Genomic DNA, 55,949 nt, shown 5'->3' on the forward strand with positions numbered 1-55,949 from the left:
GCTTGCCGTTGCCGCCCAGCACGATCGCGCGCACATCGTCATCGTTCGTCGCCTTCACAAAGGCGTCGTCGAGCGCATAGGTCATCTGGCCGTTCTGGGCATTGTTGAAGCCCGGCCGGTTCATCATGATCCATGCGACATGATCGATCACCTCATAGGTGACCGGCTCATCCGTCTCGTAAACAATGTCGACCTGCTGCGGTTCGACCAGGCGATCGGTCTCGTTCATCTTCAGGCTGCCCTTCTGTCTCCGGCCGGATTGTCCTTGAACACGGTAGCACGGACGTTGTTGGGATCGATCTTGGCGATCAGTTCCAGCTGCTCCGCCGTGGGCGCGGGGGTGGTGGGGATGTCGTCCGAAATCTTCGCCAGCGGGAAGCCGCTATTATCCTGCACCTCCTCGAAGGTGACGCCCGGATGCAGCGAGATCACGCGGATCTGGTGACCGGGGCCGCCGAAATCCATCACGCACAAATTGGTGATAATGCGGCGCAGGTCCAGGCCCTGCGGCGGCCCGCCATTGCGGTAGCGCGCCGGGTTGTAGCCCGCCATGCAGACGAAATCGACTTCGCCTTCCACGAACGCGCGCTTGTTGTGGTTGGGGAAGAAGAAGCTGTTGGGATGGCTGATCGAGTTGCCGGGGAAGCCGCGCGCGCCCAGCATCGCCGCCTTGGGCTTCTTGTGGTCGCCGATGACGGAGATATTGGCCTGGCCATAGCGATCGATCTGCACCGGGCCGACGAGCGCATGCCGCTTGCCGCTCCAGAGCGCGGAGAAGACGCGGTCATAATTGGCGATGCCTTCGAACTCGGGCTCTACGGCGCGCTTGCCCGGGCCGACCGGCGCACTGGTGTACCAGGCTTCGCCATCGGTAGTCTGGATGGCGGGCGCGAAGCTCAATTTCGCAAGGCCAGCGCCGATGCGGGGCAGGGGGCCGATGCCGGTCGCCATCACCTCGCCATCGTCGCGCCAGACTTCGGCGCAGGCGGCGATGACGAGTTCAGCGAGCGAATAGCTATTCTGGGTCATGTCTGTCTCGCTCTTAGTAAATGGGGACGGGAAGCTGTTTGACGGCCTCTTGTCCGCCGATCGACGCTTGATAGTCCGCTTCGGACACATCGACATATTTCGCCTTATACTCGGCCCAGGCTTCGGGCGAGGCGGCGCTTTCGACATAGGTCTTGATGTGCTTCAAATCGAGCTGATAGTCCGGATCGGCGCTCGAGGGATGGGCGCCGAGCGGTGCTTCCGCCACGCCGGTGATCATCGCGCGCTCGACCAGATTGTAGCGGCTGTTCTTCTTCATATCGAGCTCAGCCGTCGGCACGATCTTTTCGACCGTGGCGAAGCTCTTCTTGGCGGCGCGCACCAGCAGCTCATCGAAGATCGGATCGACCGAGAGGGTGAGCAGGTTGCCGCGTTCGTCCGAACGGTGGGCGTGGATGAGCGCGATGTCGGGGACGAGCGCGGGCATGGCGACGAATTCCTCGCCATCTTCATAGGGGCTCTTCACAAATTTGAAGTCGAAGCCCGACTGGTTGATGATGTCGGTGCCGATGCCCACGCGCGTGGGCAGGAAGGGCAGCTTCATCGCGGCTGCGCGCAGGCCCCAATGATACATGCCCTCATCCAGCTCGAGCACCTCGAAGGCGCCGGCCTGGCGGGCGTTGCGGAAATGCGGCTCGAGCGGATAATGGTCGAGGCTGGCAAAGGCGAAGACGAGCTTTTTGATCTTGCCGGTGGCGGCGAGCAGGCCGATGTCCATGCCGCCATAGCCGGCCATCACCGTCAGGTCCTTGAGATTGGACCGGGCGATGGCGCGGATGAGCGCCATGGGCTTGCGGCGGGTGGCCCATCCGCCGATGCCGATGGTCATTCCGTCGGAAATCTGGTCGACGATGTCGTCCACCGTCATGCGCTTGTCGAGCATAGTTTCAGTCATCCTTTGCATCAGTCCTGTGCGTTCAGTCCTGTGTGTCAGTCCTGCTCATGGGCCCATTTATGGCCCCAGTCGCTTACCGCGAGGCTGGTGGTAGGGACCCAAGTCGCAGGGTCGATTACCAGACCGTTCCACCCATATTCGATGTCAAAACCACTTGGTGTCTGCATGTAGAAAGAGGTCATCTTGTCATTGACATGGCGCCCCAGGCTCGCCGACAGGGGAACTTTCCCCTTGCTCTTGAGCACGCGGTCATAGGCGCGGCCGACATCCTCAAGGGAGCCGACCTCCAGCATCATGTGCACCGCGCCATTGGGACTTTCGGGCATCTGACCCAAGGCCAGGCTGTGGTGGCGCGCATTGCAGTGGAGGAAGGCGAAGCCCACGCCCGGATCATCTTCGCCGCCGCCCTGGAGGTAGAAGCGGCCAAGGTCGGTGTCGCCAAAGCCCATGACAGCCTTGTAGAAGGCGTGGGTCTCGTTGAAATTGGGGGCGGTGAGCACGACATGGCCCATCCCCATGTCGCCATTGTCGCCAGTGACGAAGCGGCTGACGCCCGCGGGCGAAGTAAAGGGGGCGTAATCGACGAAGCGGCCGTAGAAGATCTCCATCGCATTGCCCGCAGGGTCGGACGAGCGGGCAAGCTCATAGACCTGGCGCGCGCGCGCTTCCATGACTCCGGCGCGTGTCACCGGGCGGCCCGCCGCCTCCAGCCTTTCCAGCAGCGATTCGAAATCTTCGCGATTCGCGCATTCCCAGCCCGGCGCAATGAAACGGTTTTGCTCTCCCTTTTCCACCCACAGGCGGTAGGGGCGGTCATCCATGCGGAAGAGAGCGACATCTTCGCGCGGCGAGGGTGTCGTCATCAATCCTGCGATAGTGCAGGCGAAATCCTGCCAGTGCCCAAGGTCCTGCGCCTCGATCACCACATAGCCCAGCGAAATCACTGCCATCCTGCCGCCTCGCCCTTCTTATCCACTTTTGCCCCGCCATGCGCTTCAAGGAGCGTTCTAAAATGGCCTTCCCCGTACGCATATGGCAAGCGCTGCCTTGGGTTTTGCGTGGCCGTGGGACGGCGCATTGGATTGCGCTCAACGAGTTTATGGCAATTCGTTCCCGATCCGCCTATAAGCAACGGCGCAAATGCGCAAGCCCTGTTTGTCTTGACAGTTTGCGTAATAGCAGATTATCTAACCTACGCATATAGCAAATTTTGAGCATTGAGTCGCCGACATGGAGAAGATAATGACCGGGGCAGCAGCAACTCGACCCATTGGCAAGGACGAGGAGCTTCCCTCGGCCGAAACCCTGATTGCCCGGGCCAAGGCGATGATCCCGGTCCTGCGGACCCGCGCGCGCGCGTGCACGCTCGCCCATGACGTGCCGCCCGAGACCGTCGCGGAGATGAAGGCGGCCGGCTTCTTCCGCGTGCTCCAGCCCAAGCGCTATGGCGGCTATGAGATGCACCCCAATGTCTTTTTCGAGATCCAGAAGGCGCTTGCCGAAGGCTGCATGTCGACGGGCTGGATCTACGGCGTCCTTGGCTGCCACCCCTATGAACTCGCCCTCTTCCATGACGAGGCGCAACAGGAAGTGTGGGGCGATAATCGCGACATGCTCGTCTCCTCCACTTATCAGCCGGTCGGCAAGGTGGAAAAGGTTGAAGGCGGCTTCTACCTTTCGGGCCGCTGGGGGTTCTCGTCGGGCTCCTCCCATTGCGGTTGGGTGCTGTTGGGCGCGATTAATTTCGATACCGATGGCGGCCCGCCTGACATGCGCACCTTCCTCCTGCCGCGCTCGGACTATCAGGTGATCGAAGGCACCTGGGACACGTTCGGCCTGCAGGGCACCGGCAGCTTCGACATCCTCGTCGAGCGCGTCTTCGTGCCTGAACACCGCACCCACAAGGCCAGCGACGGCTTTGCCTGCACCAATCCGGGCCAGCAAGCCAATGACGGCCCGCTCTACCGCATCCCCTGGGCGCAGCTCTTCATCCGTTCGGTCTCGAGCGCCGCTTTCGGCGGCATCCGCGCCGCCACCTCGGCCGCGATGGAGATAATGGGCAATCGCGTCTCGACCAACACCGGCAAGGCGTCCAAGGCTGACCCCAACCTGCACGCCGCCATCGCCCGTGCGATCGCCGAAACCAACGAGATGGAACTCACCCATCGTACCGCCTTCAACGAACTGATGGATTATGCGACGCGCAATGAACCCGTGCCGATGGAGAAGCGCGCGCTCTTTGCCTACCAGTCCGCCAATGTCGTGCGCCGCATGGCCGACCTTGCCGACGATATGGTCAAGCTGCTCGGCGGTCGGGCAATCTATATGTCGAGCCCGATCATCCAGCCCTGGCTCGACCTCCACGCCGCGCGCGCGCATGTCGCCAATGATCCGGCCAATCGCACCAGTGACGTCATCGGCACGATGAACGGCGAGCCGCCCGCCTTCACCTTTATCTGACGACCATCTGACGCAAAAAAAAAGAGGATCCTTCATGGCCAATGAACTGAGCCGCAAGACCTATAAGGTCGCGGGTGGATATGAGATTTCGGTCGCGGAAATCCCCGGAGACGGCCCGGTCGTCATCTTCATCCATGGCAGCGGGCCAGGCGCGTCTGGGGCGTCGAACTTCCGCAACAACGCCCAGACCTTTGCCGACGCTGGCTACCGCGTCATCCTGCCCGACCTCATCGGCTATGGCCAATCCTCCAAGCCCGAAGCCGACTATCCGCTCGAGCTGTTTACGCAGACGCTGCTCGATGCGCTGGGGCAGCATGGCGTCACCGGCGGCCATCTCGTCGGCAACTCGCTGGGCGGCGGCATCGCCCTCCAGATCGCGCTCGACCATCCCGAATTCGCCGTCGGCAAGCTCATCCTCATGGCGCCGGGCTGTGTGGCTGAACAGGCAAGCTATTTCCCCATGCCTGGCATCGCCAAGATGCGCTCGGGCTTTGGCAGTCCCGATTTCAATATCGAGGAACAGCGCCGCCTCATCAGCAACCTTATGCATCCCTCCTCGCTCCACCATGTCACCGACGCGCTGGTCGAGGAGCGTTTCGCGGTCGCGCGCACCCAGCCCAAGGATGTGCTCGCACGGGTGAAGACCCCGGACTTAGGCCCGCGCCTTGGCGAGGTCTGCCAGCCCATCTTCGTACTCTGGGGCCTCAACGATGAATTCTGCCCCGAAAGCCACGCGCGCCTGTTTCTCGACGCTTGTCCCGATGTGCGCTGCCTCACCTTCTCGCAGACAGGCCACTGGGTCCAGGTCGAGCGCGCGCAGGAGTTCAACCGCTATTCGCTGGACTTCCTGAAGAATGGCTGACGTCGCCCCTGCTGTAGCCGCTCCTGAAGCTACTGACGTTACTGCCGGCCGCGCCTCTGATCCGGCCGTCATTTCTGCGGGCCTCAAGGGCGCGATGCGTCGCCTCGCTTCAGGCGTGGCGATCGTCACCGCGCTAGGCGACGAGGCGCCGGTCGGCATGGCCGCGACCTCGATCACTTCGCTCACCATGGACCCGCCCGCCGTGCTCGTCTGCGTCAACCAGACGGCGAGCATCCACGCCCATCTATCGCCCGGCTGCCCAGTCAGCATCAACCTCCTCTCGCGCCACCAGCGCGACGTCTCCGCCGCCTTTGGCGGCGCGGTAGCGCGCGATGCGCGCTTTGGTGTGGGCAGCTGGACCCCCGATGCCCATGGCTTGCCAATCCTGGAGGAGGCGCAGGCGAACCTTAGCTGCACGATAGACAGCATGACCCCCTATGGCACCCACAGCATCGTCATCGCGAGGGTCGAGGCGGTGCGCCTGAGCGAAGCGGTCGATCCCCTCATCTTCCAGGATGGAGCCTATCTGTGAGCGATCTTAACGCCCAGAGCCTTAATGATAGCCTCGCCGACGAGCTTTACCAGGCGCTGCGCGCGGGGATCACCGTGCCGCCGCTGATGGCGCGTTACCCTGAGCTCACCATCGACGATGCCTATGCCATCTCGCTGGGCGCGCTGGAGAAGCGCAAAAATGATGGCGAGCGCGTCATCGGCAAGAAGATCGGCGTCACCTCCAAGGCGGTGCAGGACATGCTAGGCGTACACCAGCCCGATTTCGGCTTCCTTACGGACCGCATGTTCATTGAAGGCGATATCGATGTTGCGGGCAACGGCCTCATCGCGCCCCGCGCCGAGGCCGAAATCGGCTTCATCCTCAAGGACAGCCTCAAAGGACCGGGGGTCACGGCGGAAGATGTGATCGCCGCGACGGAAAGTATCGTCCCCTGTTTCGAGATCGTTGACAGCCGCATTCAGGACTGGAAGATCGGTATCGTCGATACCGTCGCCGACAATGCGTCCTGCGGCGTCTATGTGCTGGGCGAGGCACGCGCCGATCCACGCGTGCACGACCTTCCCAGCCTCTATGTCACCGTCACCAAAAATGGCGAGCCTTTGTCGGAGGGCTATGGCCATGCGGTGCAGGGCTCGCCTGCTCAGGCGGTCGCCTGGCTCGCCAATACGCTGGGCGCCTATGGCGTTACCCTGGACGCTGGCGATGTGATATTGTCAGGCAGCCTGGTGCCGCTTGAACCGGCCAAGGCCGGCGACATATTCGAGATGCAGCTGCACGGCGTTGGCAGCTGCACCGCGCGCTTTATCTAGATCGAATATGGCGCATCGCTTGGAATCCCGGCGATGCCCCCTGAGGAGTGAATCATGACGGACAAGGTCAAGGCGGCGATCATCGGGTCGGGCAATATCGGCACCGATCTTATGATCAAGATGATCAAATATCCGCAGAATATGGAATTGGTGGCCGTGGTCGGCATCGACGAGGCCTCTGAGGGTCTCGCCATGGCGCGCGAGCGCGGCGTCGCCACCACCCATGAAGGCATTGACGGCCTCAAGAAAATGTCAGTCTATCCCGACATCGGCATCGTCTTCGACGCGACCTCGGCTTACGCCCACAAGGTGCATGACGCAGCGCTGCGCGCCGACGGCAAGCAGGTGGTGGACTTGACCCCCGCCGCGATCGGCCCCTACACCATCCCCACGGTCAACGGCGAAGCCAATCTTGATGCCGGAAACGTCAACATGGTGACCTGCGGCGGGCAGGCGACAATCCCAATGGTCGCTGCGGTCAGTCAAGTCGCTACCGTTCATTATGCCGAGATCGTCGCCTCAGTCTCCTCGCGCTCGGCGGGTCCTGGCACCCGCGCCAATATCGACGAGTTCACCCGCACCACCGCTGGTGCCATCGAAAAGGTTGGCGGCGCGGCCCAGGGCAAAGCGATCATCATCCTCAATCCCGCCGAACCGCCGATGATCATGCGCGACACCGTCTTCACCCTCTCCGAAGGCGCCGACGAAGACACCATCCGCGCCTCGGTCGAGGCGATGGTCGAGAAGGTCCAGGCCTATGTGCCGGGCTATCGCTTGAAGCAGGAAGTGCAGTTCGAGCGGTTTGGCGACAATAACAAGCTCAAGATCCCTGGCCGCGGCGAGTTCACCGGCATCAAGACCATGATCCTGCTCGAGGTCGAAGGGGCGGGTGATTATCTGCCGAGCTATTCGGGCAATCTCGACATCATGACCGCCGCCGCCAAGGCGACCGGCGAGCTGCTCGCGCAGCGCATCCGCGAAGGAAAGAAGGTGGCAGCATGAGCGCCCAGTCAAACAAGCCGTTCAACGTGGAAGCGGGCGACAAGCTCTATATCCAGGACGTCACCCTGCGCGATGGCATGCACGCCATCCGCCACATGTACGGCATCGACCATGTGAAATCGATCGCCAAGGCATTGGACGACGCAGGCGTCGACGCGATCGAGGTCGCCCATGGCGACGGCCTCAATGGCGCCAGCTTCAACTATGGCTTTGGCGCGCATACCGACTGGGAATGGCTCGAAGCGGTCGCCTCGGTGCTTGACCGGTCGGTGCTCACCACCCTCATCCTGCCCGGCGTGGGCACGGTCGAGGAATTGAAGCGCGCCTATGACATCGGCGTGCGTTCGGTCCGCGTCGCGACCCACTGCACCGAGGCCGACGTTTCCAAGCAGCATATCGGCATCGCCCGCGACCTTGGCATGGACGTCTCGGGCTTCCTCATGATGAGCCACATGATCGACGCCGACGCGCTCGCGAGCCAAGCCCTCCTCATGGAAAGCTATGGCGCGCAGTGTGTCTATGTGACCGACAGCGGCGGCGCGCTCGACATGGATGGAGTCAAGGCCCGGCTTGAAGCCTATGACCGGGTCCTCAAACCCGAAACCCAGCGCGGCATCCACGCCCACCATAATCTCTCGCTTGGCGTCGCCAACTCGATCGTCGCCGCCCAGGCTGGCGCGGTGCGCATCGACGCCTCGCTCACCGGCATGGGCGCGGGCGCGGGCAATGCGCCCTTGGAAGTGTTCATCGCCGCCGCCCAGCGCAAGGGCTGGAACCATGGATGCGACGTCATGGCGCTGATGGACGCGGCTGAGGATCTTGTCCGCCCGCTACAGGACCGCCCGGTCCGGGTCGACCGCGAAACCTTGGCGCTTGGCTATGCGGGGGTCTATTCCTCTTTCCTGCGCCATGCCGAGAAGGCCGCCGAAACCTACGGCCTCGACACCCGCACCATCCTCGTTGAACTAGGCCGCCGCAAGATGGTCGGCGGTCAGGAAGACATGATCGTCGATGTCGCGCTCGACATGCTCAAGGAGCGCGAAGCCGCCGGCTGACATGCCACTGGGGCGCGGCCAACCGCCGCGCCCAGGCTCACAATCAACAAAAGGAGAGGATATGGCCGAAAGGCGTCTGTCGCTCGACCATATCACCGTCACGGACACCACCCCCTGGCAGCTCGCCGAGATCGCCGGAGAGACCGGCTGCGCCGGCATCTGCCCGTTCCTCCATGCGATGGAGGTGCTGCCCGCCATGCCGCCCTATGATCTGGTGCGCGATCCCCAGGCGTTGCGCAGGACCCGTGATGCGCTCGCCGCGACCGGGGTCAGCGTCGACCTCCTCTATCCCTTCACCATGGCCGGGCGTACCGACCCCGCCGCGTTCGCCCCCGTGCTCGAGGCCGGCGCAAGCCTGGGCGCCCCCCTCGCCAACGTCCTGTGCTACGATCGCGATCCTGTCCGTCGCACCGAAAGGCTCGTCGAACTGGCCGAGCTCGCCGCAACCTATGGCATCGCGCTCGCCATCGAATTTTATCCACCCTCCCAGGTCAAGACCCTCAGCGAAGCCCTCGGCGAAATCGACAAGACCGGCCGCAGCGACGTTGGTGTCACCCTCGACCTCCTCCACGTCATGCGCGGCGGCGATGTCGACGCTAGCTTCGTCCTCCTCAACCACCCTGCCATAGCCATTGCCCAACTCGCCGACGGACCCGCCACCATCGATCCCGCCCAAATCGAATGGGAAGCCGGCATCCAGCGCCTCCTCCCCGGACAAGGCGCGTTCCCCATCCCCGCCTTCCTCAACGCCCTCAATCCCAACACACCCCTCAGCATCGAAATACCCCAGCAAAACGCCATCGACAAAGGACTATCCCCCCTCGAACGCGCCCGAAATGCCGTCAAAGCAGCAAGGGGATTTATAAGACAAACAGGAGAGCAAGATGCGTGACCTGATCGACCCATCCTTGTTGCCAGGGCTGGACTTCATGCCCCCGTTAGACCTGACGCCGGAAAGCCTGCCTATAATCCGTGAAGGTATGGAGCAGATGAGCGCTGCAGTCCCAGAACCCGAGGATAGCGGGGTCGAATGGCGGGAAGAGCGCATCAAGGCGCCCGATGGACATGAACTGCTCGTCAGAATTTATCGGCCGTTGGACGGGGATGGCCTTCTTCCGGCGGTGCTGCATGTTCATGGCGGCGGCTATGTCATGGGCTCGGTGAGCACCAATCATCTGTCGAACATCGGACTTGCAGCATCGACTGCTGCACTCATCTTGTCGGTCGATTATCGCTTAGCGCCCGAAACCGTTGCGCCCGGCGCGGTAGAGGATTGCTATGCCGCGCTCGAGTGGCTGCACGGCAATGCAGCGGCGCTTGGGGTGGACCCCGCCAAGATCGCGGTTCGCGGCGAAAGTGCGGGCGGCGGCTTGGCGGCGGCCTTGGCGCTACTCGCCCGCGATAGAGGTGGTCCCACGATCGCGCATCAGAATCTGATCTATCCGATGCTGGACGATCGCACATGCATCACCCGTTTGCCCGCTCATCTTGGCGCTTTTGTGTGGACGCCGCAGGCCAATGCTTTCGGGTGGCGATCGCTGTTGGGGCAGGAGCCGGGATCGGCCGATGTGTCGCCTTATGCTGCGCCCGCGCGCGCGGAGGAGCTTGCTGGCCTGCCGCCGGCCTTTATTGCGGTCGGAGCGCTCGATCTGTTCCTGGTTGAGGACATGGACTATGCGCGGCGGCTGATTGAAGCGGGCGTGTCTGTGGAATTGCATGTCTATCCTGGCGCTTATCACGGATTTGACGTACTGCCAGACGCAGCACCCGTCCGGCAGATGAAGCGCGATGCCGTCGCAGCGCTCCGCAAGGTGCTGCACCCTGGTGAAACAGGGTAAGACAAGCGGCGCATCACTCAGCAAGTTATGGCGGTGGCAGCATTGACTCTGGTGCAACGCGTAAGGGCGCGCTATTAAAACGGTTACATTTTTGAAGGCGGGGCAAGAATGCAGATCAGAAGCGGGCGGACGACGACGCCGCCATCGCTGGATAATCTCGATGGGAATATCATAGAGATCCTTCGCACCAACGGCCGCGCGACTAACCAGGAAATAGCCGAGCGGCTTTCTGTGACGGCTGCCACTGTCTCGGCGCGGCTTCAAAAGATGGAAGATGCTCGGGCGATGCGGGTCGTTGCTGTCACGGACTTCGCTGCCCATGGCTATAATGTGATCATCGCCCTGGGCGTGAAGGTGCTGGGGCGCAATGTTCAGGAAGTTGGACGCGATCTTGCCGACCTGCCTGAAGTGTTGAGCGTGAATATCATGAGCGGTGAACATGATATTGAACTGCTCGTTGCTCTACGCGACTTCGGTGAAGTTCAGAAGATGTTATTCGAACATATTGCTGGTATCGACGGCGTAATTCACATCACATCGGGGGTGGCGGTGGATATCGTGAAATATGAATTCAACGTGGTGCCGCTTTGACCTCCAAGGCGGAATGGGCGCGCCTGGACAAGCTGGACCAGGGCATCGTCGAAAAGCTCGCTCGAGACGCGCGCATTTCCAACCGGGCGATCGCGGCGGAACTGGGGGTAACGGAAGGTACGATTCGGACGCGTATCAAGCGCCTGCAGAATGAAGGGTTGATCCAGTTCACCGTTGTCACCGATTTCCGCATGGCAGGATCGCCCAATCTTTGCATGATGGGCATCGATGCCGATCCGTCGCATGTGTCGGAGCTGGCGCGAAGCCTATCCGATATTCCGGAGATCACTTGTGTAGTTGTGTTGCTGGGGCGTTATAGCCTGCTAGCGATGGGGCTTTTCACCAATATCGAGCAGCTAAATGACCTTGTGACGGAGCATATTCGGCCCCTGCGGGGCGTGCAGCGGGTCGAAACGTCGATATCGGTTCATAACCTCAAATATGAGGCGGGGATCGCTAAAATCACGCGCGAGCCTGTCGAAGGTTGAAGCGCAGCGGGGCGATTGCCTGTAGAATTGAATGATGGGGCTCAGGCCCCGAGGAGAGTGTCATGCCCATCAGTTTGGAAGAACTTGCCGCCCGTGTCACCGCACTTGAGGATATCAACGCCATTCGCCAGTTGAAGGCGCGCTATCTGCGTGCCTGCGACCTCAAGCTGGTTGACGAGTTGCGCGAAACTTTTCTGCCGCAAGGAATCCGGCTCGATTATCAGAACTTCCCAATCTTCACCGATCGCGACGAATTCATAGCTATTTTTCAGAAGATGGCGATGGCTGGCGGTGTCTATGACATCCACCATGCGACCAATGCCGACATTGAACTGATTAGCCCCACCGAAGCGCGCGGGCGCTGGTCGCTGAATTTCCGGACGATCATTCTCGCGACCCGTTCGGTGACCCGGCTCGCGGTGGAATATCAGGACGTCTATCGCAAGCAGGACGGCCGCTGGTGGATAGCGGAGTCGGTTAGCCGGATTACGTCGATCCTGACGGAAGAGATCGGCGAGGACGGGACACCGCGCTATCTCGCGTGGGGTGAGGCGCCCGCGGCGCAATAACGCCGTAAAGGCGCAAAGGGCTACCTCTGCTTTCTCGCCATGAGCGAAGCTGGACTCGTTGATGGAGTGCAGCATCGCGGCCTCATTTTCAGCGGGATTTTCAGCGGGAACACCGATCATGAGGGCGTGCGGATGGAATCCGGTTGCCGTCTTTCATGGGGCAGCTTACAACGCGTATCGAGCAATGAGTGGCTTGAACCGCAGGATAATGCGTACCCCGGCTACAGAAAAATCAGAGGAGAGGCAGGGCGCCATGGGCCGTTTGCAAGGTAAGATCGCGATCATCACGGGTGGCGCCAGGGGCATGGGCGCTGCGACGAGTCGCCTCTTTATCGAGGAGGGCGCGAAGGTCGCCATTGCCGATGTACTGGACGCCGACGGCGCTGAGCTAGCTTCGGAACTGGGTGACGCCGCGCGCTTCTATCATCATGACGTGACGAGCGAAGATGGCTGGACTGAACTGGTGCGCGCGGTGGAAGCGGACCTGGGACCAACCGACATATTGGTGAATAATGCGGGCATATTGCTGTTCCGGACGCTGCTAGACACAAGCCTTGGGGACTATGAGCGGGTGCTTAAGGTTAATCTGACCGGCGCGTTTTTGGGGATCAAAGCGGTCGCGCCTGGCATGATCGCACGCGGAAAAGGCGCCATCGTTAATATCTCCTCCGTCGATGGGATGAAGGGCGCCAACGGACTTGCCGCCTATTCCTCCAGCAAATGGGGGGTGCGGGGACTAACGCGCGTGGCGGCGCTGGAACTTGGGCACCGGGGTATTCGCGTTAATTCGGTGCATCCAGGTGGCGTGGACACGGTTATGACCAATCAGGACGGCTCCACCCGCGAGAAGGTCAACGAGCGCTTCGGCAATGTGCCCCTGCAGCGCGTCGGTGCCCCGGAGGAGGTTGCGCGCGCCACGCTGTTTCTGGCGAGCGACGAGGCCTCTTATCTCGCGGGTGCGGAGATCGCGGTTGATGGCGGTATGCTGACCGGCCAATATTATGAAAACTTCCCCGGCGCGCCAGGTGTGAACTGAAGGGGGAAGACGCCAGATCAATCAAGAAAGCAGCACATAAGGAGAGACGCCATGATCCGTATCGACATACCCGAACAGGACGCCGCCGACCCTTACGGCCACGCATCTCGTAATCATGCGCGCGAAATCATGGCGGCGGCGGGCGGCTTTTCCAAAGCGGTGTATCAGCACAGCCTTTTGTCTCTGCGCGAGTTTGAAGGCGCACGGTCGCGTACCGCACAGATCAATGGCTGCATCATTTGCCAGCAGTTTCGCGCCGCGCGCGATGCGCCGTCCATGTTCGCGGCGACCGGACAGCGCCCCGGCCATACGGTGGCGGACAATGGCCCTGCTCCCGACGAAGCCTTTTATGCAGCGGTCGAGGACTGGCGCACGTCACCTTTGTTCAGCCCGCGCGAGCGCACAGCGATAGAGTTTGCCGAGCGTTTTGCTGAAGAGCCGAAACAAATCGCCCAGGATGAAGGGTTTTGGGAACGCGCGCGCGTCCTCTTCTCCGATGAGGAGATTGTCGATCTCGCCCATTGTGTGGCTGCATGGGTAGGCTTAGGCCGCGTGGCCCATGTGCTGGGCTTCGACACTGTGTGCCTGCCCTTCGCTGAAGTCGCCTAAAAGCGGCCAGCCTGCGCGATAGATCAGCTAATCGTGCAGGCTGGCGCCGGTTCAGCCCAGGTTATTTAATTCGGCGTGCAGGATCATAGGGTCGCCCGTATGAGCGGCCCAAAGCGCATCCCGGCGAATGATCCGCCAGCCTTCCGGCCGCCTTTCCCATTGATCGACATATTCACCGTTGGAATCGAAGATCGGTCCCGCCGGGTCATCGACGCGTTGATGGCGCGCCTGCACATAGGACCGGCTTGTCGCCCGGTTTCCCTCCACATCAACCAGGATGCTGCCGATCAGATGCTGCGTGCTGCCGCAGCGATCCAGAAAACGGCGCATGTTGACCGTCAGCGCCGCCATGCCATGCTGGTCTCCGCCGGTGCCATAATCAAAACAAATGCTGTCGGCGAAAACATCGCCCAGCCGATCCCACTGCTTGTTGTCGAGGATGCGGGCGAAGCGCGACAGGCCGCGCACAATCTCCCGCTCGTCCCCTAACGCTTGGAGCGAGGGCACGTTGGGGGCGCTTCCCCCGCGCTCCTCGACCACCATCATGCGCGTCGCCGCCCGGTCGAGGAAATTCTCCTCGTCCTGTGCAATCTGTAGAGCGATTTCATCCTGTGCAGCCACCGCGGTAAATCGATCATAGGCTGGCTTGTCGGCCAGCCAAATCTCGGTGATCACGTCAAAGTCGATCGGCGAGGCGCCGGGGAAAATGAACGCCCCCTCCAGGTCGACATAGTTCCGGCGATAATCGATGATGCCGGGCAGCAGGCGACGGATCAACGGCGCATGCTGCGTCTCGTAATAATCGATGAACGCCTCACGCGAGAGATCCCGCCTGCGCTTCAGCAGGGCGACGCACTTGAACATCGGCAATCTCCTGTGATCAGGGCGCCATCCACTGACCGCCGTTGACGTCCAGCGCTGCGCCGCTGACTACACGCGAATAGTCCGACACCATCATCAGTACCGCGCGGGCGCAATCGTCTTCCGGCGGGATGATGCCGATCGGAATGTTCTTGGTCACGCCAGCAACGACATCCTCGCGCTTGTGACCCGCATCGACCTGCGACTTGATGAAGCCTTCGACCGGCTCGCCATGGATCCAGCCCATGCGGCAGGTATTCACGCGAATACCGAATCGCCCAAGATCGGTTGCCATATATTTGCCCAGGGTATTGAGTCCGCCCTTCGCTACCGCGTAGCCCATTTCCATCCCATGCTCGGTGCCGTATGGATTGACGGTCGCCATGGTCGATACGTTCACCACCGCGCCGCCGTCACGTAGATAGGGCACGCAGGCGCGGGTCAGGCGCAGCGCCCCAAGGCAATTGACGTCGAACGCCTTTGCGAAGTCTTCCGTATCGGCGTTTTCAACCAAGCTCCAATTGCCATGATAATAGGCGCTGTTGACCAAGCCATGGACGCGCCCGCCAAATTCTGCACCCGCGCGATCGGCCAGTGCCTTGCACTGTGCTTCATCGCTCACGTCGCAAGGCACGGCGATGGACTTGCCGCCTTTGGCTACGATGTCGGCGGAAACTTCATCGAGGAATGCCTTGTTGCGGGCCGCTAGGACCACGCTGGCCCCTTCGCTTGCAGCGATACGGGCGAGTGCCTGGCCCATGCCGGGGCCCACTCCGCTGACGATCACTACCTTGTCCTTGAGCAACATCCTCTGTTCCTTTCCCGATCCCGTTCGCGAAACTTTTGTTTTCGCCCGGCCTGTCCTCGACAGCCATGCTTGCAGGATAGGAGGAAAATATAATTGATCAATGCGCTTTTTGGGGGAGGATGGCGTGTACGCTACTCATATGCGTAATTCTGCTGATTGTAGGGCACGAATGAAGCTGCCTGCCTGTTGACTGGATGAGCGGCCGGATGGATAAGGCGCCCAGCATAAGATCACGGCGTTTGGAAGGAGAGGGAAGATGCGTTTTCACTTTGGCGAGTCGATGACGCCGATTGAAAATTACATCCCTTTGGCGAGGGCGGCCGAGGCTGCGGGCTATGCCGGGATGACCGTGCCGGACAGCCTCATCTATCCCCAAAGCTCCGGCACGAAATACAGCTATACCGATGATGGCGGGCGGGAGTTTTTGGAAAACAAGCCCTTCCTCGAATCCTTCATCCACGTGACAGCGATGCTTGGCGCAACCGAGCGGTTGGAAGTTACCACCAACGTGGTCAAGCTGCCGGTTCGCCCCCCACTCTATGTCGCCAAGATCGTTGCCTCGATCGAAGCGCTGTATGACAATCGCTTCAACTTCGGCGTCGGCCTTAGCGTCTGGCCGGAAGATTATCAGGTTATGGGCGTTCCCTGGGAAGGGCGCGGCAAGCGCTTTGATGAATGCATAGATATTGTTCGCGGCCTCACCAATGGCGGCTATTTCGAATATCATGGCGAATTCTTTGACCTGCCGCCGGTAAAGATCAATCCTGTGCCATCCAAACCTGTCCCTATCCTGATCGGCGGTCATTCAGACGCAGCGCTCAAGCGTGCGGCGCGCAACGATGGCTGGATGTATGCTGGCGGCGGCCTGGAGCTGTTGCTGCCTATGCTGGAGAAGCTTGCGGCCTATCGGGCGGAGCGGGGTAGGGCCGACGCACCCTATCGTATCTTTGCTTCGGCTTTTGGCGATCTCGACGTCGATGCGGTGCGCCGACATGAGGATGCGGGCGTGACTGATATTGTCGTGGCCTTCCGCAACCTCTATGCCGTGGAGGAAGACAGCCAGCCGCTCGAAGACAAGATCGCGGATCTCAGCCGCTTTGCCGACGCTGTCATCGCCCGCTATTAACGGGCGCTGACGGCGGGTTGGTGCAATTCCCGCCAGCGGCTAGGGGACGTTCCTGTCCATTGCTGGAATGCGCGACGAAACGCGCTCGTGTCGCTGAACTGGGTGCGCCGCCCGACCTCCGTGATGGTCAGCCGAGGATCAGCGAGTAGGCCGGTGGCAAGTGCGTGCCGCGCTTCGGTCTTCAGTTGCACCAAGGATGTGCCTTCGTCGGCGAGGCGGCGTTTGAGCGTTGCAACGCTGATGCTGAATTGCCGCGCCAACTGCACTGCGGTCGCCGGGGCCTCGCCACTCGCCAGCATCGCTCCGAAGAGGTGCAGGATCCGCTCCGACAATGGCGCATCTAGGGATTGCGGCTGTTCCACATCGAAGGGGAAGCGTTCGAGCAGATGCTCCAGTTCATGATGGCTGCGCAAGACGGGGCGGTCTAAAAATGCCGCAGGAAAGCGCAAGCTGTTCTCCGGTGCGCCATGCTGCATGGGGACGGGCATCAGGTAGGAAATGGTGCGTTCGTCCAGCAGCGGAGGATATCTCATCGCTGCGCCCAGAAGCGGGATGTCCTCTCCGATCAGCCAGCCAAATAATTTATAATAGGTGGAAAGGCCGGTAAGGTCGGACACATAGGCGCTGGCATTACGCACCCGGCGGGGCGTCGCCATTTCCAGGCGAGCGACAGCTTCGTCGATCTTGAGCCTTAGGCGGCCCGCGCGGGGACCTATCAGTTCCGAAAACCGGTCAGTCCGCTCGATGACATCGCGCAGGGTGCGGCATGTGATGATGCAGTGGCAGAGCATGTCCACGCCCGCTTTGGTGAGCGGTTCGCGCCCTTCCTGCCGGGCGGCCTGGGCATCCAACACCCAAGTACAATGGGCGTAAAGGCGTGTAAAATCCTCCTGTGACAAGCCACGTTGGACGGTCGTGGTGTTGATCAGCGGGGCGACTAAGTGGGGCAGGCCCGCTTGCCGAAGTAGTGCGGTCGGATCTTCGCCGATTTCGTGCACCACGCGGAGAAGATCGCGTGCGATGACGACGGACACGCGGGCGGCTACGGGCCGGGAAAGATGTTTGGTGTTGAGCCTTTTTGTCATGACCTTTGAGCTATTCTGGCATTTTCAGCGGTCCGGCGATAGCGGAAACAGGCAGGGTAACAGAGAGGATCGAGAGGGTGGTGGACGAAAGCCTGATTGCGCGGATTGACCGGTTGGAGTCGCTGGACGCTATCCGCCAGCTTGCTGCGAAATATTCCCTGGCGCTTGACATGCGCGACTCTGACGCGTGGGTAAATCTATTTCCCGAAGATGTGCGGGTTGGTGGGGGCAAACAGGGCCGAAAGGCTCTGCGCGACTGGTTCGACGAAACTCATTCGATGCAGTTCGACGGGACGTCACACCATATCGGCGGCCACATCATCGACTTTGACGATCCCGACAATGCGCGGGGCGTCGTCTATTCGAAGAATGAGCATGAGACCGGCGCGGAATGGGTCATCATGCAGATGATGTATTTTGACCAGTATCAACGGATCGAGGGCCGCTGGTATTTCCGCCGCCGCCTGCCGCTTTACTGGTATGCGACGGACCTCAATAAGCCGCCTATCGGCGATCGCAAGATGCGCTGGCCAGGCGTTCCGCCCTATCATGGCAGTTTCCATGATTTGTTTCCGAGCTGGAAAACCTATTGGGAACGTCAGGGCCAGCCGCATGACGGGCCGGTCGAGCCGCCTGCGCCGCTGGAAAAGTTCATCGAAACCATGCGCCGCGGGGCGCCGCTGCCCAAGCCTCGCGTGCGGAGCTGAAGGCTATGAGCCCGCTCGAACGTAATGTGGCCGCTGTCCGAACCATGTTCGAGGGCTATGCCGACGCCTGGAAGGCGCATCGAATGCCCGTGCCACCGCGCGGGCTGTTGGTATGGGCTCCGGGTGCAATGGCTGAGATCGGCGGTCATGTCATTCCGGTTGAGCCGCATGATGTTGCCGATGAACCATTCTTCCTGCAAATAGAGGCAGAATATTATTGGGCGGCTATTCCCGACTGGCGCGTTACCGATCTGGACGTGGCGGGCAGTGGCGACACCGTGCTGTCTTTCGCCAAATTCGAGGGAACAGAGCCTGACGGCACAGTGCTTGAACCGATTTGGCTTGCAGATCGCTGGCACTTTGACGCAGCGGGCCGCATCACGCGCTGGCAGCAGATGACGGACCTTGGAGCCTGGGCGCGCTGGAGCGCCCTCACCGGCGCTGACTATCCCTCCTATATCACGCAGGCTTTCGCTGAGGCAGGCCAACCACCAAGGTTCGTACCATGACTGACATTTTTTCTCCTGTGACGCTCGGCGACATCGCGCTGGCCAACCGTATCGTGATGGCGCCCATGACCCGCGACCGGGCTGGCCCTGGCGATGTGCCAACCGATGTCATGGTCGATTACTACCGCCAGCGGGCTGGCGCGGGATTGATCGTGACTGAGGGCACGCAGCCTTCGCCGGCCGGCAAGGGCTATTGGCGAACCCCCGGCATCCATAGCGAAGCGCAGGTGGCCGGATGGCGCAAGGTTGCCGACGCCGTGCATGAAGAGGGTGGCAAGATTGTCATGCAGATCATGCATGTCGGCCGCGCGGCGGTGCAGGCGAACAAGGATGCCGACGCGGAAACGATCGCGCCTTCGGCTATCCAATGTCCGGACAAGATCCCAGGACCCGACGGCATTCCGGTCGAAACGGCGATGCCACGTGCGCTGGAAACCAGCGAAATAGCTGCCGTGATCGCGGAATATGTCGCAGCCGCACGGAATGCGATCGCTGCGGGGTTGGACGGGGTCGAGCTGCATTGCGCCAGCGGCTACCTGCCGATGCAATTCCTCTCGTCGAACACTAATCAGCGGAGCGATCGCTATGGCGGGTCGGTGGAAAACCGCATCCGCTTCGTCGTCGAATTGCTCGAAGCGCTGGCTGGCGCAGTGGGTGCAGGCCGGGTGGGCTTCCGTATCTGCCCCGGGGTCAAGTTCAACGGCATGAATGATGCCAACCCGCATGAAACCTATGCTGCGCTGCTCAAGGCGGTCGATGGCCTGGGCCTTGCTTATTGCCATCTGATTCACATTCCGCTGGAGGGGCAGGACGCGCTCGACTTGGTGCGCGCGAACTGGACAGGAGCCATCATCGAAAATGGCGGCCTGAACCTGGACAAAGCGCGGGCGATCGTCGCTAACCGAAAGGCGGACGCCGTTTCGTTCGGCTACCTTTATATTGCCAATCCCGACTTGGTGGAGCGCTTCCGTGTTGGAGCACCGCTTGCGAAGGCCGATCGCGTGAATCTTTACACGGGCGAAGGTGACGATCGCAAAGGTTATACCGACTATGCCGTGCTGGGTTTCTGAACCCGATCCAAAGATTTTAAGAAAAGGAGAGGTTTATGGTCAAGCTGCTGGAAGGGCGCACCGCGCTTGTTACCGGAGGCGGGCAGGGCGTGGGCCAGGGTATTGCTCGCGCCCTTGCCGAGGCTGGCGCAAATGTTGCGATTGCTCAGCGCAACGCCGACCAGGGTGAAGAAGAAGTACGCTATTTGTGCGACACGCACGGCGTCGATGCCTTTTTCACCCGGACCGATGTGACCAAGCGCGCAGAGGTCGAGGCGATGGTGGAAGCCGCGCATAAGCGCTTCGGACGTCTGGATATCCTCGTGAACAACGCAGGAGGCAGCTTTCCTAAGCGGATCGAAAAGCACACTGACGAAGAAATGGAAGGTTCCTTCGCCCTCAACTATTACGCCGTGTTCTGGGCAATGCAGGCTGCTTTCCCGATCATGAAGGCACAAGGCTATGGCCGCGTCATCAACCTGGGTTCGCTGAACGGGGTGAACGCGCACATGTTTACCGTCGCCTATAACGCGAGCAAGGAAGCGATGCGCGCGCTGACCCGAACAGCGGCGGTGGAATGGGGCCCGTCGGGTATTACGTGCAACGTCATCTGTCCGTCCGCGACCAGCCCGCAGGCGAAAGACTATTTCGCGGCCAATCCGGAAATGACCGAAGCGATCCTTCGCCAGGTCCCGGCAGGCCGCTTTGGCGATGCGGAGAAGGATATAGGCCCGGTTGCCGTGTTCCTGGCCAGCGAAGGCGGCGGCTATATGAGCGGCAACACCCTGTTCGCAGATGGCGGAGCTCAGGTGAACGGCGTCGCCTGGCGGCCTGCGGTAGAGGATTGATACCATGGAAAGACTGAAGGGAAAGCGCGCAGTCGTGACCGGCGGCGCGCAAGGGATCGGTGCGGCCATCGCCCGCCGCCTCGCAGCAGAAGGCGCGCGGGTCGCGGTGCTGGATCTCGATGCGGGAGCCGCAGGCGCGGCCCTGCCCGCGCCGCATGTGGGGATCGCCTGCAACGTCGCGGATAGCGCGTCGGTCGATCGCGCCTTCGCCGAGGTGAAGCAGGCGCTCGGCGGCATCGATGTGCTGGTCAATAATGCCGGGCGGGGCAGCGCCCCGGGCGACGGTATGGACCGCTATTATGCGGCGCAGGCCGAGCGCGGCGAGCAACTGGCCCGTGGCGAAACGCCCTCCACCTTCGTCGATCAGACCATCCATTGCGAGGATGAGGGCTGGGCGGGCGTGCTGGCGGTCACTCTGGACGGCACGTTCAAGTGCAGCCGCGCGGCGGTTCGACTGATGGTGGAGCAGGGTAGCGGCGGCGCGATCGTCAATATCGGATCGACCTCAGCGGTGAAGGGTGATGGACCCATACCCTATTGCGCGGCCAAGGCAGCAGTGCTTGGCATGACGCGGGCCATGGCGCGCGAACTCGCGGATCGCGGCATAAGGGTCAATGCGGTCAATCCTGGCGCGACCGAAACACCGATCTATGCGACCCTCCCGGTCGAGACCAAGGACATGATCGCAGCTGACAGCCTGATGAAGCGACTGGCTCACCCCGATGAAATAGCCGGGGCGGTGGCCTTTCTCGCGGGCGACGACGGCAGCTTCGCCACCGGCAGCATCGTGACTGTTAATGGCGGCGCATATTTTTCCTAAGGAGCAGGACATGCAGGCATTGGAGGGTAAGGCGGCGATCGTCACCGGCGGCGCACGTGGCGTAGCCAAGGGCGTGGCAACTGCTTTCGTCAAGGCAGGCGCAAATGTGCTGATCGTCGATCGCGAGGAGGAGCTTGGCCGCGCGACTGAGGCGGAATTGCGAGCGCTCGGCGGAGAGGTACACTTCCTGCAAATCGATCTGGCGCAACGCGCGCAACTGGCCAAGATCGTCGAGGCGGCGATCGGTCATTTCGGCAAGCTCGACATTTTGGTCAACGCGGCGCAGGCGTCGCGGCAATTACCGCTGGCGGAAACCTCCGACGAAGCGATGGACATCTCCTTCGACACGGGCTTCTGGCCGACGTTCGTCCTGATGCGTGAAGCCTATCCGCATCTGGTAGAGAGCAAGGGCAGCGTCATCAATTTCGCCACAGGCGCAGCATTCGACGCCATCCCCACTCAAGGTTCATATTGTGCCGCCAAGGAAGCGATCCGCGCCATCTCCAAGGTGGCCGCCAGCGAATGGGGCGTGGACGGTGTGCGGGTGAATATTATCTGCCCCTTCGCGAACTCACCCGGCGTCATGGCCTGGAAAGAATGGGCGCCCGACGATTACAATACGCAGATCAGCAAGGTCGCTTTGAAACGTATCGGCGATTGCGAAAAAGATATTGGATCAGCCGCCGTTTTCTTGGCAAGCGACGCCGCAGGCTATATCACCGGCCAAACGCTGATGGTGGACGGGGGCCAGACCAAGGCTTTCTGATCCGGATCGCCAGGAGAGGACTGTTCTTCCGTGACCGAAATATCGCTTCATCGCCCCTATCCCGCCGCTAAGGTGCAGCAGTGGGATTTCGAAACGGACGTCGCTGTCATTGGCTTTGGCGCGACCGGCGCCTGCGCGGCGATTGAGGCCGCTCAGGGCGGTGCGCGCGTGATGCTGTTCGAACGTGGTTCGGGCAGCGGCGGCGCGTCGGCCCTGTCGGGTGGTGAAATCTATATCGGCGGTGGTGGCGGCACCGATGCGCAGCGCGCCGGCGGGTTCGAGGATTCGACCGAGGACCTCGCAGCTTATCTGAAGGCCGCGGGCGGACCTTGTGCGGATGAGGCGAAATGCGATCTCTATGCGCAAGAATCGCTCAACCATTATGCGTGGTTAAAAGAGCAGGGCATTCCCTATCGAGGCAATTTTTTACCCGGCAAACATATCGAGCCGACTGACGATTCCACTCTGATCTGGTCTGGCAGCGAGGCTGCCTGGCCTTTTTGCAACATCGCCAAGCCCGCGCCGCGCGGCCATGTGATCGCTCATATGGGTTGGGGTGGCGGGCGGCCGCTGATCGACATATTGGAAGCCCGCGCACGTTCGCTGGGTGTCGAAGTCACGACCGACGCCCGCGCCGTCGCTCTTGTGCAGAATGAAGACCGGCGCGTCGTCGGCGTCGTTGTGCGCATCGACAATGTCAACCGCTTCGTGCGCGCAGCCAGGGGTGTGGTGCTCGCCACCGGCGGCTTTGCGTTCAACGAGGCGATGCGCCGCCGCTACTGCCCGGAAACCTTCAAGATCAGCAGCCCGATCGGCGACCAGGACGACGGCGTCGGCATTGAATTGGGCGTGGGCGCTGGCGGTGACGCAATCCATATGGAGCAATTCTTCACCACCTGTCCCTGGACGATGCCCGAGCCGCAGGCTCATGGCGTCTTCGTCAATCAGGCGGGTCAGCGTTTTATCAACGAGGACTGCTACCACGGTCGCGTCAGCCGCGTGGCCGTCGATCAGATGGGCGACCAGGTTTACCTCCTCCTCGATATCGCCCATTTCGACGAGCCGCTGCCGATGGCTGCCATGACGATTGCAGGCACCGGCGAGACCTGGGAAGAGGTGGAGGCTGAACTGGAGATGGCGCCGGGTACGCTATCCGCGACCATGACCTTCTACAACTCTCATGCGCGTGAAGGACGCGACCCGCTGTTCCATAAGCTCCCGCCGATCCTGAAGCCGCTGGAGCATGGCCCCTTCGTCGCGCTGGAGCTGAATTTCGCGACCAGCTATTTCAGCTTCTTCACCTTGGGCGGCCTGCGGACATCGACCGATGGCGAAGTGCTGGACCGCGCAGGCGCGCCAGTCGCCGGCCTATTCGCCGCGGGACGCTGCACGTCTGGCCTGCCTGCATGGGGACATGGCTATAGCTCCGGTCTCAGTCTTGCCGATTGCACCTTCTTCGGCCGTCAGGCAGGGCGGAACGCTGCAAAAGGCTGAGACTTCTGTTGGCTGATTATTTCTAATCCGTTTGAATGATGCGCTTCGGCTCACGGGGCGCCATCATTATCGGCAGGAACACAGCCGACAGGAGAGTGACTTGTCCACCGATCTGGGCCGCCAGGGTCTGCGCTTCGCCATTATCGGAGGCGGCATGGCCGGCATTTTGGCCGCCATCCGCCTGCGCCAGGCCGGAGAGAAATTCACCGTCTATGAAAAGGCTGGTCGGCTAGGCGGGACTTGGCGGGAGAACCGCTATCCCGGCCTGACTTGTGACGTGCCCGCGCACGCATACACTTATAGTTTCGAGCCCTATGCCGAATGGGATGCCTATTACGCCAAGGGTGGCGAGATTCAGACCTATTTCGAAAAGACGGCAGAGAAATACGGCATCATGCCGCATGTCCGATTCGACAGCGAAGTCGTGTCCGCTGTCTGGGACGAGGAAAAGGGCTTCTGGCGGTTGGGCCTCGTCACTGGCGAAGAGGTGGTGGCCGAAGTGGTCATTGCCGCGTCAGGCGTGCTCCACCATCCCAAGCTGCCGGACTTAGAGGGGCTGGACAGCTTCAAGGGCCGCGCATTCCATAGCGCCCGCTGGCAGGATGATGCGCCGGTCGATGGCGCTCGGGTGGGTATTATTGGCAATGGTTCGACCGGCGTGCAGATCGTCACTGCGCTCAGTACGCGCGCGTCCCGCCTGGTTCATTTCCAGCGTTCTCCGCAATGGATCATGCCGGTTCCGTATTTCCAATATAGCGAGGAGGAAAAGGAAGCCTTCCGCCGCGAACCCGCGCTGATCGACGAGATCCGCAACAACAAGGAATATTGGGACAATATCTATCGCTTCACCCACGCCATAACCGATACCCACGGACCGGAGATCGCGGCGATTGAGGCGGCTTGTCTCGATAATCTCGAAAACAGCATCCGCGATCCTGAGTTAAAGGAAAAGCTGCGCCCCAATTATCGCGCGGCTTGCAAGCGGCTGATCTACTCATGGTCCTATTATGACGCCGTGCAGCGCCCCATTGTCGAAGTGGAGCGTGACCGCATCGCTCGCATCGAACCGGAAGGCGTGCGACTGGCAGATGGACGGCTGCACGAACTCGACACGCTGGTGCTGGCGACCGGATTCCATGCGGATCGCTTCATCCGCCCGACGACTGTGCTGGGTCGTGATGGGGTTTCGCTGGACGATATCTGGTCGGTTCGGCCGACGGCCTATTATGCGGTGACGATCCCAGGCTTCCCCAACTTCTTCATGCTGAATGGTCCTACTGGCCCGGTGGGCAACTTCTCCCTGATCGATATTGCAGAGCGGCAATGGGGCTATATTGACCAGCTGCTGGGGCTGCTACGCAGCGGCGAGGCGCAAACCATCGAACCGCGCGCGGAAGCTCATGCCGGCTATGAGGAACGGCGGATCGCTGCGGCGCGCACGACCATCTTCGGGTCGGGCTGCAATAGCTGGTATCTCGACGCGACCGGTGTGCCTTCCAGCTGGCCCTGGAGCTATGAGGCGTTCGCCGACGCCATGTCAGCGCCGGTCATGGAGGATTATGCGATGACGGTGGAGGCAGAATTGGTCGCGCGGTGAGTAGCGCGAGCCGTCTCTAAGGAGGGGAGGGGAGCATCCCCTCCCACTCGTATCACCGTCCCATCGCCGCAACCGCTTCGGCAGCGCCCCGGATCGCGCCTTCGATATAGGTGACGCCGGTGCCATCGCCGACCTCCACCACATCATGGCCATGAGCGCGCAGGGCGTTAGCGAGCGTGGAATCGCCATGCGCACCCATCGCGACCACCACATGATCGGCGGCGACGCTCTGCTGTTCGCCCGACTGGCTGGTGAAGCTCACTTCATTCTTGCCGATCCGGATGCTGGTAGCGCCCGGGAACATGGCGACGCCATGCTCGCGCAGTTCCGCAAGCAGGCGCATGCGGCGCACCAGCAGCAAGCCGCCGCCGAACTTCGCTGCTTCGCCCACAATGGTGACCTCGCGTCCGCGCTCCATCAGAAATTCGGCAAGCTCCACCCCGACTAGCTCGCCGCCGATGATGACAACGCGCTTGCCCAGCGGCATCCAGGCGTGCGTCGCCTTGCGCACCAGTTCCAAATTGGCGGTGGCGCCAGTCGCTGCCCCCAATTTAGTGGCGATCCGGGTGGACCAGCTCGTCTTGCGGCGTATCTCGGCTGAATCCTCGCCCAGCATCATTCCGCGCAGATCGTCGCCGGACAGGACGAAATCCTGATCGTTGCCGGGGATCGGCGGCATGTCGCGCACCGCGCCCGTCGCTACGATCACCTTGTCGGGCCTCAGGCTGGCGATCAGGTCCGGGGTCGCCACCGTTTTCAACCGTACATCGACTTTCGATTGGTCGATCTGATGGCGCAGCCAGTTGAGAAGCCGCTCATTAGGCTCATAGGCGAGCGCTGCGAAGCGCAGCGTGCCGCCGAGGCGATCAGACTTTTCGATCAGGGTAACCTTCGCTCCCGCAAGGTCGAGACGCCGCGCCGCTTCCATGCCGCCAGGACCGCCGCCGACAATGACGACATGGCCGGGAACCTTCGCAGGCGACCAGTCCAAATCCTCATAGCCCGTTTCCGACCGCACGGCGCAGCGCACCTGCTCGCGCAGATAGGCGGTGCTGACGCAGGTGTAGCAATAGATGCAGGGGCGAATGTCGGCGATCCGTCCTTCCGTCAGTTTCAGGGGCAGATCCGGGTCAGCCAGCAGTTTGCGGCCCATCGCCAGGAAATCGAATTCCCCTTGAGCCAAGCCCTTCTCGCCGCGGTCGATTTCCACGCGGCCCGACGCAATGACGGGAATAGAAACCGCTTTCCGGATAGCTGCGGCTGCGGAAAGATGAGCAGCCGGCTCATGCGGGATGTTGGATGCGGAATGCAGCTTGCCCTGGCCTACATCATGATAAGCGGTGACGGTCAGTGCGTTCGCGCCTGCCGCCTCGACCATCGGAGCCAGTTCGATGGCATGTTCCAGCGTGATGCCGTTGTTCTTGCCGATCTCGCGCGAGTCGATCTTTACCCAGATCGGGAAGTCGGGACCGACCGCTGCACGTACCGCGCGCACAACCTCCAGCAGCAGGCGCGCGCGGCCCGCGACGTCGCCGCCATATTCATCCCCGCGCTTGTTGGTGGAAGGCGAAACGAAGGAAGAGAGGAGATAGCCGTGACCGCCGTGGATTTCCGCTCCGTCCATCCCCGCGCGCTTAGCCCGTACTGCCGCTTCAGCAAACTGGCGGACCGCCACGTCGATGTCGGCCTTCTCCAGCACCTTGACCTGCGGTACGACGCCTCCGGCGAAGGCGGCCATTTCTTCAGGCAGGAAATAGTCAGGAAAGTCCCCAACAAAGGCAGGCGGGTAGCCGGGCGCCCATAGCGGATGGCCCTCCTGCGCGCTATGGGTCGCGACCAGGCCGCCGTGGTGAAGCTGCGCGGCGATCCGGCCGCCTGCCGCATGGACGGCGTCCACCAGCCGGGTCAGGCCCGGCAGGAAGCGGTCATCGGATATGGCGGTCTGCTTCGGCTGCACTGCGCCGACGGGCCACGCGACGCCCGTCACGCCCATGACAATGAGACCCGCACCACCCCTCGCCTGCGCGACATGATAGTCGATCAGCCGCTGGCCTACCGTGCCGTCCTCTTCTGCAAGGCTGACACCCATGGCGGTGACGATGATTCGGTTGGGCAGGGTGAGTGTGCCGATCTGCCCTGGCGTCGTGAGAGAGGCGGCACCTGTACCCTGTCGGGGTTGAGTAAGGGCTGGGGCAGCGGTCATGACAATCTCCTAAATGCGCCACATGCGTATGGTCTGTGAGCGTTTTATCGCGCTATCGTCAGTTAGTCAGGCGAAAATGATAAGGATCGCGTAAATTTCTTACGCGCCTGTCACTGCTCCCATGGTTTTGGGACAGGTCCGCTCGCTGGCCTCATTTTACATCGGCAACAGGCACAAAAAAAGCGCGAGGCAACCTGATCGCCACCTCGCGCTTCATCTGTTCGCCGGAAGATCAGCCGATCTTGAGCGCAGCCACTTCGTCGGCCGACAGTTTCACCGAAGCCGCCTTCACGCTTTCCTCGATACGCGCCGGGCTGGACCCACCGAAGACCGGGATCACCTGCTGCGGCTGGTTCAGCAGATAGGCAAGCGCGACGTCCGAAACGCTCACGCCATGCTTGGCCGCAATGTTCTTCGCGGCGGCGAAGCGGTCCTTGTTGACCGGATTGTCGTAGAAGCCCTGAAGATGCTCAGGCACTTCGCCCTTTTCCATGAAGCCGAAATAGCCGCGGCTCTGCGCACAATAAGGGATGATAGCGAGGCCCGCATCCTTGAGCGCGCCGCCATGATCTTCGAAATACATCTGATAGCCCTGCGCCGTCGCATTCGCTTCGTTCGGCTTGGCGAGCCCCCAGAAAGGCTCGACGGCGACGAAGCCTGCCTTGTCGTTCGCCTTGGCATAATCATTGGCCTCCAGGACGCGTGCGTCGGTCCAGTTGGACGCGCCGAAATAGCGGATCTTCCCCGCATCCTTCTGCTCGTTCAGGAAGTCGATCAGTTCGGCCACCGGGGTTTCCGGATTGTCCATATGCAACCAGTAGAGATCGATCGTATCGACGCCCAGATGGTCCAAGCTTTCACTTAGGTCGCTGGCTACATCGGTGGGATTGACGCGGTTGCGATAGTCGCCGACGCGCATGTCGAAATGACCGCCCTTGGTGGCGACGACGACGTCTTCTCGCTTCTTACCCTTCAGCCAAGCGCCGATGGCGCGCTCGCTTGCGCCCTTCGGCGCGGTCGGCATCCAATCACCGTAGGAACGGGCGGTGTCCACGAAATTGCCGCCCAGTTCCAAGAATTTGTCGAGGATGGCGTTGCTGCGGTCCTGGTCGATGGACCAGCCGAGCATGTTGGTGCCGTAGCACAGGCTGCTGACCGAGAGGTCGGTATTGGCGAGCGTGACCTTTGAAAGCATGGCTAACTCCTGCATGGCGGCGTCGCTTGCTGCTGCAAGGACCTGCCGTGAATTTCCCGAGGGCTGGACTTCGCGTCACAGCGGGTGCGGACAGTTACGCAGCGGCCGAAGAAAAGGAAAGGGAATTGTGCAGATTCGCAGGCGTTCCGACATGGCGGGAATGCGCCCCGTTCAGTAGCTGCTGTTTATGACGCTGACCGTCGCACCCAATGTGGTGGAGGGTAGCGGGACGGACGCGGCATAGCGCCTGACGGGCGAACCGCTCATATCGTAGCGGACCTGCACCTTGAACAGGCCGGTGGCGTCCGCCTGCGCTTGAATATCCGGCGTTGCGCGCGATGACAGCAGCGATTACGCCGCCCAGTACCGCATATTCCACATTGGATTACGGCGAAAGGTCCAATATGGCGCAATCTCTCCGGATCGGCGCGGTTAGCCGCGTCCCTCAATGAGCCAGCAGCAGGGGAACATGGACCTCGCGCAGCATGCTGCGCGTCACGCCGCCGAACACCAGCTCCCGCAGGCGGCTGTGCCCAAAAGCGCCCATGACCATCCAATCCGGCTTCAATACGCCGATGGCGGCCTTCAGCGTCGCTTCAACCGTCCGCCCGTCCGGCGGCCAGCTATGGAATTGCGTCTTGATGCCATGGCGCGCCAGATATTCCGGCGCATCGGTCGCAGGGAAGGGATATTTGCCCGCTTCCTCCACAGTTACGACATGCACCTCTTCGGCTCGTTTCAGCAGGGGGAGGGATAGGCGCAGCGCCGTCGATGCCTCCTGCGATCCCTCCCAGGCGACCATTGCCCGGCCGGTGATCATCACTCCCCGCGCAAGCTGAGGCACCGCCAGCACCGGAGCACGCCCGCCAAGCGCCAGATCGGCGGCGATGTGCAATGGATCGCTCATCTCCCGCCGAGGACCTGAGGGTAATGTCACGATCAGCAGGTCACACAAGGTCGAGGCGGAAAGCAGTCCATGGACGATATCGCCATCCACCTGCCGCCAGTCCCAGCTGACGCCCTCGCGATGCAGCTGCTGTTCCAGCCGTGTCCGCATCCGCGCGTCGATATCGTGCAGTTCCGCCATCACGGCAGGAGCCATGGGCGCTCCACCATAAACCTCTGCCGCCATCAGACTGGGCATCGCCGTCACCTGGACGCAATGAATATGACCATCCGCCGCGCGAGCAATATCGCAGGCTGCCTGCAAGCGGCTTTCCATGCCGCTGTCGTCGTGGATGTGGAGCAGAATGGATGTCATCGCGCTCTCCATGTCCCAAGGAGGCAGATGAACAATATATCCTTTTTTGCCGTTCGCTGTGAGTCTGATTTACGTTATATATCCAAGGGCGGGTGTGGATGCCCTGTGCCGGACAAGGCGCAGCGGCGGACGGGGGTACACATCTTGACCAAAATCTTCCACTTTTCGAAGCTGCAGCAGGATTGTGCAGGCGTGACGGCGGCCGAATATGCGCTGCTGTTCGCTGTCATGGGCGGATTGATGATGGCTGCCACATGGCTGCTGGGCAACGCCGTCGGCAGTCAGATGAACAATCAGGTTGCTCTGTTCGCCTCCTCGGCAGGCACGGCATCCTCCAGTTCGGCGAGCAGCACCTCAAGCACGGGCGGCAGTTCCTCCACCAGCAGCAGCACCACCAGCACGAGCAGCACCAGTTCGTCGGCGGGGGGAACCAGCACCGGCAGCACCTCGACGGGCGGCGGCAACAGCAATGGTGGCGGGAACAGCAACGGCGGCGGTAATGGCAAGAAGCCCTGATCCTGAATAGCCAGCATCTGAGGGTTAATGGGTTTTACATCAGACCCGAAAAAGCGCACCATCCTGCACGTGGCGAGGGGGTAGCGCTATGGGCATGGATAATCCGATACGGCAGTTGCGGATGGACAGCACGGGGGCGTCGGCGGCGGAATATGCGCTGCTGCTTGCCATCCTTGGCGGTTCGATTGCGATCGGCGCGTGGATGCTGGGAGGTTCGGTCGCGGGCGCGGTCAGCAACAGCGCGCAGCAGATCGCCTATTATAGCGGCGGATCGGCATCCTCTTCGTCGTCGTCCTCATCCTCGACATCGTCCTCCGGCACAACTTCTTCGTCGGCTGGAGGCTCCGGCAGCGCGCCTGGCCAGTCAGGTTCGTCGCCCGGCCAGACAGGGAACACCCCCGGTCAGTCCGGCTCGACACCGGGCCAATCAGGATCGACACCCGCCAATGACAGTTCACCCCCAGGCCAAGCAGGCAGCTCGCCGGGTCAAAGCGGCAACAATCCCGGCAAGGGCAACGGAAAGAATTAGTGGCAAGGCATCTCCTCGCCGCGCGGCGACGGGGTTCGTAGAGGCGAGCATCGCGGAAATCTCCCGCCTCGCCGGAGCCTTATTGCGACCTATTCGGATGTGCAGGAATAATTTTTTTGCAGTTGTCCAATTTCAATGGCCTGTTTTTGCAGGCTCGCGCGTATTATATTCGTAATATGGCTACTGCGGCGGGAGTCGCCAGTGACGAAAAGCGAACTGTTTTCGAGCTTCACGCGGAATTTTGACGAACGGCGTCAGGCCGAGATGTCGATTGAGGATTATTTGCTGGGGTGCCGCAATGATCCTCTCATGCACGCATCAGCCCCGGAGCGGCTGCTGGCCGCGATCGGCGAGCCGGAAATCATAGACACTTCGCGCGACCAGCGGCTCGGGCGGATTTTCATGAACCGCACCATCCGGCGCTATAAAAGCTTCACCAATTTCTACGGCATGGAAGCGACGATCGAACATATCGTCAGCTTCCTGCGCCACGCCAGCCAGGGGCTGGAGGAACGCAAGCAAATCCTTTACCTGTTGGGGCCGGTCGGGGGCGGCAAGTCGTCGCTGGCCGAACGGCTCAAGGCTCTGATGGAAACCCATCCCATCTATGCGTTGAAGGCGGGGGACGAGATCAGCCCGATCTTCGAAAGCCCGCTCGCCCTGTTCGACGCGGAAACGCACGGCGCCATTATCGAGGATAATTACGGCATTCCCCGCCGCCGCCTGACCGGCATGATCAGCCCCTGGGCGCGCAAGCGGTTGGATGAGTTTTCCGGCGATATTTCCCAGTTCAAGGTGATCCGCCTGATGCCTTCGCGCATGCGGCAGATCGCTGTTGCGAAGACCGAGCCGGGCGATGAGAACAACCAGGACATCAGCTCGCTGGTCGGCAAGGTCGATATCCGCAAGCTGGAAATGCTCTCGCAGAATGATCCCGACGCCTACAGCTATTCGGGCGGTCTCAACCGCGCGAACCAGGGCATGCTCGAGTTTGTCGAGATGTTCAAGGCGCCCATCAAGATGCTGCATCCGCTGCTCACCGCAACGCAGGAGGGCAATTATATCGGCACCGAGAATATCGGCGCGATCCCCTTTACCGGCATCATCATGGCGCATAGCAATGAATCGGAATGGGCCAACTTCAAGAATAACAAGAATAACGAAGCTTTTATCGACCGCATCTACGTCATTAAAGTGCCCTATGCCTTGCAGGCGACCGAGGAGCGGCATGTTTATGAAAAGCTGCTGCGGGAATCCGACCTGAGCAAAGCGCCCTGTGCGCCGGGCACGCTTGATATGCTGGCGCGCTTCTCGGTGCTGACGCGTCTGCGCGAGCATGAGAACAGCAATCTCTATTCCAAGATGCGCGTATATGACGGCGAAATGCTGCGGGAGATCGATCCGCGCGCCAAGAGCATTCAGGAATATCGCGACGCGGCGGGCGTGGATGAGGGCATGTCAGGCACTTCGACCCGCTTCGCGTTCAAGGCTCTGTCTGCGACCTTCAACCATGACAGCAGCGAGATCGCGGCCGACCCGGTGCACCTCATGTATGTGCTGGAAGGCATGGTGCGGCAGGAGCAGTTCCCGGCCGAGGTGGAAGCCAAATATCTGGAGTTCATCAAGGGCGAACTCGCGCCACGCTACGCCGAGTTCATCGGTAACGAAATCCAGAAGGCCTATCTCGAATCCTATAATGACTATGGCCAGAACCTGTTCGACCGTTATGTCGCCTATGCCGACGCCTGGATCGAGGATCTGGACTTCAAGGACCCGGACACCGGGCAATTGCTCGACCGGGAGATCATCAACCAGGAACTGTCCAAGACCGAAAAGCCCGCGGGCATCGCCAATCCCAAGGATTTCCGCAACGAGGTGGTGAAGTTCGCCCTGCGCATGCGGGCGAGCAATGACGGGCGCAACCCGAGTTGGACCAGTTACGAAAAAATCCGCGAGGTTATCGAAAAGCGGATGTTCAGCCAGGTCGAGGATCTGCTGCCCGTCATCAGCTTCGGTTCGAAGAAAGACGGCGATACCGCGAGCAAGCATGACGAATTCGTCGCTCGCATGGTGGAGCGCGGCTATACCGAGCGGCAGGTCCGCCGCCTCGTGGAATGGTATATAAGGGTCAAGCAGGCCGGATAAAAAAGATGGAGGCGCTTGGCCCACCATGCACATAGTCGACAGACGGCTTAATCCCGGGGGCAAAAGCCTGGTCAACCGGCAACGGTTCCTCAGAAGGGCGAGAGCCTATGTCAGCCAGGCGGTCCGCGACAGCCTGAAGGACCGCAGCATCAAGGATCTCGCCAAGGAAGGCGAAATTACGATTCGCCGCGACGCAATCCACGAACCCACCCTTCATCGCGCGGGCAAGGGCGGCAATAGGGAGCGGGTGCTGCCCGGCAATCGCGAATTTTTAGAAGGCGACCGGATCAAACGGCCCGATGGCGGTGGCGGCGCCGGATCACAGCCGGGCGAGGGTGAGGATCAGGATGATTTCCGCTTTGCGCTGAGCCGCGAGGAGTTTCTCGACCTGTTCCTCGACGACCTCGAACTCCCCGACATGGCGAAGAAGAAGCTGGTCTCCGGCAAGATCGAAGGGGTGAGACGCGCGGGCTATTCGACCCTCGGCAATCCTTCCAACCTGTCCGTTCCTCGCACCATGCAAAAGGCGATGTCCCGCCGCATTGCGCTGCGCCGTCCAAGCGGCAGGGACCTTAGCCGCATCGAGGAAGCCATTGCCGAGATCGAAGCGCGCACAACGCCGTTGGCGGACGATGCCGTGACGCTGGAAAGGCTGCGCGAAGAGCGGGCGCACATCATCCGGCGGCGTAATCTTATCGCCTATATCGATCCGGTCGATCTGCGCTTCCGCCGCTTTGAACCTGTGCCCCGGCCGGTGGCGCAGGCGGTGATGTTCTGCCTGATGGATGTGTCGGGCTCCATGACCGCGCATATGAAGGATCTGGCCAAGCGCTTCTTTGCGTTGCTGCACCTGTTCCTGTCGCGTTGTTACGAGCATGTCGATGTGGTCTTCATCCACCATACCGATCGCGCGGCGGAGGTGGATGAGGATACCTTTTTCTACAGCACCGTGACCGGCGGCACATTGGTGTCGAGCGCGCTCGACAAGCTGATCGAGGTGGTGAAGGAACGCTACAGTCCCAGCGACTGGAACATCTATGTCGCGCAGGCTTCCGACGGCGACACGCTGGCGTCCGACAACGCCCGCGTGGTCAGCTTGATGCAGGACCAAATCCTGCCCTTCTGCCAATATTTCGCTTATCTGGAAGTCGGGCGCGAGGAGTTCGCTTCCATTGAGGCGGCGACGTCCACCACCGGCCTCTGGGACGCTTATGCGCCTGTCAGCGACAGCCACCGCAATTTCGCCATGCGAAAAGTGTCGCACCGCCGCGAAATCTATCCGGTTTTCCGCGAACTGTTCCAGCGACGCGGCGTCGGCGAAAGGACGCACGCTTGACGGTGGCGTTCGCCCCCGCCCCGCTGTTCACCGGCAGCGATTGGGACTTTTCGCTGATCAACCGCATCTATGAGACGGTCGAGCCGATCGCGCTTCAGGAAATGAAGCTCAACATCTATCCCAACCAGATAGAGATCATCAGCGCCGAACAGATGCTGGACGCCTATTCATCGATCGGCATGCCGCTCTTCTACAAACATTGGTCCTTTGGAAAGCAGTTCGTCACCAATGAGATGCTCTATCGCAAGGGGCTACGCGGCCTTGCCTATGAGTTGGTGATCAACAGCGATCCGTGCATCAACTATCTGATGCAGGAAAATAGCGCGACCATGCAAACGCTGGTCATCGCGCATGCGGCGTTCGGGCATAATCATTTCTTCAAGAATAATTATGTCTTCAAACAATGGACCGACGCGGAAGGCATCCTTGATTATCTGGAGTTCGCAAAGCGTTATATCGCGCAATGCGAAGAGCGTTACGGACAATTGGCGGTCGAGCGCGTGCTCGACGCAGCTCATGCGCTCATGAACCAGGGCGTCCATCGCTATCCCCGCATCCGCCCTCGCGACATGAAGGCGGAGGCCGAACGCGAGGCGGAGCGGCAGGCTTATCGCGACCGCATCTATGACGATCTCTGGCGCACTGTGCCGGTGGGGGCCAAGGCGGCATCCGTGCCCCGCGACGAACGTCGCGCCGCGCTGGGCCTGCCGCAGGAAAATATCCTCTATTTCCTGGAAAAGACTGGCCCGCGCCTGGATAGTTGGCAGCGGGAAATCCTGCGCATCGTTCGCCTGATCGCCCAATATTTCTACCCCCAGCGCCAGACCAAGGCAATGAATGAGGGCTGCGCGACCTATACCCATTACCGCATCATGACGATCCTGCATGATCGCCGCTGGATCACTGATGGCGCCTTTATGGAATTCATCCAGTCGCACACGAATGTCGTTTATCAGCCTACTTTCGATTCAGGCCATTTCGGCGGCTTCAATCCCTATTCGCTGGGCTTCGGCATCATGTCCGACATAGAACGGATCTGCATGGACCCGACGCCGGAGGATCGCGACTGGTTCGGCGACATTGCCGGTTCCCGCGATCCGGTCGAGGTGCTGAAGGATATCTGGGCCAATTATCGCGACGAAAGCTTCGTGTCGCAGTTCTTGAGCCCCCACCTGATCCGGCAATGGCGCCTGTTCCAGTTGCTGGACCGGGAAAGCGAGTCGGAATTGCGGGTGGAGGCCATTCATGACGAGCGGGGCTATCGCCGTATCCGCCGCGCGCTCGCACGCGAATATGATATCGCCCGGCAGGAGCCCGATATCCAGGTAGTCGATGTGGATCTGGCGGGTGACCGCACTTTGATGCTGGAACATGCCGTCACGGATGGCGTGGTGCTGGACGCATCTGACGCGGCGATGGTGTTGCAAAGCCTCGCCAATCTATGGGGCTATGAAGTCGCGCTGAGTGAGGTCGATGCGGAGAGCCGCAAGGAGCTGAAAAATCATCGCTGCCAGCCCCAACCAGGCTGGATCGGCTGAAGCGGTGCGCCCTGTCGGTAGGTCCTGGGGCGGGGTAAAGATTCCATTTCCAAAGCGCCGCCGAAAAGCGTAAATTCCGCCCGGTTTTCGCGAGCAATCCCGTTGCTGTCGTGGCGATCGAACGGAAAAGGCTCGCATGATAGCAGGAGAGCATTTTCATGACACATGCCCTCAATGCGCAGGAATGTCTTGAACGGGCCCGGATGCATGAACAATTGGCGGCCACCACCGCCGATGCGTCCGCCCGGATGATGCACCAAGCCATGGCCGCCGAATTTCGCCGCCGCGCGGCAATGGGCTCTGTCGATGCGACGCGTCAGATGGTGAACAAACCCGTCATAGAACTCTGCCCCCCCGCGGCGTAACCTTCGGTCGCGCTTTGGTGACCTCCGTTCGCTGGACACGAACGGACAGGGGGTCAGGTCAAGCGCAGCAGATACACATCCATGATCCACCCATGCCGCTGCCGCAGGGCTGCGCGCCGCTTCACAATCTCCGGCCCAGCAATCGCGAGCGGCCCTTGGGCCAGCGCCTGCTGCTCCATGCCCAGATAGGCGCCCCACCAGATCTCGATGCCTTCGGGCTCCAGCGTCTGAAAGGCGCAATGCCCGTCCAGCATCACCACGACGTCGCGCACGCCCGGCGGCCAGCTCTGCTCCCTTAACTGCCTGCCGGTCGTGACCAGCACCGGGTCTGCCAGCCGGTTAAGGCAGATGCCGTGAGCGGCGGTCAGCGCCTGGATACTGGTGATCCCCGGAACGACCCGGATCTCAACCTTAGGCCCCAACCGTTCGGCGATCCGCAGGCTGCTGTCGTACAGCGAAGGGTCTCCCCAAACGAGCAGCGCCAGCGTGCCGCCGTTCGGCAGATGCACGGCGATCTGCTTCATCCAGATTGCGGCAATGGCATCATGCCAGTCGATCACCGCCTCCACATAGGCGGGCTGGTCGGCGCGCGTCGGCATGTCAAATTCGACGATGCGCGTTCCGCCCGTCAGCACCTCCGCGCAGATTGCTCGGCGCAGGTCGATAAGGTCGGACTTAGCCGCTCCCTTGCGCGGCAGCAGGATCATGTCCGCCTCGTTCATAGTGCGGATCGCGGCGCGGGTGAGGTGGTCGGGATTGCCCGTCCCTATGCCGATCAAAGACAGCCGGATCATGCGGCGCCAGCGATGAGGTGGAAGAAGCTGCCCGTCACGCACCCCTTGCGTGATCCACCTGAAGCGACGGGATCCCCCTTCGCATCGGTCACATGGGCGAGCACTTCGTCAGGCTGCTCGACGATGGTGGAATAATGAAATTCATGGCCCCGCAAATCCGCCCCTGCATCATAACCGCCCATGGGTGAAAGCAAACGCGCGTTGCGATAGCCAAGCTGCAGTCTCCGTTCCGCAAAGCTGCTCACGAGCCCGAGCAACCCAGCCATTGCATGCGTCTGTCCCTGTGCGTCGATAATGGCCTGCCCCAGCACCATATAGCCGCCACATTCGCCATGAACCGGCCGATCGCGAGCGTGCCGCCGCATGCCTTCGAGAAAGCGAGCCGCATGCGCAAGGCCCGGCGCGTGCAGCTCAGGATAGCCGCCAGGCAGCCAAATTGCATCGGCCTGCGCGTCGGGCGCTTCGTCAGCCAGCGGCGAGAAGGGCAATATCTCCGCCCCCGCCGCCCGCCAACCCGCAACCATATGGACATAGGTGAAGGAAAAGGCGGCGTCCTGCGCCAAAGCGATGCGCTGCCCCGGCGGCCGCCAGCGATGACACAGCGGCGGGGCCGAGGACAGCGCGCCCGCCAACCCACGCACAGCGGATAGGTCCACATGAGCCTCCACCATGTCCGCAATGGCCTCGATCGCCTTATCCGCCTCCACATGCTCCCCCACCTGCACAAGCCCCAGATGCCGCTCCGGCAACGCCAGCACGGCTGACCGAGGCACCGCGCCCAGCACCGGCAGCGCGATCGCCTCCATCGCCTCACGGATCATCGCTTCGTGACGCGGACTGGCGACGTGGTTCAGGATCACGCCCGCAACCCGCACATCCGGGCGCATCGCGCGAAAGCCATGGGCAAGCGCTGCGGCTGACTGGCTCTGGCCCGACACGTCGATGACCAGAATGACCGGCCAGCCAAGGGCTGCGGCTATGTCGGCACTGCTGCCATTTCCACTGGCGCCCTTTACAGGTGCACCGTCGAACAGGCCCATGACGCCCTCGGCCAGCGCCAGTTCGGCGGACGCGGCTTCCCCGGCAAGGCTTTGGAGCAGGGCCGTATCCATCGCCCAGCTATCGAGATTGAACGCCGCCCGCCCGCTCGCCAATTGATGATAGCCCGTGTCGATATAGTCCGGCCCACACTTATAGGGCTGTACCCGAACGCCTCCCCGCGCCAGCGCCCGTAAAAGACCAAGCGTGATGACCGTCTTGCCCGAACCGGATCGCGGCGCGGCTAGAAGGATGCCCGGCGTCATTCCTCGGTCTCGGCGAAGCGCGAGTCCGCCGATGAGGGGCGGAAGCGCCTGTCATAGCCAGGTGCATAAAGCTGGCTTTCGGTAAAGTCCGCGTCGCCCAGCACAGGCCCCACCAGGATCAGCGCCGTGCGTTCCGGCCCGCCCGTAGCCTGTTCGGCAATCGTCGAAAGCGTGCCCCGTTCGATCCGCTCATCAGGCCAACTCGCCCGCCACACGATCGCCGCTGGACATTCCGCGCCATAGAGCGGCGACAGATCATCGACGACCGCCGCGATATTGTGGATCGACAGATGGACGGCCAGCGTCGCCCCGGTAGCGCCGAATGCCGCCAGCGTCTCACCCGAAGGCATTGCGCTCGCGCGCCCCGGTGTCCGCGTGAGCACGAGCGATTGCCCCAGTCCGGGCAAGGTCAATTCCGTTCCGAGCGCCGCCGCAGCAGCCGCAAAGGAGGGGACGCCTGGCGTAACCGTATAGCCGATCCCGAGCGCCTTCAGCCTTCGTATCTGCTCCCCCATCGCCGACCAGACCGACAGGTCGCCCGAATGAAGCCGTGCAACATCCTGCCCCGCAGCATCGGCTTCCGCGATGATTGCGATGATCTCGTCCAGCGTCAGCGGGGCGCTGTTCACCATCCGCGCGCCCGGCGGGCAATGGTCGAGCACCGCGCGCGGTATGAGCGACCCGGCATAGAGGCAGACAGGCGATGCGGCGATCAAGTCACGACCGCGCAGGGTCAGCAGGTCGGGCGCGCCTGGTCCTGCGCCGATGAAGTGGACGGTCATGCGGAAACTCCTTGGGCGAGTGCGCATGTCGCCTGCCCATCGGGTGATATGATGCGGGTGGCGATCAGCTTGGCGTGCTGTCCGGCTGCAGCCAGCGCTACCGCTTCGGCTACGCTGCCGGCCCCGTAAGTCGCCAGGCTGGCGGCGGATTGCGTGCGCGTCTTCACGGCCCTAATGTCATCAGGCGCGAAGAGAATAAGCGGCACCCCCAGCGCGTTGGCCAGCGGCGCGAGCAATGCCGCCTTATGGTTCAGCGTCGCGACGGCCGCCACGGCAACGCCATGAGCCGCCAGCGCGGCCCGCAAAGCCGCTTCATCCGCCCCGCTGTGACAGCCAAAGCCCGCGACGATCACAGCGTAACGCTCCATTGCACCAGCGGATAGGAGGCTTTCCAGCCCCGCCGCGTGCCAAGTGGCGCGGCGCTGGCCATCTCGATGCGCAGCAACTCGCCGCCCAGACGCGCCTGCCACTGGGCCAGCAGCGCCTCGGATTCCAGCGTGACGGCGTTGGCGACCAAACGCGTCCGCTCGCCCGGCAGGCCAAGGATCGCCTCCAACAGCGCCTCGCTCAAGCCCCCGCCGACAAAGATTGCATTGGGCCGTTTGCGGCCCTCCAATATGGCTGGCGCCCTGCCCTCGATCACCGACAAGCGATCGCCGCCCAGCCGCGCCGCATTGGCGCGGCCGCGCGCGGCGCGAACCGGATCAGCCTCAAAGGCGATCGCCTGCATACGAGGACCGCAGAGCAACCATTCGATTGCGACCGATCCCGACCCAGCGCCGATGTCCCACAGCGTCTCTCCCGGAAGAGGTGCGAGCGCCGACAGTGTCAGCGCGCGAACCGGCCGCTTTGTGATCTGGCCATCATGCTCGAACCAGCTGTCGGCAATGCCGCTGGCGCGCGGCATGACCTCGCCGTCACCCGCCATCGCAATCCCCGCCGCCACCGGATGGGCAACATTATCCCACGCATAGGCATCCGCTCGCACGGCGCGGATGCGTTCACGCGGCCCGCCAAGCGATTCCATGACATAGAGGGTGGACGCGCCGAAACCCGCCTCAACGAGATAGGTCGCAAGCTCGCCCACCGCCGCCCCGTCGCGCAGCAGCAGGATCGCTCGGCCGCCGGGCACAAGATCGCGCCGCAGCCGGGCCAGCGGTGCGGCATGAAGGCCATGGCAGACGACATCCTGCAACGACCAGCCCAGCCGCGCGGCGGCGATCGAAAAGCTGGACGGCGCGGGAAGGCCGATCCACTCACTGGGATCGAGATGCCGGGCGATGCTGGCTCCCGCTCCGAACCAGAAAGGGTCACCCGACGCCAGCAGCACCACCGGCTCTCCCCGCCGGGCGAGCAGCGGCGCAACACCATCGTCAAAGGGTACTGGCCACGTCAAAAGTTCCGCCTTAAGGGGAGGCAGAAGCGCCAGCTGGCGCGGCGCGCCGGTGACGATGCGCGCCTGCTCCAGCGCGGCGTGGGCGGCGCTGGACAGGCCCGCCGCTCCATCCTCGCCAATGCCGATGATCGTCAGCCAGGGACTCTCAGCCGCCATGCGCAACATCCTCATCCTGGGCGGCACGACGGAGGCCAGCGCGGTCGCAAAGGCGCTGGCGGATCGCGGCGATCGCGCGGTGCTGAGCTATGCCGGACGCACCGGCAATCCCCGCCCGCAGCCGGTCCCTATGCGCGTCGGCGGCTTTGGCGGCGTCGCGGGTCTCGCCGCCTATCTGGAGCGGGAGGCAGTCACGCATCTCATCGACGCGACCCACCCCTTTGCCGCTACCATGAGCGCCCATGCAGCGGAGGCGGCGCAACAGGCGGGCATCGCGCACATCATGCTGACCCGCCCTGCCTGGAAAGCGGGAAAGGGCGACCGCTGGACTCATGTTCCCGACATCGCCAGCGCCGTGGATGCGCTGGCGGAAGAGCCACGGCGCGTCATGCTGGCGCTCGGCCGGATGCATGTGGCGGCCTTCGCCGCCCAGCCGCAGCATCATTATCTGCTTCGTTTCGTCGATGCCCCGCACGTGCCGCCAGCGCTGCCTCGCCATCATCTGGTGGTGGATCGCGGCCCCTTCACGCTGGAGGGAGATCTCGCGCTGATGCGCGCGCAGCGGATCGACCTGATCGTCGCCAAGAATGCGGGTGGAGAAGGCGCGCGGGCGAAGCTGGACGCGGCGCGGGCGCTCGGCCTGCCGGTCATCATGATCCACCGGCCGCCCCTGCCCCAAACGCAGGTGGTACACGGCATCGGCGAAGTGCTCGCGTGGATCGATCATTCGGTCCAACGCGGGGTGTAGAGGATAGGGGAGCCGGGCCGTTCGATCAGCCGGCTGTGGCTCGACCCCAATATGACCATCGTGCGCATATCCGCCATCTCGGCCCCGGCGTCACCCAGACGGACAACGCGCAACTCTTCCTCAGGCGTGGAAACGGCGCGCGCAAACAGGATCAGCCGGTCAGGTCCGCACTCCTGTCTCAGGATGTCGAGCGCGCGGGCAAACCCCTCGGGCCGCGCCTTCGACCGGGGATTGTAGAAGGCCATGGCGAAATCGGCTTGCGCTGCGAGGCGCAGGCGCCGTTCGATCAGCGCCCAGGGCTTCAGATTGTCCGACAGGTTGATGGCGCAGAAATCATGGCCCAGCGGCGAGCCCGCGCGCGCGGCGGCGGCGAGCATGGCGGTGATGCCGGGCAGGATGCGTATGTCCAGCAAGCGCCACTCTGCGGGACCCGCCTCCAGCGCCTCGAATAGGGCAGAGGCCATCGCAAAAACGCCCGGATCGCCCGATGACGCCACCACGACCTGCTTCCCCGCCGCGGCCAGTTCCAGCGCATGGGCGGCGCGCTCCAGTTCCACCCGATTGTCGGAACCATGGCGGACAAGACCGGGCCGGTCGGCGACTCGCGCGACATAGGGGAAATAGCCGATAAGATCCGTCGCTTCGGCCAAAGCTTGCATCACTTCGGGCGTGACAAGTTCGTCCGCGCCGGGTCCGAGCCCCGCCACCGCCACCCATCCGCTCATGGCCGCCGTCCCTGGCCGTGAACCAGCAGGATGGAGAAATAGCCGGTCACCGCCTGTGCTTCGGGAAGCGGCGTGATCTTCTGGTCGGCCATGGTCGCATATTCGACTAGCCAGGCGCAGTCCTGCTTCCCCGCCGCCTCGACCGCGCGGCGCAGCTTGGCCAAGTTGCGGCCGATCTTCATGACCACCAGCGCATTGGTGTCGTGGATGCGCCGGGCGAGTTCCTCTTCAGGCAGCGTCGCCATGAGGACCGTCAGCACATCATCCCCCCAGCTGATCGGTGTGCCGCTGGCGGTCCAGGCCCCCGACATGCCGGTGATGCCTGGCACGATCCGCACCGGCGCAAGCGGCGACAGGCGGCTGTGCAGATGCATGAAGCTGCCGTAGAAAAAGGGGTCGCCCTCGCACAGCACCACCACATCCTCGCCATCCGCTGCCAGCCTGTGGAGATGCGCGGTGCAGTCGGCATAAAAGGCGGACAACGCCTGATTATAGCGCGGGTCGCTGACCGGTATTTCGGTCGTCACTGGATATTCCATCGCATATTCGATGGCATCGGGCCTTAGCAGCCCCTCGACGATGCGCCGGGCATGGCCGTGGCGTCCCGGCTTGCGGAAATAGGCGATGTGGCGGGCGTTGCGGATCAGCCGGTCGGCGCGCACGCTCATCAGGTCCTGCGCGCCGGGGCCAAGGCCGACGCCATGAATGACCCCGCTCATTCGGCCGCACTCGCCAGCGCGTTGATGGCGGCCACGGTCATGGCGCTGCCGCCCAGCCGCCCCTCAACGATGCAGCAGGGGACGGGCTGCGCCTCCCACAGCGCCTCCTTGGATTCCGCTGCTCCGACGAAGCCGACCGGGCAACCGATGATTGCGGCGGGGCGAGGGCAGGCGGGGTCCTCCAGCATGTTCAGCAAGTGGAAGAGAGCAGTCGGCGCATTCCCGATCGCGACGATCGCGCCCTCCATATGCGGCCGCCACAGCTCTAGCGCCGCTGCAGAGCGCGTATTGTTCATGGCGCGGGCGAGATCGGGCACTTGCGGATCGCCCAGGGTGCAGAGGATCGGATTATCAACGGGCAGGCGGGCGCGCGTGATCCCCTCCGATACCATGCGTGCGTCGCACAGGATCGGCGCGCCTGCTTCCAACGCCGCGAAGGCTGTGACCGCGAAGCTTGGGGAGAAGCGGATATGGCGGACGAGGTCCACCATCCCGGCGGCATGTATCATGCGCACGGCGACCCGCTCTTCTTCGGGCGAGAAGCGGCCAAGCTCCGCCTCCGCGCGGATGGTGCGGAAGGACTGGCGATAAATTTCCGCCCCATCCCTTTCATAGACATGCGGCATCATTGGACTCCGAAGAGGGTAAGGATCTGGTCAGGCGAGAGGCCCGCGCGAAGCGGCGGCGCGCCCGCACGGGCGTTATGGGCAAGGTCGAAGCGTCCCGAGCGGCCGGTCAGCATGACCGCCGCCCGCGACGGACGCGCGCATCCCTTGGCGCATCCGGAGACATGGAGCCCTGGAACATGCGGGGCGAGCCGAATCGCAAGGTCGCGCGTGGCGACACTCGCCTGGGGGCAGGCGGGCGCACCGGGACAGGCATCGGCAGAAAGGCGTGGGTCGTCAGGGTCGTCCGGCGCAGCATTGCCGCCCTCCAGCAGCAAGCCGCGCCAGGGCGTCAGGCGCACGGCCTGTACGCCGTCCTCCATGATCGAGAGTAGTGCGGTTGCCTCGACCCGTCCAAAGGGCGCGGCGTAAAAAGGCCCCGGCGCTTGAGCAAGCGCAGAGGCGCGCGAACGAGGCGACGCGGGCGCCTCACCCGCGGGAAGCGGCGCCAAATGCCGCGCCATGCGCCCGGCCTGCACGCCGCCGCTGGCAACAAACCAGTGAGCAAGGCTGATCAGCGCGTCCACCGCATCTTCCGCAGTGACGGACGCGCCTCTTTCCCGTCCATCGGCGCGCAGGATCAGCCCGCCGCTCGTTCCCCGCTCGATCCGGAAATCCGCCGGGGCATCGGTCAGCACAGGCGCAGGCCCCGCGTCGATCGCAAAGCCGATCTTGGCGGGCAGCTCGGGCAGTTCATCCATGCGCGCGATCAATTCATTGGCGATCGATGCGCTGATGTCGCCCTCTGCCCAATCCGGATTGAGGATCAGCGGCGCGCGCATTTCCCGCGCTGGATCAGCCTGCGCCAAGTCCAAGGCGACAAGCCTTTCTATCAACGCGCGATGCACCACCTCGCGCACGCCCCGAACCTGAAGCGCGGCCCGATTGGTGAGGTCGATATGGCCATTGCCATGACGCAAAGCTGCTTCATACAGACCTTCGGCCTGCGCTCGGCTCATCCGACCAAGCGCCGGGCGAACGCGCACCAGCAGCCCGTCGCCCGCCATCATCGGCTGCCATGCGGTCGGGCACCAGCCGCGCACGGCGGCGACGTGCTGCGCCTGCTTCTGCATTGCTCCCATCCTTCCACGCTCGCGCCACGACCAGCGGACGGCACGCGCAGGCGCACGGGGAAAGCCGCACGCCGCACGGCCGCAGCCGCACTCTATTCGTCGCTCAAACGGAGAACCGAGCCGTGACCATCCCCTGGGTCATGGCAAGAGCGACCTTTGCTCCGGCAGGTCTCCTGGCTTGCGGGTCATAGCGTCGGCATGGGGCCTTCCCGGATCGCTCCAGTGGCTGACCGTCCCATCTTCAGGGTCCGGCCGATCCATGCCTTGCTCGCCGCTCACAGTTGCAGGGACAGCCGCGGATTAGGGAGGCAACCCTCCCGCACCGCGTTCCCATTTAAGTCCCTTGCGGGACACCGGCGCGATCGATGAACCGGGCAAGGCCCGGTCCGCTGCGCTTCATAAAGGGGATGCGCGCGAAAGGAAAGTGGGCAGCGGCGGCTTGCTTGCGCCTGTCATGGCCTGACGCTACTCCCTTGGCCCATAACGATATGGAGAGAGAATTGATGAGCGATCTCAGCTTCGAAGCGACCAGCCGTTTCCTGGAAACCGCCAATGGACGGTTGCATTATCATGAGGCTGGATCGGGGCCGGCACTGCTATTGCTTCATGGCTCAGGTCCGGGCGTCACGGGCTGGGCGAATTTCCAGGGCAATCTGCCGCTCTTCTCGCAGCATTTCCGTACGATCATTCTCGATGCACCGGGCTACGGCAAAAGCGATCCCGTAGATGGCGATCCGGTTGCGGTGGCGCGCGATGCGGTGGTTGCGCTGATGGACGGCCTCGGTATCGATCGCGCCCATATCCTCGGCAACAGCTATGGCGGCATCGTCGGCGGCCATCTCGCCGCGTCGCATCCGCAAAGGGTGCTGCGCTACATTACGATCGGCGGGATCGGGTTCAACATCACCTCCACCTTCCCCAATGAAGGTCTGACCCGGCTCGTCGATTTCATCGAGGATCCAACGCGCGAGAACATCATCGCCTGGCTGGAGTCGATGGTGTACGACAAGTCCATCATCACCGACGAGCTTATCGACATGCGCTACAAGGCCGCGCTCGAACCGGTGACGATGGAAAGCAGCCGTAAGATGTACACGCGCTCCGCGCTCGGCTTCATCGCACAGTCCATGAGCGGGCCGGGCGTGTCGCAGCGGATCGACTATCTCGGCAAGATCCAGGCGCCGACCCTGATCACCTGGGGCCGCGATGACAAAGTCAGCCCGCTGGACGGCGCGTTCCTGCCGATGCGGGTGATCCCCAATGCGGAACTGCATGTGTTCCCCAAATGCGGCCATTGGGCGATGATCGAGTGCAAGCAGCGGTTTGAAGAGCTGGCGCTCGGGTTCTTGTTGGATGGGCGGGCGTAGGCGCGCTCAGTCCTCCTGGAATCACCCGTTCAGGCTGAGCTTGTCGAAGCCTTCCACTTTCTTCAGGAAACGCCCTTCGACAGGCTCAGGGCGAACGGGCTGGGTGCGCGTGATCCTAACGCCGCACCACCACCGAATGCCAATCCATGCGCTGTTCCCAGCCGCGCCGCTCCAGTTCCGGCGCATCCTCCTCAATCTCCGGCTTCCCAAGGCATAGCAGCCCAAGACATTCCCAACTGGCGGGAATATCCAGCATCGCGTCCACGCCTTGGGGTTCCAAGATGGAAACCCATCCCATGCCGATGCTCCGCGTCCGCGCCGCCAGCCACAGCGTGTGCACCGCCATGACGCAGCTATAACGGCGCGCTTCCGGCATGGTCGCGGCCCCCAGATGATGGCCCGTCTCCGTTCCATCGTCGCAATAGACGGCGAACAGCACCGGGGCTTCACGCAGGCCATGCAGTTTCAGGCTGCGATAAAGCTTATCCTGTTCGCCCTCATATTCCTTTCCCGCCGCCCGCACCTGCGCATCGACATGGCAGGCCAGTTGCTCCCGAAGTCCGTCCGTCTCGATCCGCACAAAGCGCCAAGGCTGTGACAGCCCAACCGAGGGCGCGCGATGCGCCATGCTCAGCAGCCATTCGACATCGCTCTCGTCGATCGGATCGGTGCGGAAATGGCGGATGTCCCGCCGTGCCCGCACCAGCGCCTCGAATTGTGCGCTGTCGATCGGGGTGATGGCGGGCGCGCTCATGTCAAAATTCTATTCCCGCTTGGGCCTTCACACCGCTGCGGAAGGGATGCTTGACCATCGTCATCTCGGTTACAAGATCGGCCGCCTCGATCAGCGCTTCGGGCGCGTTGCGTCCGGTGATCAGGACATGCTTCATCTCGCCCCTTCCGCTCACGGTTTCGACAACTTCCTCCACCGGCAGATAGTCGTAACGCAGGACGATATTAAGCTCATCGGCCAAGACCATATCATAGGCGGGATCGGCGATCATCCGCTTTACCTCATCCCATGCTTCGCGGGCGAGCGCGATGTCGCGGGTCTTGTCCTGCGTGTTCCAGGTGAAGCCTTCGCCCATGGGCTTGAACGTGACATTGTCCGGAAACGCATCGAACACGACTTTTTCTCCGGTCGTCATCGCGCCCTTTACGAACTGGACGACGCCCACCTTCTTGCCATGACCAATGGCGCGCACGACCATGCCGAGCGCAGCTGTCGTCTTGCCCTTACCCTTGCCGGTATGGACGATCAGCAGGCCCTTTTCCTGCGTTTTGGTCGCCATGATCTTTTCATGCGCGGCCTGCTTCTTCTTCATCTTCTCTGCATGTTGTTCGGGCGTACGTTCGATCATGAGCGGTCTTCCTTGAGGCTGGAGAGGAGCATGGCGGCGCTGTTGGACCTGGGCTTCCACAGCCCCCGGTCGAGTGCTTCGGACAGGCGCGCGGCGGTTTCGCGCAGGGCGGCGGGATTGACCTCTGCCATGAAGGCGCGGACGGCCTCATCCTCGATGAAAGCGGCGTGCACGGCGTCGAAATGATGGTCCTTGACCGCATGGGTCGTGGCGGCAAAGGCGAAGAGATAATCGACCGAGGCCGCAATCTCGAACGCGCCCTTGTATCCGTGGCGCATCATTCCCGCGATCCATTTGGGATTGGTGACGCGCGCGCGGACGATGCGGCCGATCTCATCCTCCAGCGTGCGGACGACCGGCCGTTCGGGGCGGCTATGGTCATTATGATAGCTGAGCGGCTTCTTGCCGGACAGGTGCTCGACGGCGGCGGCGATGCCCCCCTCGAACTGATAATAATCGTCGCTGTCGAGCAGGTCATGCTCGCGATTGTCCTGGTTCTGGATCAGCGCGTCGGCCTGGGTCAGACGCTGCGCAAACAGGTTGCGCTCCGCATCGCCCTCGACGCCGCCGCCATAGGCATAGCTGCCCCAATCCAGATAGATGTTCGCAAGATCAGCCCGATCGTGCCACAGCCGTTCGTCGATCATCGCCTGCAGCCCCGCGCCATAAGCGCCCGGCTTTGATCCGAAGACGCGGGCCCCGGCACGGCGGGCAGCCTCCTTCTCCGGCAGGCCCTGAGCCGCAAGGGCAGCGCTTTCCGCTCGGTGCCGGGCGGCGGCGGGATTATCCTCGTCCGGTTCGTCCAGCGCCATCACGGCGCGCGCCGCGCTGTCGATCAGGTCAATCTGCTCGGGATAGGCGTCGCGGAAGAAGCCCGACACCCGCAAGGTTACATCGACGCGCGGCCGGTTCAACTCGGCGATCTTCATGACCTCAAAGCCGGTGACACGGCCCGACGCCCAATCCCAGCGCGGCCGCACGCCCATCAGCGCCAATGCCTGCGCAATGTCGTCGCCGCCGGTGCGCATGTTGGCCGTGCCCCAGGCGGACAGCGCGATCGCGCGGGGATAGTCGCCCTCGCGCTGCAGATAATCCTGCACGATCAGCTCAGCCGATCGCTGGCCCAGATTCCAGGCGGCGACGGTTGGGATCGCCCGGGTATCGACCGAATAGAAATTGCGCCCGGTGGGCAGCACTTCGGGGCGGCCGCGTGTCGGCGCACCGGACGGGCCGGGCGGAACGAAGCGCCCATCAAGGGCCTTGAGCAAAGCCGCCTTCTCCGCCTCTCCGCAGGCATCGACGCGGGGCGCAAGGTCGTGCGTTATGGTGCCCAGGACAGCCGCGCTTTTGGGTCCAGGCGCGGGCGCTCCACGATCCAGCAGATCGATGGCATGGAGTTCGAGCCGCTCTACCATGTCGCCAGTGGTTCGCCACAGTTCCGCTGAAAGCGCCCCGAGCAACTCCGGTCTTGGCCCCGTCCACGGCGCACCCATGCTACAGTCGAGCGGATCGAACCCTAGCCCAAAATCATCCGCCAGCGCCCGTAACAGCGACTGATGGCCGTCATGTTCCATCCCCCTGGGGCAACGGGCCAGCGCCAGCAGCAGGTCCCGGCGCAGCGATCCCTCCGGCGACCGGGTAAAGACATGCAGACCATCCCTGATCTGCATTTCCTTCAATTCACACAGATAGTTGTCGATCGCAGCTAAGGCATCATCTCCGCTACCTTGCGCCCCGGCATCCTTGTCGAGCCCCTGACTGGCGGCAAGGGCCAATATGTCCTTGCGCAGCGTCTCCAACCGGCGCGGGTCCATCCCGGCGGCGAGATAATATTCATCGACTAGCGCCTCCAGTTCCTTGAGTGGCCCATAGGTCTCCGCGCGGGTCAGCGGCGGCGTCAGATGGTCGATGATGCAGGCCCCGATGCGGCGCTTTGCCTGCGTGCCTTCGCCCGGATCATTGACGATGAAGGGGTAGATTTGCGGCACCGGCCCGGCGCAGATTTCAGGGAAGCAGCTTTCCGACAGCGCAATGGCCTTGCCGGGCAGCCATTCCAGATTGCCGTGCTTGCCGACATGGACGACCGCATGGGCGCCAAATTCGCGGTTCAGCCAGATGTGGAAGGCGAGATAGCCATGCGGCGGCGGCAGCGCGGGGTCGTGGTAGCTGCTCTTGGGGTCGATATTATAGCCGCGCGCGGGCTGAACCGCGATCGCCACATTGCCGAAACGATGCACGGGTAAGTGGAAGGCGTTCTCTCGGAAGAACGTATCGGCTTCAGCACCCCCCCAGCGCGTCGTGATCGCCTCGCGGGCCGCTTCGGGAAGGGAACGGAAGGCGGCCTCATAGTCGGTCAGCGAAAGAGAGGGCGAGGGTTTCGATCGTTTCAGCGATGCGGGAGCGTTGGTCACCCCGCCCGTCATCAGCTGCATCAAGGCCGCGCCACCGGTTGGCGCGTCCCCTGTTGCATAGCCTGCCTCTGACAGCGCGTGAAGGATGGCCGCCGCGCTGGCCGGCGTGTCGAGCCCGACGCCGTTGCCGATGCGCCCATCCTTGTTCGGATAGTTGGCAAGGACCATCGCCACCCGACGCTCCGCCGCGGGCGTTCGGCCAAGTTTCGCCCAATTCGCAGCGAGTTCAGAGACGAAGCTTATGCGATCCTGCAGCACCTTCGGCACGACGATGCTGCACTGCGTCCGCTCATCGAACCGTGCGGCCGCCTTGAAGGCGACGGCGCGGGTGAAGAGGCGGCCGTCCACTTCCGGCAATGCGATGTGCATGGCCAGATCGCGCGCCCCCAATCCCCGCACGCTGGCTTCCCAGGCGCTTTGCTCGGCGCTGGCGAAGATCGTCTGCAGAACCGGGCAGTCTGCCTGCTCCAATATTGACGGCGTTCGGGGTTCGCCGGGCGCCGAAGCGGCAAAGGCGGTCGCATTCAGGATGACGTCCGGCCGCGTCCCGTCCATCAGGCTCCGCAGAAAGTCGCGGGCGAAGGGTTCGCGCAGCGCACGGACATGGACCGGCAGCACGTTGAGGCCCGCCAGCTCCAGCCCCTGAACCATGGCGTCCACCGCGTCCAGCGTCCCGGCGATCAGCAGGGCCCGATAGAAAAGGAACAGGACGGTGGGCTGGCCGTCCCGCCAGCGGCCTTTCACCTGATCCAGCGCGGGCCGCTCGATGCCGGGTAGATAAAGCCCCGCATCAGCCACCGGCACTGGAGCGTCGGCTTCCCCTGCGTCCATCCCCGCCAGCCGGGCGGCGGTCTTCAGGAAGGCGGTCGCATTGGCCACGCCGCCTTGCCGCAGATAATCGCGCAGCCGGTCACAGGTTTCCGGCGGCAGGGTAGAGGCGGCGCGCAGGTCCGGATCATCCTCCTGTCCATCTGCGATGGCAGCGAAGGCGATGCCCTTTTCCCGCGCGACATTGGCAATTTCATCAATGCCATAGGGCCAATAGCTCTTACCCCCGAGCAGCACGACGCAGACAAATTTGGCGTGAGCGATCACCTTCTCGACATAGAGATCGACCGAATAGGGATGCTTGAGCTGAAGCAGGTTGGCGAGCCGCACGCTGGGCGCGTCCTCGCCCAAGGGCGCTGCCGCGCTCGCGAAGCAGGCAAGGTCGCTGTCCGCCACGGTCAGCAGCACGATGTCCCCCGGCGACTGGCCAAGGTCGATCGCTTCGTCTCCGTTGGAAACCGTGCCGGGCGTGGCGGTGAGCAGGTGCATCAGGCGGCGGCCATCTTCAGCGAGAGCGTCTGTTCGATGGCTGCGCGGTCGAGGCCAGCCTGACCGATGACCACCAGCCGCGAACCGCGCCGTTCATCCGCCTGCCACTGCCGGTCATAATGATGCTGGATGCGCGGTCCGACGGCCTGGATGACCAGCCGGGCAGGGCGTCCCGCGATGGCGATGAACCCCTTGACCCGCAATATGTCATGCGCCGCGATGGCCTGTTCCAGCGCCACCAGCAACGGGGCAGGATTGCCCTGCTCGCTCAGTTCCACCACGAAACTGTCGAAATCCTCATGGTCATGATCCTCCTCATCATCATGATGGGAAGGGCGCGCGTCGATCTGCTCCTCCACGCCCGCCCTAAGGCCCAGCAGGACTGCCGGGTCGATCTCCCCCCGCGCGGTGCGGACGATCCGCACGCCGGGGCGAATTTCGCCGGCAAGGTCCCGCTCCAGTTCGGCAAGCCTGCCAGGCTCCACCAGATCGGTTTTGTTGAGCAGGACGAGGTCCGCGCAGGCCAGCTGATCCTCGAACAGCTCCTCGATCGGGCTGTCATGGTCCAGCGTCGGGTCGGCAGCGCGCGCTGCGGCCAGCGCAGCTTCATCATGCGCGAAACGGCCCGCCGCCAGCGCGTCCGCATCGATCAGCGCGATCACGCCATCGACGGTCGCGCGGGTGCGGATATCGGGCCATTGGAACGCCTTCACCAGCGGCTTGGGCAGCGCAAGGCCGGATGTTTCGATGATGATATGGTCGGGCGGCACATCTCGGTCGAGCAGCCGCTGCATGGTCGGCAGGAAATCATCAGCGACAGTGCAGCAGATGCAGCCGTTGGCCAGTTCGATGATGTCCTCGTCCGGGCAGGCTTCGTCGCCGCAGCCTTTCACCAACGATCCATCGACGCCCACATCGCCGAACTCGTTGATGATAAGGGCGAGGCGGCAGCCCCCCGCATTTTCGATGAGGTGACGGATCAGCGTCGTCTTTCCAGCGCCGAGAAAGCCTGTGATGACGGTGGCGGGAACCTTGCTCATGCTCATTATCCTTGGTTGGGGAGAAGCACTTCGATCTCGTCGAAGCGCTTCCAGCGATAGATGGCCCAGCTCACCAGCCAGCAGGCGGCGAACAGGCCGATGATGAAGAAGCCGAGGCTGTTGAAATGCTCGCCCAGATTGGCGGCGATCGACCAGATGCCGCCGCTGAGGCCCAGCTTGTCGCCTAGCAGCGCTGCCGCCTCGATCCCGCCGATGACGATGGCGACCAGAGCCGACACCAGCGTGATGGTGATATTATAGTAGAGCTTGCGGATCGGCTTCACGAAAGCCCATTGATAGGCGCCCATCATCAGCGCGCCGTCCGCCGTGTCGATCAGCGCCATGCCCGCCGCGAAGAGCAGGGGGAAGATGAGGACCGTCGCGATCGAAAGGCCGTTTGCCGCCTGTCCCGCCGACAAGCCCAGAATGGCGACCTCGGTCGCTGTGTCGAAGCCGAGGCCGAACAGAAAGCCCAGCGGCGCCATGTGCCAGCTGCGCGTGACAAGGCGGAACAGGGGCCGGAAGATACGCGCCAGGAAACCGCGGTTTCCCAGCAATATGTCCATATCCTCATCGATATAAGCACCGCCGCAGCGAACATGATTGAAGGTCTTCAGCACCGACCGCAGGATCATCAGGTTCATCGCCGCGATCGCGAACAGGAAGGTGGCCGAAACCACCGTCGCGATCGTCCCGCCGATTTCGCCCACTTGCTCGACCCGGCTCAGCGCACTCGCCGCCAGCGCGATCACCACGGCGGCGATCAGCACGATGCCGCTATGGCCGATCGCGAACCAGAGGCCGACGGTCAGCGGCCGCTGCCCTTCCTGCATCAGCTTGCGCGTCACATTGTCGATCGCTGCGATATGATCGGCATCGACCGCATGCCGCAGCCCCAGGCTCCAGGCGAGCAGGGCAGTGCCCAGCATCATCGTCTCGCCCGCAAAGATCAGCAGCGCCCACAGCCACAGGGCGAGGTTCACGCCTATCAGCGCTGCGAACATGCCGGTGGCGCGGCGTCGAAGTGCCGGAACATCTGTTTCCATCGGAGACCCGTCTCCCGTCCGGCGTCAGCGAAACTGGACGGGCTCCTCCGCTAACGCGGCCGGCATGATGCGCCGGACGGACACCTGTTGGCGTCCGGCACGCATGCCGGTGCGGACCCCGCCGCACGCGTCGCTCAGACGGAAAACCGTGCCCCGGCCATCCCCTGGACCAAAGCAAGAGCGACCAGACGCTGGCAGGTCTCCTGGCTTGCGGGTCATCGCTCGACACATGGCCTTCCCGGGCCTCGCAGGATTTAGCGTCCGGCCCAGTGGCTGCCCCCCGATTGTCACGGAAGGTCGATATATGTCTCGCTCACCGCTTACAGTTGCAGGGACAGCCGCGGATTGGGACGCTTGGGACGTCCGCACCGCATTCCCTTTTAAGCCTCTATTGAGGCACCGGCGCGATCAGTCGCCGTGCATAGAGGCTACGCGTGAGGATGGGAAGCCCATGACGCGCAATTCGCATGAAAACTGGGAAGGGGCCGGGCGCTCCCATGCCGAGAGAATGCAGCCTGTCACCAAAAAGAAACATCGCTGTCATTCAAGAGTCATATAAATGACATAGCCGCCGCTGCACTCAGACAGGAGGAGACAGGGCGGTGAAAGGTCTAAAGGCGGGTGGCGCGGCAATGATGGTGAGCTTGCTTGCCTTGACGCCGGAGGTGGCGCAGGCGCAGAGCAATGAGGCATTGCAGCGCCAGATCGACGAACTCAAGGCGCAGGTACAGGCCCTCACCAACGCGCTGACCGCCAGCAAAGGCGTCGGGCCTGTCGCCGCCGCTCCCACCTCCGCCACGCCCGCGGCTCCCGCGCCTGCCCTGGCCGCCGCGCCTGCGCAGCCGGCTGCTACGGCCGCTTCTGCGCCCTCGCCGAAATCCAAGGCATGGTATGATCGGCTGTCGCTGCGCGGTTACACCCAGATGCGGTACAATGCCTTTTTGTCGGGCGACGACACGGCCCCGGCCGGGCAGTCTCGCCTGCGGTCCGTTCATGACAGTTCGATTTCGGATCGCGGCAGCTTTTCGCTGCGCCGCGCGCGCCTGGTGCTTCAGGGCGACATTTCCGACCGCGTTTCGCTCTATCTGCAGTCAGATTTTGCCACGGCTGTGAACAACCAGGCGGGCAGCGAACGCCGCGAAGGCTTCGTTCAATTGCGCGATGCCTATGCCGATGTCTTCCTCGACAAGGCAAAGACCTTTCGCGTCCGGTTCGGGCAGTCAAAGGTGCCCTATGGCTGGGAGAATATGCAGTCGTCTTCCAACCGGCTGACGCTCGACCGCAGCGACGCGATCAACAGCGCAGTTCCCAGTGAGCGCGACCTTGGCATCGTCGGCTATTATACGCCGCCTTCTGTCCAGAAAATCTGGGATCGGCTGGGGCATGACGGGCAAAAGCTGTTCGGTAATTATGGCGCTTTTGGCGTGGGCGTGTTCAATGGTCAGGGCACCAACCGAACGGAACAGAATAGGGGGCTGATGAAGGTCGCCTTCGCCACTTGGCCCTTCGAACTGGACGGTCTTGGCGAGACCTTCGCGGGCCAAGTGTTCGAAATCGGCGGATCGGCAATGATGAACGATGTTCAGCCTGAGCTGCGCAGCGGATCGGTCAGTGCAATCGCCTATGACGATGACCGGGTCGGCATCCACGCCATGCTCTATCCGCAGCCCTTCGGCATTCAGGCCGAATGGAATTGGGGCAAGGGGCCGGAATTTGACCGCGTCAGCCAATCGATCGAAACGAAGAAGCTGCGCGGCGGCTATGTCCAGGCGATGTACCGCCTGCCCACGGACTCGATCGGTACGCTGATCCCCTACGCCCGCTGGCAACATTATCGCGGCGGTTGGAAGGCATCGACCAATGCCCCGCGCCTGGAGACCGACGAATTCGAACTCGGCATCGAATGGCAGCCGTGGAAGGCGCTGGAATTCACGCTGGCCTACGCCCGGATGAAGCGGGCCGAAGCGGATGAACGCCGCGTCGGACGCGCGGAAGGCGATCTCATCCGTACGCAGGTGCAATGGAATTATTGAACCACAAGATTAAACATTCCCCGTTCGTTGCGAGAGAAGTCGAGAAACAGGTGCCGCATAAAGGGCTCGACACGAACGGGATGGGTGAACACGGGCGGAGCATTGCGCCCTTCGCTCCGTCACCTTAGATCATCTCCATGATCGAGGGAAAGCCCGCCATGTCCGCCGCCTCATCCCTGACGGGCGAACCTTCATTCTCCTTCACTCAGTTCAGCCGCGATGGCGCCGCCGCCACGGTCGCGCGCGAGCTTGCCGAGGAAGCGCCGGTAGCCATAGAGTTTAACGGCGTCGGCTATGCCGTTCTGATGGCCACCCCCGCCGACATAGCCGAACTGGTGCAAGGATTTGCCCTCGCCGAACGTCTGGTGAGCGCCGAAGACGCCCCGTTGGCCGTCGATATCCACACCACTGCGGATGGCGTCATCGCCCGCGCCACCCTCCCGCCCGATCGTGTCGAGGGTCTGCTCGGCCGGGTCCGC

The 55,949-nt window shown here is 62.6% G+C and carries 55 protein-coding genes, 1 pseudogene and 2 riboswitches (1 of these 58 running past the window's edge); of the genes and pseudogenes, 31 read left to right on the plus strand and 25 right to left on the minus strand.

Annotated features, from left to right (window positions below; all coding sequences use genetic code 11):
* The 4 genes and pseudogenes from ACFO3E_RS11120 to ACFO3E_RS11135 form a co-directional block, all read right to left on the minus strand.
* A pseudogene (locus ACFO3E_RS11120) lies at positions 1-229 on the minus strand (enoyl-CoA hydratase); the annotation flags it as partial.
* Positions 230-231: 2 nt separating this feature from the next.
* On the minus strand, positions 232-1,029 hold the full coding sequence (locus ACFO3E_RS11125) for a CoA-transferase subunit beta (RefSeq protein WP_066531062.1): 798 nt from the start codon (positions 1,027-1,029) through the stop codon (positions 232-234).
* Between the two features lie 13 nt (positions 1,030-1,042).
* Positions 1,043-1,942 carry a CoA transferase subunit A gene (locus tag ACFO3E_RS11130; protein ID WP_066531067.1) on the minus strand — a complete coding sequence of 300 codons (900 nt, stop codon included), beginning with the start codon at positions 1,940-1,942 and terminating at the stop codon, positions 1,043-1,045.
* A 35-nt stretch (positions 1,943-1,977) separates the two neighbouring features.
* A complete protein-coding gene (locus ACFO3E_RS11135; RefSeq protein ID WP_066531068.1) occupies positions 1,978-2,892 on the minus strand; it encodes a VOC family protein in 915 nt (304 codons plus the stop codon).
* 292 nt (positions 2,893-3,184) lie between these two features.
* Here ACFO3E_RS11135 and ACFO3E_RS11140 point away from each other — a divergent pair, with 292 nt between their 5' ends.
* The 13 genes from ACFO3E_RS11140 (at position 3,185) to ACFO3E_RS11200 (ending at position 13,775) form a co-directional block, all read left to right on the plus strand.
* Complete coding sequence (locus ACFO3E_RS11140; RefSeq protein ID WP_066531728.1) at positions 3,185-4,402, plus strand: acyl-CoA dehydrogenase family protein; 1,218 nt, start codon at positions 3,185-3,187, stop codon at positions 4,400-4,402.
* Positions 4,403-4,436: 34 nt separating this feature from the next.
* Positions 4,437-5,264, plus strand: a complete 828-nt coding sequence (locus ACFO3E_RS11145; RefSeq protein WP_380804770.1) for an alpha/beta fold hydrolase — start codon at positions 4,437-4,439, stop codon at positions 5,262-5,264.
* Positions 5,257-5,796 carry a flavin reductase family protein gene (locus ACFO3E_RS11150; protein WP_380804773.1) on the plus strand — a complete coding sequence of 180 codons (540 nt, stop codon included), beginning with the start codon at positions 5,257-5,259 and terminating at the stop codon, positions 5,794-5,796. Before ACFO3E_RS11145 ends, ACFO3E_RS11150 begins: the two co-directional genes overlap by 8 nt.
* 86 nt (positions 5,797-5,882) lie before the next feature.
* Positions 5,883-6,587: a fumarylacetoacetate hydrolase family protein gene (locus ACFO3E_RS11155; RefSeq protein WP_082919819.1), complete on the plus strand. Its 705-nt coding sequence runs from the start codon at positions 5,883-5,885 to the stop codon at positions 6,585-6,587.
* Between the two features lie 54 nt (positions 6,588-6,641).
* On the plus strand, positions 6,642-7,589 hold the full coding sequence (locus ACFO3E_RS11160) for an acetaldehyde dehydrogenase (acetylating) (protein WP_066531072.1): 948 nt from the start codon (positions 6,642-6,644) through the stop codon (positions 7,587-7,589).
* Positions 7,586-8,644 (plus strand): 4-hydroxy-2-oxovalerate aldolase, encoded by a 1,059-nt coding sequence (gene dmpG / locus ACFO3E_RS11165; RefSeq protein ID WP_066531073.1) that lies wholly within the window; start codon positions 7,586-7,588, stop codon positions 8,642-8,644. The genes ACFO3E_RS11160 and dmpG overlap by 4 nt, the downstream gene beginning before the upstream one ends.
* Before the next feature lie 61 nt (positions 8,645-8,705).
* Positions 8,706-9,536, plus strand: coding sequence for a sugar phosphate isomerase/epimerase family protein (locus tag ACFO3E_RS11170; protein ID WP_066531075.1), 831 nt, complete (start codon positions 8,706-8,708; stop codon positions 9,534-9,536).
* Positions 9,529-10,482: an alpha/beta hydrolase gene (locus tag ACFO3E_RS11175; protein ID WP_066531076.1), complete on the plus strand. Its 954-nt coding sequence runs from the start codon at positions 9,529-9,531 to the stop codon at positions 10,480-10,482. Before ACFO3E_RS11170 ends, ACFO3E_RS11175 begins: the two co-directional genes overlap by 8 nt.
* Before the next feature lie 108 nt (positions 10,483-10,590).
* Entirely contained in the window at positions 10,591-11,073 is a 483-nt protein-coding gene (locus ACFO3E_RS11180; RefSeq protein WP_066531079.1) for an Lrp/AsnC family transcriptional regulator, read from the plus strand.
* Positions 11,070-11,561, plus strand: coding sequence for an Lrp/AsnC family transcriptional regulator (locus ACFO3E_RS11185; protein WP_082919764.1), 492 nt, complete (start codon positions 11,070-11,072; stop codon positions 11,559-11,561). The genes ACFO3E_RS11180 and ACFO3E_RS11185 overlap by 4 nt, the downstream gene beginning before the upstream one ends.
* A gap of 62 nt (positions 11,562-11,623) precedes the next feature.
* Positions 11,624-12,130 carry a nuclear transport factor 2 family protein gene (locus ACFO3E_RS11190; protein WP_066531082.1) on the plus strand — a complete coding sequence of 169 codons (507 nt, stop codon included), beginning with the start codon at positions 11,624-11,626 and terminating at the stop codon, positions 12,128-12,130.
* A 253-nt stretch (positions 12,131-12,383) separates the two neighbouring features.
* Positions 12,384-13,166 carry a glucose 1-dehydrogenase gene (locus tag ACFO3E_RS11195; RefSeq protein WP_066531083.1) on the plus strand — a complete coding sequence of 261 codons (783 nt, stop codon included), beginning with the start codon at positions 12,384-12,386 and terminating at the stop codon, positions 13,164-13,166.
* 51 nt (positions 13,167-13,217) lie between these two features.
* Entirely contained in the window at positions 13,218-13,775 is a 558-nt protein-coding gene (locus ACFO3E_RS11200; RefSeq protein ID WP_066531084.1) for a carboxymuconolactone decarboxylase family protein, read from the plus strand.
* A 51-nt stretch (positions 13,776-13,826) separates the two neighbouring features.
* On the opposite strand, the gene ACFO3E_RS11205 is transcribed toward ACFO3E_RS11200, so the two are convergent.
* Positions 13,827-14,639, minus strand: a complete 813-nt coding sequence (locus ACFO3E_RS11205) for a nuclear transport factor 2 family protein (RefSeq protein ID WP_082919765.1) — start codon at positions 14,637-14,639, stop codon at positions 13,827-13,829.
* Between the two features lie 16 nt (positions 14,640-14,655).
* Positions 14,656-15,444, minus strand: coding sequence for an SDR family oxidoreductase (locus ACFO3E_RS11210; RefSeq protein WP_066531086.1), 789 nt, complete (start codon positions 15,442-15,444; stop codon positions 14,656-14,658).
* Positions 15,445-15,700: 256 nt separating this feature from the next.
* Between ACFO3E_RS11210 and ACFO3E_RS11215 the strand changes: the two genes are divergently transcribed.
* The gene (locus tag ACFO3E_RS11215; RefSeq protein WP_066531088.1) at positions 15,701-16,570 is read left to right on the plus strand and encodes an LLM class flavin-dependent oxidoreductase; all 870 of its coding nucleotides are present in this window, start codon (positions 15,701-15,703) and stop codon (positions 16,568-16,570) included.
* Here the strand turns inward: ACFO3E_RS11215 and ACFO3E_RS11220 are convergent.
* Positions 16,567-17,655, minus strand: a complete 1,089-nt coding sequence (locus ACFO3E_RS11220) for a helix-turn-helix transcriptional regulator (protein WP_066531089.1) — start codon at positions 17,653-17,655, stop codon at positions 16,567-16,569. The genes ACFO3E_RS11215 and ACFO3E_RS11220 overlap by 4 nt on opposite strands.
* A 77-nt stretch (positions 17,656-17,732) precedes the next feature.
* Here ACFO3E_RS11220 and ACFO3E_RS11225 point away from each other — a divergent pair, with 77 nt between their 5' ends.
* From ACFO3E_RS11225 to ACFO3E_RS11260, 8 genes are all read left to right on the plus strand, one after another.
* Positions 17,733-18,362: a nuclear transport factor 2 family protein gene (locus tag ACFO3E_RS11225; protein WP_225870625.1), complete on the plus strand. Its 630-nt coding sequence runs from the start codon at positions 17,733-17,735 to the stop codon at positions 18,360-18,362.
* Between the two features lie 5 nt (positions 18,363-18,367).
* On the plus strand, positions 18,368-18,871 hold the full coding sequence (locus ACFO3E_RS11230; protein ID WP_156518676.1) for a nuclear transport factor 2-like protein: 504 nt from the start codon (positions 18,368-18,370) through the stop codon (positions 18,869-18,871).
* Positions 18,868-19,941, plus strand: a complete 1,074-nt coding sequence (locus tag ACFO3E_RS11235; RefSeq protein WP_066531094.1) for an alkene reductase — start codon at positions 18,868-18,870, stop codon at positions 19,939-19,941. Before ACFO3E_RS11230 ends, ACFO3E_RS11235 begins: the two co-directional genes overlap by 4 nt.
* A gap of 35 nt (positions 19,942-19,976) precedes the next feature.
* A complete protein-coding gene (locus ACFO3E_RS11240) occupies positions 19,977-20,768 on the plus strand; it encodes an SDR family NAD(P)-dependent oxidoreductase (RefSeq protein WP_066531097.1) in 792 nt (263 codons plus the stop codon).
* Positions 20,769-20,772: 4 nt separating this feature from the next.
* Positions 20,773-21,588 carry an SDR family NAD(P)-dependent oxidoreductase gene (locus ACFO3E_RS11245; protein WP_066531100.1) on the plus strand — a complete coding sequence of 272 codons (816 nt, stop codon included), beginning with the start codon at positions 20,773-20,775 and terminating at the stop codon, positions 21,586-21,588.
* Positions 21,589-21,598: 10 nt separating this feature from the next.
* Positions 21,599-22,354: an SDR family NAD(P)-dependent oxidoreductase gene (locus ACFO3E_RS11250; RefSeq protein WP_066531743.1), complete on the plus strand. Its 756-nt coding sequence runs from the start codon at positions 21,599-21,601 to the stop codon at positions 22,352-22,354.
* A gap of 30 nt (positions 22,355-22,384) precedes the next feature.
* Entirely contained in the window at positions 22,385-23,848 is a 1,464-nt protein-coding gene (locus ACFO3E_RS11255; protein ID WP_380804784.1) for an FAD-dependent oxidoreductase, read from the plus strand.
* A gap of 100 nt (positions 23,849-23,948) precedes the next feature.
* Positions 23,949-25,445: a flavin-containing monooxygenase gene (locus tag ACFO3E_RS11260; RefSeq protein ID WP_066531745.1), complete on the plus strand. Its 1,497-nt coding sequence runs from the start codon at positions 23,949-23,951 to the stop codon at positions 25,443-25,445.
* Positions 25,446-25,497: 52 nt separating this feature from the next.
* Here ACFO3E_RS11260 and ACFO3E_RS11265 read toward each other — a convergent pair whose 3' ends face one another.
* The 4 genes from ACFO3E_RS11265 to ACFO3E_RS11280 form a co-directional block, all read right to left on the minus strand.
* Positions 25,498-27,648, minus strand: coding sequence for an oxidoreductase (locus ACFO3E_RS11265; RefSeq protein WP_066531110.1), 2,151 nt, complete (start codon positions 27,646-27,648; stop codon positions 25,498-25,500).
* Positions 27,649-27,880: 232 nt separating this feature from the next.
* Entirely contained in the window at positions 27,881-28,843 is a 963-nt protein-coding gene (locus ACFO3E_RS11270) for an aldo/keto reductase (RefSeq protein ID WP_066531747.1), read from the minus strand.
* Between the two features lie 445 nt (positions 28,844-29,288).
* Positions 29,289-30,104, minus strand: a complete 816-nt coding sequence (locus ACFO3E_RS11275; RefSeq protein WP_380804788.1) for a universal stress protein — start codon at positions 30,102-30,104, stop codon at positions 29,289-29,291.
* Between the two features lie 293 nt (positions 30,105-30,397).
* The gene (locus tag ACFO3E_RS11280) at positions 30,398-30,682 is read right to left on the minus strand and encodes a hypothetical protein (RefSeq protein ID WP_380804790.1); all 285 of its coding nucleotides are present in this window, start codon (positions 30,680-30,682) and stop codon (positions 30,398-30,400) included.
* A 26-nt stretch (positions 30,683-30,708) separates the two neighbouring features.
* Here ACFO3E_RS11280 and ACFO3E_RS11285 point away from each other — a divergent pair, with 26 nt between their 5' ends.
* The 5 genes from ACFO3E_RS11285 to ACFO3E_RS11305 all read left to right on the plus strand — a co-directional run bounded on the left by ACFO3E_RS11285 (position 30,709) and on the right by ACFO3E_RS11305 (position 36,533).
* On the plus strand, positions 30,709-31,149 hold the full coding sequence (locus ACFO3E_RS11285; protein ID WP_380804793.1) for a hypothetical protein: 441 nt from the start codon (positions 30,709-30,711) through the stop codon (positions 31,147-31,149).
* Positions 31,150-31,350: 201 nt separating this feature from the next.
* A complete protein-coding gene (locus tag ACFO3E_RS11290) occupies positions 31,351-33,294 on the plus strand; it encodes a PrkA family serine protein kinase (RefSeq protein ID WP_066531114.1) in 1,944 nt (647 codons plus the stop codon).
* Between the two features lie 25 nt (positions 33,295-33,319).
* On the plus strand, positions 33,320-34,630 hold the full coding sequence (locus tag ACFO3E_RS11295) for a YeaH/YhbH family protein (RefSeq protein ID WP_380804796.1): 1,311 nt from the start codon (positions 33,320-33,322) through the stop codon (positions 34,628-34,630).
* Positions 34,627-36,168, plus strand: a complete 1,542-nt coding sequence (locus ACFO3E_RS11300; RefSeq protein ID WP_066531117.1) for a SpoVR family protein — start codon at positions 34,627-34,629, stop codon at positions 36,166-36,168. Before ACFO3E_RS11295 ends, ACFO3E_RS11300 begins: the two co-directional genes overlap by 4 nt.
* A 158-nt stretch (positions 36,169-36,326) precedes the next feature.
* Entirely contained in the window at positions 36,327-36,533 is a 207-nt protein-coding gene (locus ACFO3E_RS11305; RefSeq protein ID WP_066531120.1) for a hypothetical protein, read from the plus strand.
* Positions 36,534-36,586: 53 nt separating this feature from the next.
* On the opposite strand, the gene cobF is transcribed toward ACFO3E_RS11305, so the two are convergent.
* The 5 genes from cobF to ACFO3E_RS11330 are packed head-to-tail and all read right to left on the minus strand — an operon-like array spanning position 36,587 to position 40,965.
* A complete protein-coding gene (gene cobF / locus ACFO3E_RS11310; protein ID WP_066531122.1) occupies positions 36,587-37,327 on the minus strand; it encodes a precorrin-6A synthase (deacetylating) in 741 nt (246 codons plus the stop codon).
* A complete protein-coding gene (locus ACFO3E_RS11315; protein ID WP_066531125.1) occupies positions 37,324-38,631 on the minus strand; it encodes a cobyrinate a,c-diamide synthase in 1,308 nt (435 codons plus the stop codon). The genes cobF and ACFO3E_RS11315 overlap by 4 nt, the downstream gene beginning before the upstream one ends.
* Positions 38,628-39,413: a precorrin-4 C(11)-methyltransferase gene (gene cobM, locus ACFO3E_RS11320; protein ID WP_066531127.1), complete on the minus strand. Its 786-nt coding sequence runs from the start codon at positions 39,411-39,413 to the stop codon at positions 38,628-38,630. The genes ACFO3E_RS11315 and cobM overlap by 4 nt, the downstream gene beginning before the upstream one ends.
* Positions 39,410-39,781 carry a cobalamin biosynthesis protein gene (locus ACFO3E_RS11325; protein ID WP_225870626.1) on the minus strand — a complete coding sequence of 124 codons (372 nt, stop codon included), beginning with the start codon at positions 39,779-39,781 and terminating at the stop codon, positions 39,410-39,412. The genes cobM and ACFO3E_RS11325 overlap by 4 nt, the downstream gene beginning before the upstream one ends.
* The gene (locus tag ACFO3E_RS11330; RefSeq protein ID WP_066531128.1) at positions 39,763-40,965 is read right to left on the minus strand and encodes a bifunctional cobalt-precorrin-7 (C(5))-methyltransferase/cobalt-precorrin-6B (C(15))-methyltransferase; all 1,203 of its coding nucleotides are present in this window, start codon (positions 40,963-40,965) and stop codon (positions 39,763-39,765) included. Before ACFO3E_RS11330 ends, ACFO3E_RS11325 begins: the two co-directional genes overlap by 19 nt.
* On the opposite strand from ACFO3E_RS11330, the gene ACFO3E_RS11335 reads away from it, so the two are divergent.
* Positions 40,964-41,713, plus strand: coding sequence for a cobalt-precorrin-6A reductase (locus tag ACFO3E_RS11335; RefSeq protein WP_066531131.1), 750 nt, complete (start codon positions 40,964-40,966; stop codon positions 41,711-41,713). The genes ACFO3E_RS11330 and ACFO3E_RS11335 overlap by 2 nt on opposite strands.
* Here the strand turns inward: ACFO3E_RS11335 and cobJ are convergent.
* The 4 genes from cobJ to ACFO3E_RS11355 are packed head-to-tail and all read right to left on the minus strand — an operon-like array spanning position 41,689 to position 44,832.
* The gene (gene cobJ / locus ACFO3E_RS11340) at positions 41,689-42,438 is read right to left on the minus strand and encodes a precorrin-3B C(17)-methyltransferase (protein WP_066531132.1); all 750 of its coding nucleotides are present in this window, start codon (positions 42,436-42,438) and stop codon (positions 41,689-41,691) included. The two genes, ACFO3E_RS11335 and cobJ, sit on opposite strands and share 25 nt — an antisense overlap.
* Entirely contained in the window at positions 42,435-43,157 is a 723-nt protein-coding gene (gene cobI, locus ACFO3E_RS11345) for a precorrin-2 C(20)-methyltransferase (protein ID WP_066531133.1), read from the minus strand. Before cobI ends, cobJ begins: the two co-directional genes overlap by 4 nt.
* Positions 43,154-43,783, minus strand: coding sequence for a precorrin-8X methylmutase (locus ACFO3E_RS11350; RefSeq protein ID WP_066531750.1), 630 nt, complete (start codon positions 43,781-43,783; stop codon positions 43,154-43,156). The genes cobI and ACFO3E_RS11350 overlap by 4 nt, the downstream gene beginning before the upstream one ends.
* Positions 43,783-44,832, minus strand: a complete 1,050-nt coding sequence (locus ACFO3E_RS11355) for a cobalamin biosynthesis protein CobG (protein WP_066531755.1) — start codon at positions 44,830-44,832, stop codon at positions 43,783-43,785. Before ACFO3E_RS11355 ends, ACFO3E_RS11350 begins: the two co-directional genes overlap by 1 nt.
* A gap of 209 nt (positions 44,833-45,041) precedes the next feature.
* A riboswitch (cobalamin riboswitch) is annotated at positions 45,042-45,268 on the minus strand.
* Positions 45,269-45,398: 130 nt separating this feature from the next.
* On the opposite strand from ACFO3E_RS11355, the gene ACFO3E_RS11360 reads away from it, so the two are divergent.
* Positions 45,399-46,262: an alpha/beta fold hydrolase gene (locus ACFO3E_RS11360; RefSeq protein ID WP_197486361.1), complete on the plus strand. Its 864-nt coding sequence runs from the start codon at positions 45,399-45,401 to the stop codon at positions 46,260-46,262.
* Between the two features lie 115 nt (positions 46,263-46,377).
* Here ACFO3E_RS11360 and bluB read toward each other — a convergent pair whose 3' ends face one another.
* Genes bluB through ACFO3E_RS11385 form a run of 5 tightly spaced genes read right to left on the minus strand, consistent with a single transcriptional unit; the run spans position 46,378 to position 53,437 of the window.
* On the minus strand, positions 46,378-47,016 hold the full coding sequence (gene bluB, locus ACFO3E_RS11365; RefSeq protein WP_082919766.1) for a 5,6-dimethylbenzimidazole synthase: 639 nt from the start codon (positions 47,014-47,016) through the stop codon (positions 46,378-46,380).
* A 1-nt stretch (position 47,017) separates the two neighbouring features.
* Positions 47,018-47,623, minus strand: a complete 606-nt coding sequence (gene cobO / locus ACFO3E_RS11370; protein ID WP_066531134.1) for a cob(I)yrinic acid a,c-diamide adenosyltransferase — start codon at positions 47,621-47,623, stop codon at positions 47,018-47,020.
* Entirely contained in the window at positions 47,620-51,351 is a 3,732-nt protein-coding gene (gene cobN / locus ACFO3E_RS11375; protein ID WP_380804803.1) for a cobaltochelatase subunit CobN, read from the minus strand. The genes cobO and cobN overlap by 4 nt, the downstream gene beginning before the upstream one ends.
* Positions 51,351-52,391, minus strand: coding sequence for a cobalamin biosynthesis protein CobW (gene cobW / locus ACFO3E_RS11380; protein ID WP_380804806.1), 1,041 nt, complete (start codon positions 52,389-52,391; stop codon positions 51,351-51,353). Before cobW ends, cobN begins: the two co-directional genes overlap by 1 nt.
* Positions 52,392-52,396: 5 nt before the next feature.
* Complete coding sequence (locus ACFO3E_RS11385; RefSeq protein WP_066531141.1) at positions 52,397-53,437, minus strand: HoxN/HupN/NixA family nickel/cobalt transporter; 1,041 nt, start codon at positions 53,435-53,437, stop codon at positions 52,397-52,399.
* Positions 53,438-53,613: 176 nt separating this feature from the next.
* Positions 53,614-53,856: riboswitch (cobalamin riboswitch) on the minus strand.
* A gap of 213 nt (positions 53,857-54,069) precedes the next feature.
* Here ACFO3E_RS11385 and ACFO3E_RS11390 point away from each other — a divergent pair.
* A complete protein-coding gene (locus tag ACFO3E_RS11390; protein WP_380805140.1) occupies positions 54,070-55,470 on the plus strand; it encodes a porin in 1,401 nt (466 codons plus the stop codon).
* Positions 55,471-55,628: 158 nt separating this feature from the next.
* Positions 55,629-55,949: the beginning of a formate dehydrogenase accessory sulfurtransferase FdhD gene (gene fdhD / locus ACFO3E_RS11395; RefSeq protein WP_380805143.1), read on the plus strand. 483 nt of this gene lie beyond the right edge of the window; only the first 321 of its 804 coding nucleotides appear in the window; its start codon is at positions 55,629-55,631; its stop codon lies off the right edge, out of view.

Origin of the sequence: Sphingobium tyrosinilyticum (assembly GCF_042654265.1) — a bacterium.
Classification (GTDB): Bacteria; Pseudomonadota; Alphaproteobacteria; order Sphingomonadales; family Sphingomonadaceae; genus Sphingobium; species Sphingobium tyrosinilyticum.

Excerpts from the sequence above, each read along its gene's own strand:
- ACFO3E_RS11235 (WP_066531094.1), top strand. The coding sequence starts at position 18,868 with ATGACTGACATTTTTTCTCCTGTGACGCTCGGCGACATCGCGCTGGCC.
- ACFO3E_RS11305 (WP_066531120.1), top strand. The coding sequence starts at position 36,327 with ATGACACATGCCCTCAATGCGCAGGAATGTCTTGAACGGGCCCGGATG.
- ACFO3E_RS11180 (WP_066531079.1), top strand. The coding sequence starts at position 10,591 with ATGCAGATCAGAAGCGGGCGGACGACGACGCCGCCATCGCTGGATAAT.
- ACFO3E_RS11170 (WP_066531075.1), top strand. The coding sequence starts at position 8,706 with ATGGCCGAAAGGCGTCTGTCGCTCGACCATATCACCGTCACGGACACC.
- ACFO3E_RS11285 (WP_380804793.1), top strand. The coding sequence starts at position 30,709 with ATGGGCATGGATAATCCGATACGGCAGTTGCGGATGGACAGCACGGGG.
- ACFO3E_RS11275 (WP_380804788.1), bottom strand. The coding sequence starts at position 30,104 with ATGACATCCATTCTGCTCCACATCCACGACGACAGCGGCATGGAAAGC.
- ACFO3E_RS11130 (WP_066531067.1), bottom strand. The coding sequence starts at position 1,942 with ATGACTGAAACTATGCTCGACAAGCGCATGACGGTGGACGACATCGTC.
- cobJ (WP_066531132.1), bottom strand. The coding sequence starts at position 42,438 with ATGAGCGGATGGGTGGCGGTGGCGGGGCTCGGACCCGGCGCGGACGAA.
- ACFO3E_RS11205 (WP_082919765.1), bottom strand. The coding sequence starts at position 14,639 with ATGTTCAAGTGCGTCGCCCTGCTGAAGCGCAGGCGGGATCTCTCGCGT.
- ACFO3E_RS11215 (WP_066531088.1), top strand. The coding sequence starts at position 15,701 with ATGCGTTTTCACTTTGGCGAGTCGATGACGCCGATTGAAAATTACATC.
- ACFO3E_RS11270 (WP_066531747.1), bottom strand. The coding sequence starts at position 28,843 with ATGCTTTCAAAGGTCACGCTCGCCAATACCGACCTCTCGGTCAGCAGC.
- ACFO3E_RS11355 (WP_066531755.1), bottom strand. The coding sequence starts at position 44,832 with ATGATGGCGGGCGACGGGCTGCTGGTGCGCGTTCGCCCGGCGCTTGGT.
- ACFO3E_RS11210 (WP_066531086.1), bottom strand. The coding sequence starts at position 15,444 with ATGTTGCTCAAGGACAAGGTAGTGATCGTCAGCGGAGTGGGCCCCGGC.
- ACFO3E_RS11135 (WP_066531068.1), bottom strand. The coding sequence starts at position 2,892 with ATGGCAGTGATTTCGCTGGGCTATGTGGTGATCGAGGCGCAGGACCTT.
- ACFO3E_RS11150 (WP_380804773.1), top strand. The coding sequence starts at position 5,257 with ATGGCTGACGTCGCCCCTGCTGTAGCCGCTCCTGAAGCTACTGACGTT.
- ACFO3E_RS11190 (WP_066531082.1), top strand. The coding sequence starts at position 11,624 with ATGCCCATCAGTTTGGAAGAACTTGCCGCCCGTGTCACCGCACTTGAG.
- ACFO3E_RS11280 (WP_380804790.1), bottom strand. The coding sequence starts at position 30,682 with ATGGTGCGCTTTTTCGGGTCTGATGTAAAACCCATTAACCCTCAGATG.
- ACFO3E_RS11140 (WP_066531728.1), top strand. The coding sequence starts at position 3,185 with ATGACCGGGGCAGCAGCAACTCGACCCATTGGCAAGGACGAGGAGCTT.
- cobN (WP_380804803.1), bottom strand. The coding sequence starts at position 51,351 with ATGCACCTGCTCACCGCCACGCCCGGCACGGTTTCCAACGGAGACGAA.
- ACFO3E_RS11240 (WP_066531097.1), top strand. The coding sequence starts at position 19,977 with ATGGTCAAGCTGCTGGAAGGGCGCACCGCGCTTGTTACCGGAGGCGGG.
- dmpG (WP_066531073.1), top strand. The coding sequence starts at position 7,586 with ATGAGCGCCCAGTCAAACAAGCCGTTCAACGTGGAAGCGGGCGACAAG.
- ACFO3E_RS11265 (WP_066531110.1), bottom strand. The coding sequence starts at position 27,648 with ATGACCGCTGCCCCAGCCCTTACTCAACCCCGACAGGGTACAGGTGCC.
- ACFO3E_RS11390 (WP_380805140.1), top strand. The coding sequence starts at position 54,070 with ATGATGGTGAGCTTGCTTGCCTTGACGCCGGAGGTGGCGCAGGCGCAG.
- ACFO3E_RS11385 (WP_066531141.1), bottom strand. The coding sequence starts at position 53,437 with ATGGAAACAGATGTTCCGGCACTTCGACGCCGCGCCACCGGCATGTTC.
- bluB (WP_082919766.1), bottom strand. The coding sequence starts at position 47,016 with ATGAGCGCGCCCGCCATCACCCCGATCGACAGCGCACAATTCGAGGCG.
- ACFO3E_RS11295 (WP_380804796.1), top strand. The coding sequence starts at position 33,320 with ATGCACATAGTCGACAGACGGCTTAATCCCGGGGGCAAAAGCCTGGTC.
- ACFO3E_RS11220 (WP_066531089.1), bottom strand. The coding sequence starts at position 17,655 with ATGACAAAAAGGCTCAACACCAAACATCTTTCCCGGCCCGTAGCCGCC.
- ACFO3E_RS11350 (WP_066531750.1), bottom strand. The coding sequence starts at position 43,783 with ATGCCGCATGTCTATGAAAGGGATGGGGCGGAAATTTATCGCCAGTCC.
- cobO (WP_066531134.1), bottom strand. The coding sequence starts at position 47,623 with ATGATCGAACGTACGCCCGAACAACATGCAGAGAAGATGAAGAAGAAG.
- ACFO3E_RS11315 (WP_066531125.1), bottom strand. The coding sequence starts at position 38,631 with ATGACGCCGGGCATCCTTCTAGCCGCGCCGCGATCCGGTTCGGGCAAG.
- ACFO3E_RS11360 (WP_197486361.1), top strand. The coding sequence starts at position 45,399 with ATGAGCGATCTCAGCTTCGAAGCGACCAGCCGTTTCCTGGAAACCGCC.
- ACFO3E_RS11175 (WP_066531076.1), top strand. The coding sequence starts at position 9,529 with ATGCGTGACCTGATCGACCCATCCTTGTTGCCAGGGCTGGACTTCATG.
- ACFO3E_RS11245 (WP_066531100.1), top strand. The coding sequence starts at position 20,773 with ATGGAAAGACTGAAGGGAAAGCGCGCAGTCGTGACCGGCGGCGCGCAA.
- ACFO3E_RS11230 (WP_156518676.1), top strand. The coding sequence starts at position 18,368 with ATGAGCCCGCTCGAACGTAATGTGGCCGCTGTCCGAACCATGTTCGAG.
- ACFO3E_RS11145 (WP_380804770.1), top strand. The coding sequence starts at position 4,437 with ATGGCCAATGAACTGAGCCGCAAGACCTATAAGGTCGCGGGTGGATAT.
- ACFO3E_RS11155 (WP_082919819.1), top strand. The coding sequence starts at position 5,883 with ATGGCGCGTTACCCTGAGCTCACCATCGACGATGCCTATGCCATCTCG.
- ACFO3E_RS11335 (WP_066531131.1), top strand. The coding sequence starts at position 40,964 with ATGCGCAACATCCTCATCCTGGGCGGCACGACGGAGGCCAGCGCGGTC.
- ACFO3E_RS11325 (WP_225870626.1), bottom strand. The coding sequence starts at position 39,781 with ATGGAGCGTTACGCTGTGATCGTCGCGGGCTTTGGCTGTCACAGCGGG.
- cobF (WP_066531122.1), bottom strand. The coding sequence starts at position 37,327 with ATGATCCGGCTGTCTTTGATCGGCATAGGGACGGGCAATCCCGACCAC.
- ACFO3E_RS11200 (WP_066531084.1), top strand. The coding sequence starts at position 13,218 with ATGATCCGTATCGACATACCCGAACAGGACGCCGCCGACCCTTACGGC.
- cobM (WP_066531127.1), bottom strand. The coding sequence starts at position 39,413 with ATGACCGTCCACTTCATCGGCGCAGGACCAGGCGCGCCCGACCTGCTG.
- ACFO3E_RS11195 (WP_066531083.1), top strand. The coding sequence starts at position 12,384 with ATGGGCCGTTTGCAAGGTAAGATCGCGATCATCACGGGTGGCGCCAGG.
- ACFO3E_RS11125 (WP_066531062.1), bottom strand. The coding sequence starts at position 1,029 with ATGACCCAGAATAGCTATTCGCTCGCTGAACTCGTCATCGCCGCCTGC.
- cobI (WP_066531133.1), bottom strand. The coding sequence starts at position 43,157 with ATGAGCGGGGTCATTCATGGCGTCGGCCTTGGCCCCGGCGCGCAGGAC.
- ACFO3E_RS11330 (WP_066531128.1), bottom strand. The coding sequence starts at position 40,965 with ATGGCGGCTGAGAGTCCCTGGCTGACGATCATCGGCATTGGCGAGGAT.
- cobW (WP_380804806.1), bottom strand. The coding sequence starts at position 52,391 with ATGAGCAAGGTTCCCGCCACCGTCATCACAGGCTTTCTCGGCGCTGGA.
- ACFO3E_RS11250 (WP_066531743.1), top strand. The coding sequence starts at position 21,599 with ATGCAGGCATTGGAGGGTAAGGCGGCGATCGTCACCGGCGGCGCACGT.
- ACFO3E_RS11160 (WP_066531072.1), top strand. The coding sequence starts at position 6,642 with ATGACGGACAAGGTCAAGGCGGCGATCATCGGGTCGGGCAATATCGGC.